Origin of the sequence: Paenarthrobacter sp. NPDC089714 (assembly GCF_044748905.1) — a bacterium.
GTDB lineage: Bacteria > Actinomycetota > Actinomycetes > Actinomycetales > Micrococcaceae > Arthrobacter.
On sequence record NZ_JBIVGX010000003.1, the window covers coordinates 170,360 to 227,712 of the forward strand.

General features: G+C 63.7%; 54 protein-coding genes (2 of these 54 running past the window's edge). 33 read left to right on the forward strand and 21 right to left on the reverse strand.

Features of this window, described 5'->3' with window-relative positions:
• A protein-coding gene (locus ACIPY3_RS07455; RefSeq protein WP_400332025.1) for a sugar-binding transcriptional regulator crosses the window boundary here: on the reverse strand, window positions 1–325 show its 5' end (the start). It extends 638 nt beyond the left edge of the window; 325 of the gene's 963 nt are visible here — the first part of the coding sequence; it begins with the start codon at window positions 323–325; its stop codon lies beyond the left edge, outside the window.
• A gap of 122 nt (window positions 326–447) precedes the next feature.
• Here ACIPY3_RS07455 and ACIPY3_RS07460 point away from each other — a divergent pair, with 122 nt between their 5' ends.
• The 8 genes from ACIPY3_RS07460 to holA all read left to right on the forward strand — a co-directional run bounded on the left by ACIPY3_RS07460 (window position 448) and on the right by holA (window position 12,161).
• Complete coding sequence (locus ACIPY3_RS07460; RefSeq protein WP_400332028.1) at window positions 448–2,232, forward strand: glycerol-3-phosphate dehydrogenase/oxidase; 1,785 nt, start codon at window positions 448–450, stop codon at window positions 2,230–2,232.
• Between the two features lie 93 nt (window positions 2,233–2,325).
• A complete protein-coding gene (locus tag ACIPY3_RS07465) occupies window positions 2,326–3,078 on the forward strand; it encodes an MIP/aquaporin family protein (protein WP_397321664.1) in 753 nt (250 codons plus the stop codon).
• A gap of 54 nt (window positions 3,079–3,132) precedes the next feature.
• Window positions 3,133–4,647: a glycerol kinase GlpK gene (glpK, locus tag ACIPY3_RS07470; RefSeq protein ID WP_400332031.1), complete on the forward strand. Its 1,515-nt coding sequence runs from the start codon at window positions 3,133–3,135 to the stop codon at window positions 4,645–4,647.
• A 361-nt stretch (window positions 4,648–5,008) separates the two neighbouring features.
• On the forward strand, window positions 5,009–7,537 hold the full coding sequence (gene leuS / locus ACIPY3_RS07475) for a leucine--tRNA ligase (protein ID WP_400332034.1): 2,529 nt from the start codon (window positions 5,009–5,011) through the stop codon (window positions 7,535–7,537).
• Window positions 7,538–7,545: 8 nt separating this feature from the next.
• Window positions 7,546–8,580 (forward strand): DegV family protein, encoded by a 1,035-nt coding sequence (locus tag ACIPY3_RS07480; RefSeq protein ID WP_400332037.1) that lies wholly within the window; start codon window positions 7,546–7,548, stop codon window positions 8,578–8,580.
• A 65-nt stretch (window positions 8,581–8,645) separates the two neighbouring features.
• The gene (locus ACIPY3_RS07485; RefSeq protein WP_400332040.1) at window positions 8,646–9,464 is read left to right on the forward strand and encodes a helix-hairpin-helix domain-containing protein; all 819 of its coding nucleotides are present in this window, start codon (window positions 8,646–8,648) and stop codon (window positions 9,462–9,464) included.
• Window positions 9,454–11,226: a ComEC/Rec2 family competence protein gene (locus tag ACIPY3_RS07490; RefSeq protein ID WP_400332043.1), complete on the forward strand. Its 1,773-nt coding sequence runs from the start codon at window positions 9,454–9,456 to the stop codon at window positions 11,224–11,226. The genes ACIPY3_RS07485 and ACIPY3_RS07490 overlap by 11 nt, the downstream gene beginning before the upstream one ends.
• Window positions 11,145–12,161: a DNA polymerase III subunit delta gene (holA, locus tag ACIPY3_RS07495; RefSeq protein ID WP_400332044.1), complete on the forward strand. Its 1,017-nt coding sequence runs from the start codon at window positions 11,145–11,147 to the stop codon at window positions 12,159–12,161. Before ACIPY3_RS07490 ends, holA begins: the two co-directional genes overlap by 82 nt.
• 102 nt (window positions 12,162–12,263) lie before the next feature.
• On the opposite strand, the gene rpsT is transcribed toward holA, so the two are convergent.
• Together rpsT and ACIPY3_RS07505 are read right to left on the reverse strand one after the other, a co-directional pair.
• Window positions 12,264–12,524 (reverse strand): 30S ribosomal protein S20, encoded by a 261-nt coding sequence (gene rpsT / locus ACIPY3_RS07500; RefSeq protein ID WP_347107561.1) that lies wholly within the window; start codon window positions 12,522–12,524, stop codon window positions 12,264–12,266.
• A gap of 166 nt (window positions 12,525–12,690) precedes the next feature.
• A complete protein-coding gene (locus ACIPY3_RS07505; protein WP_400332047.1) occupies window positions 12,691–13,245 on the reverse strand; it encodes a type II toxin-antitoxin system PemK/MazF family toxin in 555 nt (184 codons plus the stop codon).
• A 160-nt stretch (window positions 13,246–13,405) separates the two neighbouring features.
• Here ACIPY3_RS07505 and lepA point away from each other — a divergent pair, with 160 nt between their 5' ends.
• Window positions 13,406–15,259 carry a translation elongation factor 4 gene (lepA, locus tag ACIPY3_RS07510; RefSeq protein ID WP_400332050.1) on the forward strand — a complete coding sequence of 618 codons (1,854 nt, stop codon included), beginning with the start codon at window positions 13,406–13,408 and terminating at the stop codon, window positions 15,257–15,259.
• Window positions 15,260–16,489, forward strand: coding sequence for a radical SAM family heme chaperone HemW (hemW, locus tag ACIPY3_RS07515; protein ID WP_400332053.1), 1,230 nt, complete (start codon window positions 15,260–15,262; stop codon window positions 16,487–16,489).
• Window positions 16,490–16,501: 12 nt separating this feature from the next.
• Here hemW and ACIPY3_RS07520 read toward each other — a convergent pair whose 3' ends face one another.
• Both ACIPY3_RS07520 and ACIPY3_RS07525 read right to left on the reverse strand, forming a co-directional pair.
• Window positions 16,502–16,915 (reverse strand): DUF4870 domain-containing protein, encoded by a 414-nt coding sequence (locus ACIPY3_RS07520; RefSeq protein ID WP_387437228.1) that lies wholly within the window; start codon window positions 16,913–16,915, stop codon window positions 16,502–16,504.
• Window positions 16,916–17,019: 104 nt separating this feature from the next.
• Entirely contained in the window at window positions 17,020–17,886 is an 867-nt protein-coding gene (locus ACIPY3_RS07525) for a DUF3097 domain-containing protein (RefSeq protein ID WP_400332056.1), read from the reverse strand.
• Window positions 17,887–18,102: 216 nt separating this feature from the next.
• On the opposite strand from ACIPY3_RS07525, the gene hrcA reads away from it, so the two are divergent.
• The 3 genes from hrcA to ACIPY3_RS07540 are packed head-to-tail and all read left to right on the forward strand — an operon-like array spanning window position 18,103 to window position 21,077.
• Window positions 18,103–19,110 carry a heat-inducible transcriptional repressor HrcA gene (gene hrcA / locus ACIPY3_RS07530; RefSeq protein WP_400332059.1) on the forward strand — a complete coding sequence of 336 codons (1,008 nt, stop codon included), beginning with the start codon at window positions 18,103–18,105 and terminating at the stop codon, window positions 19,108–19,110.
• Between the two features lie 51 nt (window positions 19,111–19,161).
• A complete protein-coding gene (dnaJ, locus tag ACIPY3_RS07535) occupies window positions 19,162–20,292 on the forward strand; it encodes a molecular chaperone DnaJ (RefSeq protein WP_400269262.1) in 1,131 nt (376 codons plus the stop codon).
• Between the two features lie 2 nt (window positions 20,293–20,294).
• Window positions 20,295–21,077 (forward strand): 16S rRNA (uracil(1498)-N(3))-methyltransferase, encoded by a 783-nt coding sequence (locus ACIPY3_RS07540; protein ID WP_400332062.1) that lies wholly within the window; start codon window positions 20,295–20,297, stop codon window positions 21,075–21,077.
• A gap of 9 nt (window positions 21,078–21,086) precedes the next feature.
• Here ACIPY3_RS07540 and ACIPY3_RS07545 read toward each other — a convergent pair whose 3' ends face one another.
• A complete protein-coding gene (locus ACIPY3_RS07545) occupies window positions 21,087–22,193 on the reverse strand; it encodes a GerMN domain-containing protein (protein WP_400332065.1) in 1,107 nt (368 codons plus the stop codon).
• 184 nt (window positions 22,194–22,377) lie between these two features.
• Between ACIPY3_RS07545 and ACIPY3_RS07550 the strand changes: the two genes are divergently transcribed.
• The 5 genes from ACIPY3_RS07550 (at window position 22,378) to ACIPY3_RS07570 (ending at window position 27,880) form a co-directional block, all read left to right on the forward strand.
• A complete protein-coding gene (locus ACIPY3_RS07550) occupies window positions 22,378–23,460 on the forward strand; it encodes a PhoH family protein (protein WP_400332068.1) in 1,083 nt (360 codons plus the stop codon).
• On the forward strand, window positions 23,457–23,930 hold the full coding sequence (gene ybeY, locus ACIPY3_RS07555; RefSeq protein WP_397321680.1) for an rRNA maturation RNase YbeY: 474 nt from the start codon (window positions 23,457–23,459) through the stop codon (window positions 23,928–23,930). Before ACIPY3_RS07550 ends, ybeY begins: the two co-directional genes overlap by 4 nt.
• Window positions 23,927–25,258, forward strand: a complete 1,332-nt coding sequence (locus ACIPY3_RS07560) for a hemolysin family protein (RefSeq protein WP_400332071.1) — start codon at window positions 23,927–23,929, stop codon at window positions 25,256–25,258. The genes ybeY and ACIPY3_RS07560 overlap by 4 nt, the downstream gene beginning before the upstream one ends.
• Window positions 25,242–26,204, forward strand: a complete 963-nt coding sequence (gene era, locus ACIPY3_RS07565) for a GTPase Era (protein ID WP_400332074.1) — start codon at window positions 25,242–25,244, stop codon at window positions 26,202–26,204. Before ACIPY3_RS07560 ends, era begins: the two co-directional genes overlap by 17 nt.
• A gap of 197 nt (window positions 26,205–26,401) precedes the next feature.
• On the forward strand, window positions 26,402–27,880 hold the full coding sequence (locus ACIPY3_RS07570; RefSeq protein ID WP_400332077.1) for an LCP family protein: 1,479 nt from the start codon (window positions 26,402–26,404) through the stop codon (window positions 27,878–27,880).
• 66 nt (window positions 27,881–27,946) lie between these two features.
• Here the strand turns inward: ACIPY3_RS07570 and ACIPY3_RS07575 are convergent, their stop codons facing one another.
• Complete coding sequence (locus ACIPY3_RS07575) at window positions 27,947–29,899, reverse strand: M13 family metallopeptidase (RefSeq protein WP_400332080.1); 1,953 nt, start codon at window positions 29,897–29,899, stop codon at window positions 27,947–27,949.
• A 250-nt stretch (window positions 29,900–30,149) separates the two neighbouring features.
• Here ACIPY3_RS07575 and leuA point away from each other — a divergent pair, with 250 nt between their 5' ends.
• The 3 genes from leuA (at window position 30,150) to ACIPY3_RS07590 (ending at window position 33,551) form a co-directional block, all read left to right on the forward strand.
• Complete coding sequence (gene leuA / locus ACIPY3_RS07580; protein ID WP_400332083.1) at window positions 30,150–31,889, forward strand: 2-isopropylmalate synthase; 1,740 nt, start codon at window positions 30,150–30,152, stop codon at window positions 31,887–31,889.
• A 67-nt stretch (window positions 31,890–31,956) separates the two neighbouring features.
• Window positions 31,957–32,727, forward strand: a complete 771-nt coding sequence (gene recO, locus ACIPY3_RS07585; RefSeq protein ID WP_400332085.1) for a DNA repair protein RecO — start codon at window positions 31,957–31,959, stop codon at window positions 32,725–32,727.
• 2 nt (window positions 32,728–32,729) lie between these two features.
• Entirely contained in the window at window positions 32,730–33,551 is an 822-nt protein-coding gene (locus ACIPY3_RS07590) for an isoprenyl transferase (RefSeq protein WP_400332088.1), read from the forward strand.
• A 15-nt stretch (window positions 33,552–33,566) separates the two neighbouring features.
• On the opposite strand, the gene ACIPY3_RS07595 is transcribed toward ACIPY3_RS07590, so the two are convergent.
• Genes ACIPY3_RS07595 through ACIPY3_RS07605 form a run of 3 tightly spaced genes read right to left on the reverse strand, consistent with a single transcriptional unit; the run spans window position 33,567 to window position 37,351 of the window.
• On the reverse strand, window positions 33,567–34,640 hold the full coding sequence (locus ACIPY3_RS07595; RefSeq protein WP_400332091.1) for an alpha/beta hydrolase: 1,074 nt from the start codon (window positions 34,638–34,640) through the stop codon (window positions 33,567–33,569).
• Window positions 34,637–35,662: an alpha/beta hydrolase gene (locus ACIPY3_RS07600; RefSeq protein ID WP_400332094.1), complete on the reverse strand. Its 1,026-nt coding sequence runs from the start codon at window positions 35,660–35,662 to the stop codon at window positions 34,637–34,639. Before ACIPY3_RS07600 ends, ACIPY3_RS07595 begins: the two co-directional genes overlap by 4 nt.
• A gap of 9 nt (window positions 35,663–35,671) precedes the next feature.
• The gene (locus tag ACIPY3_RS07605) at window positions 35,672–37,351 is read right to left on the reverse strand and encodes an FAD-binding dehydrogenase (RefSeq protein ID WP_400332097.1); all 1,680 of its coding nucleotides are present in this window, start codon (window positions 37,349–37,351) and stop codon (window positions 35,672–35,674) included.
• Between the two features lie 67 nt (window positions 37,352–37,418).
• Between ACIPY3_RS07605 and ACIPY3_RS07610 the strand changes: the two genes are divergently transcribed.
• Window positions 37,419–38,495 (forward strand): quinone-dependent dihydroorotate dehydrogenase, encoded by a 1,077-nt coding sequence (locus ACIPY3_RS07610; protein WP_400332100.1) that lies wholly within the window; start codon window positions 37,419–37,421, stop codon window positions 38,493–38,495.
• Between the two features lie 74 nt (window positions 38,496–38,569).
• Here ACIPY3_RS07610 and ACIPY3_RS07615 read toward each other — a convergent pair whose 3' ends face one another.
• Entirely contained in the window at window positions 38,570–39,163 is a 594-nt protein-coding gene (locus tag ACIPY3_RS07615) for a DUF3043 domain-containing protein (protein ID WP_397321692.1), read from the reverse strand.
• Window positions 39,164–39,275: 112 nt separating this feature from the next.
• Here ACIPY3_RS07615 and ACIPY3_RS07620 point away from each other — a divergent pair, with 112 nt between their 5' ends.
• The 5 genes from ACIPY3_RS07620 to ACIPY3_RS07640 all read left to right on the forward strand — a co-directional run bounded on the left by ACIPY3_RS07620 (window position 39,276) and on the right by ACIPY3_RS07640 (window position 44,441).
• Window positions 39,276–40,730 carry a dipeptidase gene (locus tag ACIPY3_RS07620; protein WP_400332103.1) on the forward strand — a complete coding sequence of 485 codons (1,455 nt, stop codon included), beginning with the start codon at window positions 39,276–39,278 and terminating at the stop codon, window positions 40,728–40,730.
• 138 nt (window positions 40,731–40,868) lie between these two features.
• Entirely contained in the window at window positions 40,869–41,258 is a 390-nt protein-coding gene (locus ACIPY3_RS07625; protein WP_387437248.1) for a HesB/IscA family protein, read from the forward strand.
• Window positions 41,259–41,441: 183 nt separating this feature from the next.
• Window positions 41,442–42,311, forward strand: coding sequence for a cytochrome c oxidase subunit II (coxB, locus tag ACIPY3_RS07630; RefSeq protein WP_397321694.1), 870 nt, complete (start codon window positions 41,442–41,444; stop codon window positions 42,309–42,311).
• A 10-nt stretch (window positions 42,312–42,321) separates the two neighbouring features.
• Window positions 42,322–44,043 (forward strand): cytochrome c oxidase subunit I, encoded by a 1,722-nt coding sequence (gene ctaD, locus ACIPY3_RS07635; RefSeq protein ID WP_387437250.1) that lies wholly within the window; start codon window positions 42,322–42,324, stop codon window positions 44,041–44,043.
• Window positions 44,040–44,441: a cytochrome c oxidase subunit 4 gene (locus tag ACIPY3_RS07640; protein ID WP_400332106.1), complete on the forward strand. Its 402-nt coding sequence runs from the start codon at window positions 44,040–44,042 to the stop codon at window positions 44,439–44,441. The genes ctaD and ACIPY3_RS07640 overlap by 4 nt, the downstream gene beginning before the upstream one ends.
• Before the next feature lie 110 nt (window positions 44,442–44,551).
• On the opposite strand, the gene ACIPY3_RS07645 is transcribed toward ACIPY3_RS07640, so the two are convergent.
• Entirely contained in the window at window positions 44,552–44,845 is a 294-nt protein-coding gene (locus ACIPY3_RS07645; RefSeq protein ID WP_400332109.1) for an HPr family phosphocarrier protein, read from the reverse strand.
• Window positions 44,846–45,006: 161 nt separating this feature from the next.
• On the opposite strand from ACIPY3_RS07645, the gene ACIPY3_RS07650 reads away from it, so the two are divergent.
• Window positions 45,007–45,795, forward strand: coding sequence for a GntR family transcriptional regulator (locus ACIPY3_RS07650; protein ID WP_397321697.1), 789 nt, complete (start codon window positions 45,007–45,009; stop codon window positions 45,793–45,795).
• A gap of 97 nt (window positions 45,796–45,892) precedes the next feature.
• Here the strand turns inward: ACIPY3_RS07650 and ACIPY3_RS07655 are convergent, their stop codons facing one another.
• The 4 genes from ACIPY3_RS07655 to ACIPY3_RS07670 all read right to left on the reverse strand — a co-directional run bounded on the left by ACIPY3_RS07655 (window position 45,893) and on the right by ACIPY3_RS07670 (window position 50,225).
• The gene (locus ACIPY3_RS07655) at window positions 45,893–47,566 is read right to left on the reverse strand and encodes a cytochrome bc complex cytochrome b subunit (protein WP_400332112.1); all 1,674 of its coding nucleotides are present in this window, start codon (window positions 47,564–47,566) and stop codon (window positions 45,893–45,895) included.
• Window positions 47,544–48,614 carry a Rieske 2Fe-2S domain-containing protein gene (locus ACIPY3_RS07660; RefSeq protein WP_397321699.1) on the reverse strand — a complete coding sequence of 357 codons (1,071 nt, stop codon included), beginning with the start codon at window positions 48,612–48,614 and terminating at the stop codon, window positions 47,544–47,546. Before ACIPY3_RS07660 ends, ACIPY3_RS07655 begins: the two co-directional genes overlap by 23 nt.
• A gap of 97 nt (window positions 48,615–48,711) precedes the next feature.
• Window positions 48,712–49,500 carry a c-type cytochrome gene (locus ACIPY3_RS07665; RefSeq protein WP_397321700.1) on the reverse strand — a complete coding sequence of 263 codons (789 nt, stop codon included), beginning with the start codon at window positions 49,498–49,500 and terminating at the stop codon, window positions 48,712–48,714.
• An 86-nt stretch (window positions 49,501–49,586) separates the two neighbouring features.
• On the reverse strand, window positions 49,587–50,225 hold the full coding sequence (locus ACIPY3_RS07670) for a heme-copper oxidase subunit III (RefSeq protein ID WP_397321701.1): 639 nt from the start codon (window positions 50,223–50,225) through the stop codon (window positions 49,587–49,589).
• Window positions 50,226–50,373: 148 nt separating this feature from the next.
• Here ACIPY3_RS07670 and trpD point away from each other — a divergent pair, with 148 nt between their 5' ends.
• Window positions 50,374–51,444 (forward strand): anthranilate phosphoribosyltransferase, encoded by a 1,071-nt coding sequence (trpD, locus tag ACIPY3_RS07675; RefSeq protein WP_400332115.1) that lies wholly within the window; start codon window positions 50,374–50,376, stop codon window positions 51,442–51,444.
• A 22-nt stretch (window positions 51,445–51,466) separates the two neighbouring features.
• Here the strand turns inward: trpD and ACIPY3_RS07680 are convergent, their stop codons facing one another.
• Together ACIPY3_RS07680 and ACIPY3_RS07685 are read right to left on the reverse strand one after the other, a co-directional pair.
• Window positions 51,467–51,745, reverse strand: a complete 279-nt coding sequence (locus tag ACIPY3_RS07680) for an Lrp/AsnC family transcriptional regulator (RefSeq protein WP_018777675.1) — start codon at window positions 51,743–51,745, stop codon at window positions 51,467–51,469.
• 73 nt (window positions 51,746–51,818) lie between these two features.
• Window positions 51,819–52,208 (reverse strand): DUF3054 domain-containing protein, encoded by a 390-nt coding sequence (locus tag ACIPY3_RS07685; RefSeq protein ID WP_400332118.1) that lies wholly within the window; start codon window positions 52,206–52,208, stop codon window positions 51,819–51,821.
• 122 nt (window positions 52,209–52,330) lie between these two features.
• Here ACIPY3_RS07685 and ACIPY3_RS07690 point away from each other — a divergent pair, with 122 nt between their 5' ends.
• The 4 genes from ACIPY3_RS07690 (at window position 52,331) to ACIPY3_RS07705 (ending at window position 54,232) form a co-directional block, all read left to right on the forward strand.
• Window positions 52,331–52,708 carry a VOC family protein gene (locus tag ACIPY3_RS07690; protein ID WP_400332121.1) on the forward strand — a complete coding sequence of 126 codons (378 nt, stop codon included), beginning with the start codon at window positions 52,331–52,333 and terminating at the stop codon, window positions 52,706–52,708.
• 120 nt (window positions 52,709–52,828) lie between these two features.
• On the forward strand, window positions 52,829–53,284 hold the full coding sequence (locus ACIPY3_RS07695) for a VOC family protein (RefSeq protein WP_400332123.1): 456 nt from the start codon (window positions 52,829–52,831) through the stop codon (window positions 53,282–53,284).
• An 89-nt stretch (window positions 53,285–53,373) separates the two neighbouring features.
• Complete coding sequence (locus ACIPY3_RS07700; protein ID WP_400332126.1) at window positions 53,374–53,802, forward strand: VOC family protein; 429 nt, start codon at window positions 53,374–53,376, stop codon at window positions 53,800–53,802.
• 76 nt (window positions 53,803–53,878) lie between these two features.
• Window positions 53,879–54,232 carry a TraR/DksA family transcriptional regulator gene (locus ACIPY3_RS07705; RefSeq protein WP_400332129.1) on the forward strand — a complete coding sequence of 118 codons (354 nt, stop codon included), beginning with the start codon at window positions 53,879–53,881 and terminating at the stop codon, window positions 54,230–54,232.
• 13 nt (window positions 54,233–54,245) lie between these two features.
• Here ACIPY3_RS07705 and ACIPY3_RS07710 read toward each other — a convergent pair whose 3' ends face one another.
• The 3 genes from ACIPY3_RS07710 to pdxA form a co-directional block, all read right to left on the reverse strand.
• On the reverse strand, window positions 54,246–55,547 hold the full coding sequence (locus ACIPY3_RS07710) for an MFS transporter (RefSeq protein WP_400332614.1): 1,302 nt from the start codon (window positions 55,545–55,547) through the stop codon (window positions 54,246–54,248).
• 78 nt (window positions 55,548–55,625) lie between these two features.
• On the reverse strand, window positions 55,626–56,786 hold the full coding sequence (locus ACIPY3_RS07715; RefSeq protein ID WP_400332132.1) for a serine hydrolase domain-containing protein: 1,161 nt from the start codon (window positions 56,784–56,786) through the stop codon (window positions 55,626–55,628).
• A gap of 40 nt (window positions 56,787–56,826) precedes the next feature.
• Window positions 56,827–57,353, reverse strand: partial view of a 4-hydroxythreonine-4-phosphate dehydrogenase PdxA gene (gene pdxA / locus ACIPY3_RS07720; protein WP_400332135.1) — the 3' end only. Its footprint extends 1,804 nt past the window's final position; 527 of the gene's 2,331 nt are visible here — the last part of the coding sequence; its start codon lies off the right edge, out of view; the stop codon is at window positions 56,827–56,829.

Consider the following 57,353-nt stretch of genomic DNA (forward strand, 5'->3'; position numbering starts at 1 on the left):
TCGAGTCCACCAGGGGGCCAATGGTCCGGGCCGCCTGCATGGCAACGCGATCCAGGGTCTCGGCTTCGTTCAGGGTGTCCAGTACCGGAACCACGTGGACGTCCACTCCGAAGCGGTCGCGGATCTGGCTTTCAAGTTCGGGCGCCGTATCAAAGGGGCTCTTGATCTGGACCTGAACCAGGCCGGTTTCCCGGGCCGAGGACAACAGCCGGGAAACCGTTGAACGCGAGGTCCTCAACTCACGGGCGATCGCGTCCATGGTCAGGTCCTGGAGGTAGTACATCTGTGCGGCCCTCAGCGCATCCGAATGGCGTGATCGTCCCATCTCATTTCCTTGCTGCACGTTTGTGCAAATAGCTTGACTCCATTTTCCACCTTCGCCAGATTAGTGGTGAAAGGTGCAGCGGCGGGGAGCGCCACGCACGAACCAAGCCCAAGGGAGCAGTTTTGGGAGACAAGATTTCCGGTACCTCGTCCGAGGCACGTCGGCGTGAATCGGCAGCGGCCTTGAAGGAACGCCCCTCAGCCCAGGTACTCATCATCGGTGGCGGCATCAACGGAGTGGGGACGTTCCGGGATCTGGCACTGCAGGGCGTGGACGTGGCACTCGTGGAACGCGGAGACTACTGCCAGGGTGCCAGCGGCGCGTCGTCGCACATGATCCACGGTGGTATCCGCTACCTGGAAAACGGCGAGTTCCGCCTGGTGAAGGAATCTGTGGTGGAACGCAACCGCCTGCTGCGGATCGCACCCCACTACGTCAAGCCGCTCCAGACCACCATCCCGATCTTCAGCACCTTCTCCGGCATTCTTTCTGCCCCGGTGCGTTTCCTGACCCACAAGCAGGGAAAGCCGAAGGAACGCGGCGCTTTCCTCATCAAGCTTGGTTTGAGCATCTACGATTTCTTCTCCCGCGATGGCGGCAGTGTTCCGAAGCACCAGTTCCTTGGCCGCGACAAGGCCCTGGCCGAGTTGCCGCAACTGCACCAGGGCATCAAGTACACCGCCACCTACTTCGACGCTTCCGTGCACAACCCGGAGCGGCTCACGCTGGATGTCCTCCAGGACGGCGAGAAGGCAGGACACGCGGCAGGCGGAGCAGCAGGGGGCAGCGCCCGTGCCAGCAACTATGTTTCACTGGTCTCCATGGGGGCCAACGGGGTGCGGCTTCGCGATGAACTGACCGGTGCGGAATTCGATTTCCAGGCAGACGTCATCGTCAACACCACTGGTGCGTGGGTGGATCTCACCAACCAGGCCATGGGTGCTGCCAGCACCTTCATGGGCGGCACCAAGGGATCGCACATCGTCCTGGACCACCCGGAACTCCTCGCCGCCTGCAACGGCAGGGAAATCTTCTTCGAGCACACTGATGGCCGCATCGTCCTCATCTACCCCATGGGCGACCGCGTGCTGGTGGGAACCACCGACGTCGACGCGGACATGTCCCAGGATGCGGTGTGCACCGAAGAAGAGGTGGACTACTTCTTCGACCTGGTGGGCCACGTCTTTCCCACCATCGCCGTGGACCACAACCACATCGTCTACAGCTTCTCCGGCGTCCGTCCCCTCCCGCGGCATGACGCCACCCAGCCCGGGTTCGTCTCCCGGGATTACCGGATCGAACGCTCGGTCCGCACCGGCGAAGGCGCGGCCGCGACGCCGGGCGGCAAGGCCGCCGTCGTACTGAGCCTGGTGGGCGGCAAGTGGACCACATTCCGCGCGTTGGCCGAACACATGACCAACGACGTCCTCCGGGAACTCGGAAAAGAACGCAAGGTCTCGACGGCGAAACTCGCCATCGGCGGCGGCGCGGGCTTCCCCGTGACCGCCCAGGCCGAACAGGAATGGATCAAGTCGCATATGGGACCGGGGTTGGATGCGGGCCGGGTTGAAGGGCTGCTGACCCGCTACGGCACCCGCGCCGGGGAAGTCATCGCTTTCCTGAAAGCCGGCGAGGACGCTCCGCTGCGGTCCACCCGCGAACTCAGTGTCAGGGAACTGGAATTCATGGCACATAACGAGCAGGTAGGGCACTTGGTTGACGTGCTGATCCGCCGCACCTCGCTCGCATTCCGTGGCCTGGTCACGGGCGAACTGCTCAACGAGATTGCCGAGGCACTTGGTGGCACCCTCGGTTGGGACGCCACGAAACGGCAGGCGGAAGTCCGCCTCGCGCAAGAGGTCCTGCACCGTTACCACAAGGTCAACGTGCACAGCCTGGTGGACTGAAACCCACCACCGGAACGGCACTGGCGACGGTGCCGTTCCAACAGCCTCTTCCACCCGCGAGGGGGCTGATAACAGAAGAATGAGGAGTCAAAGATGTCTCTTGGAATTGTTTTCCTTTCCGAAGTATTCGGAACCATGATGCTGACCCTTCTGGGTTGCGGTGTCGTGGCCAACGTTGCGCTCAAAGGCACCAAGGGCAACAACGCTGGATTCTTGATGGTGACCTGGGGCTGGGGAATTGCGGTCTTCGCGGGCGTCTTTGTGGCCGCAAAGTCCGGGGCCCACCTCAACCCCGCCGTCACCCTGGGCCTGCTCGTCAAGGGCAGCAAGGAATACGCCCCCGACGTCGCAGTCACCTTTGGGTCCACGCTGACCTACTTCGGCGGCGAACTCCTGGGCGCCTTCCTTGGTGCCGTGGTGTGCTGGCTCGCGTACAAGCAGCACTTCGACGCCGAGCCCCTTCCGGCCAACAAGCTGGGCACCTTTTCCACCGGCCCCGCCATCCGTTCCACGCCGTGGAATCTGATCACCGAAATCATCGGCACTTTCGTGCTGGTCTTCGTGATCCTGACCTTCGGCGGTACGCCTTCGGGCCTTGGACCGCTGGCCGTGGCACTGCTCGTTGTCGGCATTGGCGTGTCGCTTGGCGGACCCACCGGCTACGCCATCAACCCCGCACGTGACCTCGGCCCGCGCATTGCGCACGCTGTCCTCCCCATCCAGGGCAAGGGTTCCAGCGACTGGGCCTATTCCTGGATTCCGGTAGTGGGACCCCTTGTTGGTGGCGCCCTCGCCGGCCTCGTGGCCATCTGGGTTCCGGACATCATGCCCGCCGTCGCCGGCTGATCCCTTTCCATACAGGCAATACCCAACCACCCAACCACAGACAAGGACGTCACCATGAACCAATACGTCATCGCCATTGACCAGGGCACCACGAGTTCCCGCGCCATCGTGTTCGACCACGCGGGAACCATCGTTTCCACGGGCCAGATGGAGCACGAGCAGATCTTCCCGCAGGCAGGATGGGTGGAGCACAACCCGGCCGAAATCTGGGACAACACCCGCGAGGTCATTGCCTCAGCTCTCTCCAAGGCGAACCTGACACGGCACGATATTGCCGCCGTCGGAATCACCAACCAGCGCGAAACCGCGGTGGTTTGGGACAAGAACACCGGCGAGGCCGTCTACAACGCGATCGTCTGGCAGGACACCCGGACTCAGCCGATCGTCGACGAACTGGCCAAGGACGGGGGAGTGGAGCGGTTCAAACAGAAGGTAGGCCTGCCGCTGGCCACGTACTTCTCCGGGACCAAGATCAAATGGATCCTGGACAACGTCGAAGGAGCCCGGGAGAAGGCCGAAGCGGGAGACCTCCTCTTCGGAAACACCGACGCCTGGGTGCTGTGGAACCTCACCGGCGGGACCGACGGCGGCGTGCACGTTACCGATGTCACCAACGCCTCACGCACATTGTTCATGGACCTGGAGACGCTTCAGTGGGACCAGGAGATCCTGGACATCTTCGGGGTTCCGGCCTCCATGATGCCGGCCATCAAGTCCTCCTCCGAGGTCTACGGCCAGGTCCACACGTCCCAGTTGCTCCGGGAAACCCCGGTTGCCGGCATCCTGGGCGACCAGCAGGCAGCCACGTTCGGCCAGGCGGCTTTCCAGCCCGGTGAAGCCAAGAACACCTATGGCACCGGATGCTTCCTGATCTTCAACACCGGCGAGGAGATCGTCCATTCCAAGAACGGCCTGCTGACCACGCTTGGCTACAAGTTGGGAGACCAGAAACCGCACTACGCGCTGGAAGGATCCATCGCGGTCACGGGCTCGCTCATCCAGTGGCTCCGGGACAACCTCGGCATGATCAGTTCGGCCCCGCAGGTGGAAGAACTTGCTGCCGCGGTGGAGGACAACGGCGGCGTGTACATCGTGCCCGCCTTCTCCGGCCTCTTCGCCCCGTACTGGCGTGCCGACGCGCGCGGCGCGATCGTAGGTCTCACCCGGTACGCCAACAAGGGCCACATCGCCCGGGCAGCCCTGGAAGCCACGGCCTTCCAGACCCGCGAGGTACTGGACGCTGTCAACGCGGACTCCGGCGTGCCGCTCACCGAACTGAAGGTCGACGGCGGCATGGTCGCCAACGATGCCCTCATGCAGTTCCAGGCGGACATCCTGGGCGTCCCGGTGGTCCGGCCGAAGGTCATTGAAACCACCGCCCTCGGTGCGGCCTACGCCGCTGGCCTGGCTGTGGGCTTCTGGAACGACCTCGGCGAGCTCAGTGCCAACTGGGGCGAGGACAAGCGCTGGGAACCGCAATTGGATGCGGCAGAGCAGGAGCGGCAGTTGCGGTTGTGGAAGAAGGCTGTGACCAAGTCCATGGATTGGGTGGACGAGGATGTTAAGTAGTCCTCGCTGACGAGGTTCCGGGGACTCCCGCCCGCCCGTCCCCAGCTGCTCCCGCCGCTCGCAAGCTCGCGGTGGGGCCCTCGCAGCTGGGGGCCCATCGCGGTGCCCACCACACCATGGCGGGAGTCCCCGGAACCTCTGTCTGCCCAGGCTCCGCGCCGCACCAACCGCATGGGCTTGGTGCGGTAAGGTATGTGTATGCGTGCGAACCTTCTGCTTAGTTAGCCGCCCGGCAATCTTCGCCGTGCGGCCGCCCCTCCATTGTCGAGGGGCTTTTGTGTGTCCGGGGGTTTTTGTGCCTTTGGGATCGTGCGACAACAGCAGAAGGTAATTCCGCCATCGAGAACAGAAGAGGGCAGCAGTGAGCGTTCAGCCGGAGACAGAGACCGGAACAGCACAGGCAACGGCAGCCGGAGCACCCGAAGAGGGCGTCTACAGCTTCGCGGCCATGGAAGCCAAGTGGCCGCAGGTCTGGGACGACCTCAAGGTGTTTACCCCCGTAGATGACGGTTCGCGGGAGCGCCGCTATGTGCTGGACATGTTCCCCTACCCCTCGGGCGACCTCCACATGGGCCACGCCGAGGCTTTCGCCATGGGCGATGTCGTGGCGCGCTACCTCCGGCAGAAGGGCTACGACGTCCTGCATCCGATCGGCTGGGACTCCTTTGGCCTGCCCGCCGAGAACGCGGCCATCAAGCGCAATGCCCACCCCAGCGAGTGGACCTACGCCAACATCGATACGCAGGCCGCGTCCTTCAAGCGCTATGCCATTTCCGCCGACTGGTCCCGCCGCCTGCACACCTCCGATCCCGAGTACTACCGCTGGACGCAGTGGCTGTTCAAGCGCTTCTACGAGCGCGGCCTGGCCTACCGCAAGGACTCGCCGGTCAACTGGTGCCCCAAGGACCTCACCGTCCTGGCCAACGAACAGGTGGTCAACGGTGCCTGTGAACGCTGCGGCACTCCCGTCACCAAGAAGTCGCTGAACCAGTGGTACTTCAAGATCACGGAGTACGCCGATCGCCTGCTCGAAGACATGGACCAATTGCAGGGCCACTGGCCCGAACGGGTCCTCGCCATGCAGCGGAACTGGATCGGCCGCTCGGAAGGCGCCCACGTCCGCTTCGTCATTGAAGCCGAAGGAAGCCGCCCCGAACGCGAAGTCACTGTCTTCACCACCCGGCCGGACACACTGTACGGCGCAACCTTCTTTGTTGTCGCAGCAGACGCCCACCTGGCCCTGGACTTGGTCACCCCGGAACAGCATGACGAACTCATGGCCTACCGCGAAAAGGTCAAGGCGCTCTCGGAAATCGAGCGCCAGTCCACAGAGCGGGAAAAGACCGGTGTGTTCACTGGCCGCTACGCCATCAATCCGCTCAACGGCGAAAAGCTGCCCGTGTGGGCCGCGGACTACGTCCTGGCCGACTACGGGACGGGCGCCATCATGGCTGTTCCCGCACACGACCAGCGCGACCTGGATTTCGCCAAGGCGTTCAACCTGCCTGTCCGCGCCGTACTGAACACGGGCGAGGACGATCCTGCGGAATCCGGCGTAGCCACCGCAGGCGAAGGCACCTTGCAGAACTCGGGCGCACTGGACGGCCTGAGCAAGGCCGAGGCCATCCCTGCTGCCATCGACATCCTGGAAAAGCAGGGCACCGGGGAGAAGTTCGTCAACTTCCGCCTCCGCGACTGGCTGCTGAGCCGCCAGCGGTTCTGGGGCACGCCGATTCCGATCATCCACTGTGGAGAATGCGGCGAGGTGCCGGTTCCGGATGACCATCTGCCGGTGAGGCTGCCTGAAGATCTCCGCGGAGAGGCGCTGGCGCCCAAGGGCACATCACCGCTGGCCGCCGCCGTCGAATGGGTCAACGTCGAGTGCCCCAACTGTGGCCGCGCCGCACAGCGCGATACCGACACCATGGACACGTTCGTCGATTCGTCCTGGTACTTCCTGCGTTTCGTCTCGCCGAACTTCACTGAAGGCCCGTTCGATCCGGCGAAGATCAACGACTGGATGCCGGTAGGGCAGTATGTGGGCGGCGTGGAGCACGCCATCCTGCACTTGCTGTACGCCCGCTTCTTCACCAAGGTCATCAAGGACATCGGCCTGATTGAAGCCAACGAGCCCTTCAGTGCCCTGCTCAACCAGGGCCAGGTGCTCAATGGCGGCAAGGCCATGAGCAAGTCCCTGGGCAACGGCGTGGACCTCGGCGAACAGCTGGACAAGTTCGGTGTGGACGCTGTCCGCCTGACCATGGTCTTTGCTTCTCCGCCCGAGGACGACGTTGACTGGGCTGACGTTTCGCCCGCCGGGTCGGGCAAGTTCCTGGCCCGAGCGTGGCGCCTTGGCCAGGACGTCACCAGCGAACCCGGCACCGATCCGGCCACGGGCGACCGTGCCCTGCGGACCGTGACCCACAAGACCATTGCCGATGCCGCAGAACTGCTGGACAACAACAAGTTCAACGTGGTTGTCGCGCGCCTCATGGAGTTGGTCAACGCGACGCGCAAGACCATCGACTCCGGTGCCGGTGGAGCCGATCCCGCAGTCCGTGAGGCCGTTGAGGCTGTTGCCGTGATCCTCAGCCTCTTCGCTCCGTACACTGCGGAGGATCTGTGGAACGCCCTTGGCCACCCTGCCTCTGTGGCCAACGCTGGTTGGCCCGCACACGACGAGTCCTTGCTGGTCCAGGAAACCGTCACTGCCGTTGTCCAGGTGCAAGGAAAAGTCCGTGACCGCCTGGAAGTCTCCCCGGACATCAGCGAAGACGAACTGCGTGAACGCGCGCTGGCATCGGAAAACGTCCAGCGCGCCATGGACGGCCGTGGCATCCGCACCGTCATCGTGCGGGCACCTAAACTGGTGAACATCGTTCCTGCCTAGCGGGGATTGTGCGGCCGCCGGCACTGTGCCGGCGGCCGGCCATCATCTTTGGAGGTTGCGTGCCTGAGCGAGAACCACCCGCGTGGATGTGGCTCAAGGAAAGAGTGGCGCGCCTCCGGCAACCAGCGGCACCGGTTCCTGTCGCTGAAGAGCCCCTTGCCGCCGTCGTCAGGACTGCCGTGGTCACCGATTCGGCGGCCGCGTTGCCCGCCGACTGGGTTTCCGCCTTTACGGCCGACGGTCGTTTGGTTGTTGTTCCCATGCCCGTGATGGTGGGAAACGAAATTTATGGTGAAGGTGAAGACGACATCACCCAGACGTTGTCGTTGGCACTTGCTTCTGGCGCCTCGGTGAAGACCTCACGGCCATCGCCAGGCCAATTCGAGCAGGCGTATCTGGCCGCCCAACGTCGTGGATTTGAGGCCGTAGTCTCCATCCACATCTCGTCCGAACTGTCCGGAACCGCCGATGCAGCCCGCCTTGCTGCAGCCCGCGTGACCATACCCGTGGAAATCGTTGATTCCCGGACAGTAGGTATGGCGCAGGGGATGGGTGTTCAGAGCGCCGTGGTTGCCGCGGCCGACGGCCGGGGAGCTGCTGAGGTCCGGGACTTCGCCGTGGAGCGGATGGACCGCACCAAGGTCTACTTCTACGTCCCCAGCCTTGAGCAGCTTCGCCGCGGCGGCCGCATCGGCGCCGCCGCCTCGCTCCTGGGAACGGTGCTTTCCATCAAACCGATCCTTGCCGTCGACGGCGGCAAGATCGTCCCGCTGGAAAAGGTCCGGTCCGCTGTACGGGCCATCTCCCGGTTGGAAGAGATCGTCGTCGCCGACGTCGCGTCCCGCGCTCCCGGCCAGGCGCGTCTAGCCGTACACCACTTCGGGAATCCAGCCGAGGCAAAGTCACTTGCCGCCCGGCTGGCCGAAAAATGTCCCCAGTCGCCGCTTGCCCAGATCAGTTCCCTCCCCGCCGTTCTTGCCGCACACGCCGGTTTGGGTGTGTTGGCCGTCATTGTGGGAGAAAGCAGTACGCCGGGCAATTGACGGCTTTATCCACATAGTCCCGATGGGGAACAGTGCCCGTTCGGACCCGGCCATAGGCTCAATTCATGCCACGCCGGACCCAGGACGCCTCGTCCGATGCCGCAACCGCGGTGTTCAGGCGGCGGCTGTCCCGTCATGTCCAGCCCGCTGTGCAGGCGGAACCGCTGCTGGCGATTGCGGTGGAGGAGCAGACCTCCGACGGCGGTGACAGTGCCGGACTGCCGACGGCGGTCCCTTCCCGTTTCCGGTGGCGCAGCCCCCGCGCCGTGGTGTTCGTGGTGGCTGCGGCCGCCGTGGTGGCGGCCGTATGCTTTGTATGGCAAACCGGCCAGGACCAACCATCGATCGAACCGCTCACCCCTGCTGCAACCTCCGAGGCAGCAGTTCCCGGTGCGGAGGCCGGGCAAGTCACGAGGCCCGGTGCGACCGTGGTCATCCACATCGCCGGTGCCGTGCAAAAACCTGGAGTGGTCTCCTTGCCGGAGGGCAGCAGGATTTTCCAGGCCATTGACGCGGCCGGAGGTGCTGCCCAGGATGCTCGTCTTGACGGACTGAACCTGGCCGAAGTGGTGGCGGACGGGGCCAAGATCGTGGTGCCGCGTGCCGGGGATGCGCCCGTCCCGCCTCCGGGGCAGGAACAGTCTGAAGCGGAAGTCGGAAGTGCCGCCGGGCCGGGAAGTTCGGCCAAAGTCAATATCAACACCGCCAGTGTCGAGGAGCTCGGCACGTTGCCCCGCGTGGGACCCGTCATGGCGCAGCGCATCGCGGACTGGCGAAAGGATCACGGCCCCTTCACGTCCGTCGAGGAACTGGACGCGATCGACGGCATCGGCCCCAAGCTCATGGAATCGCTCAAGGGCCTGGTGACGGTGCATGGTGGCTGAGTCCGCCGGAGGAACCCCGGCCAGGCGACTGGACGTACGCCTGGTCCCGACAGCCCTCGCAGCCTGGGCGGCTGCTTTGGCGGGAACGGTGGCTCCCCAGCCGTGGTCCGCCTCGATCTGCGCTGTGCTGGTGGTGGGTGCCTTGGGTTTGACGGTGTCCGGACGGAAACGCCGACGCCGGGGGATGTGGGTACGGACCACGTCGTCCACCCTCGCGCTGGCCTGCGTGGCCGGTGCCGCCGTGGCCCTGCACTGTGCCTTGGACATGGCCTGGCGCGAGCAGGGCCCGCTTGCCGCCGCGGCCGCCCGAAGTGATGGAGTGGTCATTACGGTCCGCGTTACCGGTCCTCCGGCGGCGCTGTCCGTTCCAGGGCATTCCGGGGAAAACCGCTGGGCCGTCCCGGCGCAGGTGGAACACTTCACCTCCCAAGGCAATACCGTGACAGATTCGGCCGCGGTGTTGGTCATCGGTGGGGACGCCTGGGAGCGCGTGCAGCCGGGACAATCGCTGAGAACCGCGGGAACCCTGGGGGAGGGCAAGCAGGGCCAGCCCGAGGCCGCTGTCCTGGCCGCGTCAACGGCGCCCGTGCTGGTCGCTGATTCCTACGACCCCCAACAAACCGCGGCCCGGGCCCGGGAGCAATTCCGCACAGCGTCGGCTTGGTTGCCCCCGGACGCGGCAGGCCTGCTGCCGGGCATGGTTACCGGCGACACCTCCACGCTGCCGGAGAGCCTCGAATCGGCCATGAAAACTACGGGCATGACCCATCTGACCGCGGTCAGCGGTGCAAACTGCAGCCTGGTCCTGGGTGGATTCATCCTGCTGGCCCGGACCTTCCGCCTGCCGCGGCCCCTTGCGGCCATCAGTGGGTTTGCCGGTCTGGCGGCCTTCGTGGTCCTGGTCGGACCGGATCCGAGCGTCCTGCGGGCGGCGGTCATGGGCACGGTGGGGCTGGCCGCCGTCTCCGCGGGGCGCCGCGGCAGGTCACTGTCCTTCCTCTGCCTTGCGAGCACCTCGCTTTTGCTCCTTGACCCCGGCTTGTCTGTGTCATTCGGTTTCCTGCTTTCCGTCCTGGCCACCCTCGGTATCGTGTTGCTCGCTGGCCACCTGGCGTCATGGTTTCCGGCATGGGTTCCCTCGTGGTTGGCCACGGGCATCGCCGTTCCACTGTCAGCGCAGTTCATGTGTGGACCCGCCATCGTTGCGCTGCAGCCCCAATTCTCGCCCTACTCCCTCGCAGCCAATGTGCTGGCTGGGCCATTGGTAGCCCCCGTCACCATCCTCGGAACCATCTCCGTGCCGTTGGCTTCGGTGCCATGGCTGGCCGCGGCGCCCGTGGCCGTGGCGGGGACGAGCGCCGGAATGGTGGCAGCTGTGGCCCGGTTCTTCGCCGCCCTGCCAGGTGCTGCCATGCCGTGGGCGGAGGGGCCGGTGGGGATCGCATCCATGCTTGCCTTCTCCACCGTTGCTGTCCTCGTAACGTGGAGCCTGCTCCATCCGGCAGGCTTCCGCGTGGCCGTGCTGACCTTCCACAGCAGCATCATGAAGGGCCTGGAATCCCTCGAGCGACCTGCTTCGTGCCGGGCTGCGCTGCGGGGTGCCGGTCGACGCCATCAACACCTACGCCGCGGACGTGGCAGACTTAAACCTTGCGCAAACCCGTCCGGAAGGAATCACCAGTGGCTGCTGCCCAGAACACCCGGGCCAAGAACATCCCGGCAAACAACGCCGGGTGGCGGGACGCCACGCCTGCCGCCGTAGTGCTGGTCACCGGACCGGAAGAGTACTTGGGAATCCGTGCGATGGACCGCATCAGGTCCCTGGTCCGCTCCTCAACCCCGGATGTGGAGCTGACCAGGCTCAACGCGGGCGCATACGAGGGCGGCTCCTTGGCCATGACGGTAACCCCGTCGCTATTCGGTGAAGGAAAGCTGGTCGAAGTCGAAGGCCTCGAGTCGATGAACGACGCCTTCCTTGCTGACGCCATGAAGTACCTTCTCCAGCCGGAGGACGACGTGGTCCTTGTCCTGCGGCACGCGGGGGGAGTCCGGGGCAAGAAGTTGCTCGACGCCGTCAAGGCCGCAGGCTGGCCCGTGATCGACTGCCAGCCCCTCAAAAAGGACGCCGACAAGACGGCATTCGTCGTAGCGGAGTTCAAAGCCGGCGGCCGGCGGATCGAGGGCGGGGCGGTCCAGGCCCTCGTCAATGCGGTGGGAGCCAATCTTTCGGAGCTTGCCGCAGCATGTAACCAACTCATCGCCGATGCCACCACTGCCGTCACCGCGGACACCGTGGACAGATACTATGGCGGCCGCGTCGAGGCCACGGCCTTCAAAGTAGCGGACGCGGCCATGGCGGGAAATGGTCCGTTGGCCCTCTCCACCCTGCGGCATGCGGTCTCCACCGGAGTTGATCCCGTTCCGTTGGTGGCGGCGCTGGCGGCCAAGCTGCGAACCATTGCCAAAGTGGCGGGCGCCAAGGGGTCCTCAGCGACCATCGCGAAGAGCCTGGGCATGCAGCCCTGGCTCGTGGAGCAGGCGCAGCGGGATGTCCGCCGTTGGACTCCCGAGGGGCTCATCCGCTCCATCCAGGTCATTGCCGAGGCTGACGCCCAGGTCAAGGGCGAGTCGAGGGATCCCGTGTATGCCGTGGAGCATGCAGTCACAGTCATCTCGACGTCGGCCCAGCGCAAGTGAGGACGCCCTGGTTGGGCTGGGCGCTGGGCTGGGCTTAAAAGCCAGGAGGCCGGCACCCGTGGGTGCCGGCCTCCTGTTCAGCTCAGTCGAACTGGAAAAACCTTAGAGTGCGTTGACCTTCTTGGAGATCGCCGACTTGCGGTTAGCAGCGTTGTTCTTGTGAATAACGCCCTTGCTGACAGCCTTGTCCAGCTTACGGCTGGCAGCAGCAAGTGCAGTTCCAGCAGCATCCTTGTCAGCAGACGCAACGGCGGTGTTGACGGCGCGGATGGCCGTCTTCAGCTCGGACTTGACTGCGTTGTTGCGCAGGCGAGCCTTCTCGTTGGTGAGGATGCGCTTCTTCTGGGACTTGATATTAGCCACGTATGAACTCTCTTTTTTAATGCGGAAATGGTCTAGAGGGTTGTCAGGTTGGCCATCGACTGAGCGGCGTGGGGATGCCTATGGCAGCCAACCATGTGTGGCCGTCGACCTGCACGGACACACAGCTATAAAGAATAGCAGAAAGACGAGCGAACTGCGGAATGCCTCAGTTCCTGGTGGACTTCCCGTGCAGGGCCCGAGCGACGTCACCAAAGGCAGCTTTACCGAGTACAGCCCCTTCGCGCCGGACCGCGCCCGGATCCAGTCGGATGACGCGGTCCACTTTAACTTCACTGGGGCGGCCCTGGCGGTCCCACGGACCTGCGCCGATGTCCACGTAGTCGTCCGCCTGCATCCCGTTGTCGTGGTCCTTGGAGGTCAGCATCAGTCCAAGAAGCCACTTTCCATCACGTCCCACCAGCAGCACCGGCCGGTCCTTGCCCTGCGTGTGATCCTCCTCGTACGGCACCCAACTCCACACGATCTCGCCCGGATCGGGCTTCCCGTCCGGTTTGGGGGCGTAATGCGGCGTGACCCGGCCGTGGTAGTCGCCGGGATAAGCGCCGTGCAAGGGTTCGACGCCGGTGGGCCGGCTCTGCTGCCTGGCCGCCGGGGTCCCGGAGCGTTGCCGCTCCCGGGGAGCGGCTTTGGTGCCGGCACCTCCCAACGCCTTGAGGGAACGGAGGATGAAGGTGCCGAGGGGTCGCAAGTCCAAAGCCATGGGATAAAGCTACCCCTTGGCCACGGGGTGCGTCGGACCGGAATGTACGTTGAACGGCCGGTTCATGGGACACTGGAGGATCAGATATGCGGTATGTCCTGCGCTGGCCCCTGCCCAGTGAACGGTGAAGCCGCGTGAATGCCGACAGTTAGGACCCTGCGTGTCTCCCATGGCCCGCACCGCACCGGTGCCCGCCGCAACAGATCCGGCCATCATCCGGAACTTCTGCATCATCGCCCACATCGACCACGGCAAGTCCACCCTGGCCGACCGCATGTTGCAGTTCACCGGCGTCGTTCAGCAGCGCGACATGAAGGCCCAGTATCTGGACCGCATGGACATTGAGCGTGAGCGCGGCATCACCATCAAGTCCCAGGCCGTCCGGATGCCGTGGGAAGTCGAAGGCACCGCCTACGCCCTGAACATGATCGACACCCCCGGCCACGTGGACTTTACGTACGAGGTCTCCCGCTCCCTGGCAGCTTGTGAAGGCGCAGTGCTGCTGGTCGACGCGGCCCAGGGCATCGAGGCGCAGACCCTGGCCAACCTTTACTTGGCGATGGAAAACAACCTCACCATCATTCCCGTGCTGAACAAGATTGACCTCCCGGCAGCCCAGCCGGAGAAGTATGCGGCTGAACTGGCCAATCTCATTGGTGGCGACCCGGATGACGTCCTCAAGGTGTCCGGCAAGACCGGCGTAGGCGTCGAGGCGCTCCTGGACAAGATTGTCCACGATCTCCCGGCTCCCGTGGGCGATCCCAATGCCCCTGCGCGAGCCATGATCTTTGACTCGGTGTATGACACCTATCGTGGCGTAGTTACCTATGTCCGGGTGGTGGACGGCAAGCTCAACCCACGCGAACGCATCCAGATGATGTCCACCCGCGCTTCGCATGAGCTGCTGGAAATCGGTGTCAGCTCACCGGAACCCACGCCATCCAAGGGCCTCGGTGTGGGTGAGGTGGGATACCTCATCACCGGAGTGAAGGATGTCCGCCAGTCCAAGGTTGGTGATACGGTCACCAACCTGGCCAAGCCGGCGTCCGAGTCGCTCAGCGGCTACGCCGACGCCAAGCCCATGGTCTTCTCCGGTCTCTATCCGCTGGATGGTACGGATTACCCGGTCCTCCGCGACGCCCTGGAAAAGCTGATGCTCAATGACGCCGCGCTCGTGTACGAGCCGGAGACTTCGGCAGCGCTGGGCTTTGGATTCCGGGTCGGTTTCCTCGGCCTGTTGCACCTTGAAATCACGCGTGAGCGCCTGGAGCGGGAGTACAACCTCGACCTCATCTCAACTGCGCCCAACGTGGAGTACGAGGTAACGCTCGAGGACAAGAAGGTGGTCCACGTCACGAACCCGAGCGAGTACCCTGTGGGTAAGATCGCCGAGGTCCGTGAGCCGATGGTGTCGGCTACTGTCCTCGCCCCCAATGAGTTCGTTGGTGCCATCATGGAACTCTGCCAAAGCCGCCGAGGCCAGATGAAGGGCATGGACTACCTCTCCGAGGATCGTGTTGAGCTCAGGTACTGGATTCCGCTTGCTGAAATCGTGTTCGACTTCTTCGACCTCCTCAAGTCCAAGACCCGTGGCTATGCGTCGCTGGACTGGAAGGCGGACGGCGAACAGGTGGCTGATCTCGTCAAGGTGGATATCCTCCTTCAAGGCGAACAGGTGGATGCCTTCAGTGCCATCACCCACCGCGACAAGGCCTACTCGTACGGGGTCATGATGACCTCGAAGCTTCGCGAGCTCATTCCGAGGCAACAATTCGAGGTGCCCATCCAGGCCGCCATCGGCTCGCGGATCATCGCCCGTGAAAGCATCAGGGCCATCCGCAAGGACGTCCTTGCCAAGTGCTATGGCGGTGACATCACCCGTAAGCGCAAGCTGCTTGAGAAGCAAAAAGAGGGCAAGAAGCGCATGAAGATGGTGGGTCGTGTGGAGGTTCCCCAAGAGGCCTTCATCGCAGCCCTCACCACGGACGAGTCCAAGGACAAGGCCAAGAAGTAAATGCCCAGCGTCCTTCCTTTGGGCGATCCGGCACCTGCGGACGGGCTCCTGCCCCCGCAGGTGCTCAGTGGCGTCCAAGACCGTAAATTCGGCCTGTATGTCCACATCCCGTTTTGCGCGGTCCGCTGCGGTTACTGCGATTTCAACACCTACACCGCCACTGAACTGGGCGGCGGCGCGTCGCAGGACGCCTATGCCGGCACGGCCGTGGCCGAAGTGGATTTCGCCGTTCGCGCGCTGGAGGATTCCGGCGTTCCATCCCGCCCGCTGAGCACCGTGTTCTTCGGCGGTGGCACCCCTACGCTGCTCCCGGCGGAAGACCTGGCACGGATCCTGCGTGCCGCCGTCGGACACTGGGGACTTGGGCCGGACGCAGAGGTGACCACCGAGGCGAACCCTGATTCCGTCACGCCCGAGTCCCTCCAAGTGCTCGCGGATGCCGGGTTTACCCGGGTGTCGTTCGGCATGCAGTCCGCTGTGCCGCATGTCCTCAAGGTCCTTGACCGCACCCACACCCCCAGCAGGGTCCCGCTGGTTGTTCAATGGGCACGCGACGCGGGCCTGGCGGTAAGCCTCGACCTGATCTACGGCACCCCGGGTGAGTCCATGGACGACTGGCGGCTGTCCTTGGAAACCGCCCTGTCCTACGATCCTGACCACATCAGTGCGTACGCGCTGATCGTCGAGGATGGCACCAAACTGGCTGCCCAGATCCGGCGTGGGGAAGTGCCGGGAATCGACGACGACGACCACGCAGCAAAGTACGAGCTCGCCGACCAGCTGATTTCAGCGGCAGGCCTCACCTGGTACGAGGTCAGCAACTGGGCCAGGACTCCCGAGCAGGCGTGCCGCCACAACCTCGCCTATTGGCGGGGCGACGACTGGTGGGGGATCGGCCCGGGAGCCCATTCCCATGTTGGCGGTGTCCGGTGGTGGAACGTCAAGCACCCCACTGCCTACGCTTCACGGCTGGCGGCGGCAACGTCGCCTGCTGCGGGCAGGGAAACCCTCGACGCCGGTACGCGGGAAGTGGAGCGCATCATGCTTGAGGCGCGCCTTGGCTCGGGATTGGACGTGGATGCCTTGGACAAAGTGGGCAGGCATGCCATGGCCGGGCTGATTGCCGATGGCCTGGTGGATCCCGCTGCGGCCTTCAAGGGCCGCTTGGTGCTGACCCTCAAGGGCCGTTTGTTGGCGGACGCAGTGGTGCGCAGGATCCTGCCGGACTGACCGCCCGCGGCGCTATTTGATCCAGCGCAGGTTGAAACGGTAGCGGTGGGGTTGGCCGTGGTTGACGCGGATGCCCGCGGAAACCGAGAAGCACGTCAAGGCCACCCAGATGGCTGTCGCGATGACCGCGAAGATGTTGCCCACAACCGGCAGCAGGACCAGGATGTTCGCCAACACGGCCGCGATGGTGGGCGGAAGCGTGAAGTTCAGGGCTTCCTTGGACTCCTGCGCCGTGAACGGTCCACGCTCGCGGAAGATCAAGTAGATGAGCAAGGACGGAAGGCAGCCGAGGATTCCACCGAAGTGCGCCAACGTGGCCCACTGCCGGTCTTCGCTTGCCGTAAGGGGCAGTGCATTCGCAGGTGCGCCATGGTACTGGGGCTGGCCTGCGGCCCTGCCCTGTTCTTCTGGAGCGTTCTCTGCCACGGTGTCTTCCCTTTGCTGTAAAAATGCGGTGTTGCTGTCCCAGAATACTGGGTCCGGACTCCCTGCAGGGACCATCCGCCCCTGAAACGGGCAGGTGTCCCTGCTCAGGGGGCGGTCAGGAAGTCGATGACTTCCTCCACGCGCCCCAGAAGGGACGCCTCCAGGTCCGCATACGTCCGCACAGCCCCGAGCAAGCGCTGCCAGCCGAGCCCGATGTCCTCCGCCGTTTCGTGCGGCCAGCCGAAAGCCCTCAGGATTCCCGTCTTCCAGTCCGTGCCGCGAGGCACGTCAGGCCACTGTTCGATGCCCAGTACCTTGGGGCGGATCGCCTGCCATACATCGACGTACGGGTGTCCCACGATCAACACGTTTCCCGTGGCTCCCGGTACCTGCATGGCCTCGGCCGCAATGCGTGACTCCTTCGAACCGGCCACCAAGTGGTCCACCAGGATTCCGAGCTTGCGTTGCGGACCGGGTCCGAAGGCGGCGATGGCGGACCGGAGGTCGTCCACGCCATGGAGCGGCTCCACGACGATGCCTTCCACCCGGAGGTCGTCACCCCAGACCTTTTCCACGAGTTCGGCGTCGTGCTTGCCTTCCACCCAGATCCGGCTGGCTTTTGCCACTTGTGCGCGTTGGCCCTGGACTTTGACAGAGCCCGACGCCGTCCGGCCGGGCTGGACAGCGCCGGCCTGCACAGCGCCGGCCGGTTGCCTGGCGGCCGGGGGGAGCAGGCGAATGGCCTGGCCCTCCAGGAGGAAGCCGAACCCCAGTTGGAAGGACCGCGTCTTGCCCCGGCGGTCCTCAAGCGACACGATGTGCATTCCGCCGGACTTCTCTACCCGGACGACCTCGCCCACCCACCCGGATTGGACGTCTTCCAGGACCATCCCGCGCTGGACAGGCACGTCCGGAAGCTGCTGTTTGACGGGTGCGGAAAGGTCCTGCGGACCCCATGTGTCGAAAGCCAAGGACTTCATACCTCTTCGCGCTGGGTTTGATGGGCCGGTACCGGGTGGAGCCGGCTCCCCGGACGTCATCCGCGGGCGTTTTCAATGCTAGCAACGGGGTGGCCCATACTAGACTTGTTAGCACTTAGGCATGTTGAGTGCTAAAAGCAAGGGTCAGCCCGGGTCCATCCCATGCCGGGCAGCCCGCATTCGGAGCGTCGACAGGAGGTGTTGCACATGAGTGAGCCGCGCAAGCTGGAAGTGTTGCGTGCCATCGTCGAGGATTACGTGCACTCACGGGAACCTGTCGGCTCCAAGGCACTGGTGGAGAGGCACCATCTGGGCGTTTCCAGTGCCACCATCAGGAATGACATGGCCGTCCTGGAAGAGGAAGGCCTCATTGCCGCTCCGCACACCAGCGCGGGCCGCATTCCCACGGACAAGGGCTACAGGTTGTTCGTGGACCGGATTTCCCAAGTGAAGCCGCTCTCGGCCGCCGAGCGCCGGGCCATCCATTCCTTGCTTGAAGGCCCCGACGATCTTGACGACATCCTGGAGCGGACAGTCAGGCTCCTGTCGCAGTTGACCAACCAGGTAGCGGTGGTGCAATACCCGCACTCCAAGCGGGCCTTGGTCCGGCATGTGGAGTTCGTGCTGCTGGCACCCAAGCAGGTGCTGGTGGTCCTGATCGCGGACACCGGCAGCGTGGGACAAAAAGTCATCGATGCCGGAACCGAGGTCAGCAACGAGTCGTTGCTGGCCCTGCGTGCGAGGTTCCTGGGCAGCATTGCCGGCACTCCTTTGGAGCTGTTGCCGCAGGTGCTGCCCTCCGTCGTGGCCTTGTGCAGGCCGGAAGTCCGTGGGGTGGCGCAGGTCCTGGCCTCCGGACTCCAATCCCTCAGCGATACCAGTCGCGAAGAGCGGATCCTGATGGCGGGAACAGCAAACCTGGCCCGCTCCAACGTGGACTTCCCCTTGAGCATCGGCCCGGTACTTGAGGCCCTCGAGGAACAAGTAGTGATGCTTCGGTTGTTGTCTGACATGGGTGATGATCCACGCGGGGTCACCGTCAGCATCGGCCGGGAGAACCCCTACGACGGGCTGTCCGAGGCCTCGGTGGTCGCCACGGGTTACGGCTCCGGCGCCAAGGTAGGCATCCTGGGGCCCACCCGGATGGACTATCCCACCACCATGGCCGCCGTGCGGGCCGTGGCCCGCTACCTTTCCCGTATTCTCGGCGGCTGACGCCGGCCACCAACGTAAGAACCGCAGCACAACAAGGAAGAGATACTGACTTTGAGCAGCCACTATGACGTTTTGGGAGTCTCCCCGGAAGCCACCGGAGAAGAGATCAAAAAGGCGTACCGCAAGTTGGCGCGAAAACTGCACCCGGACGTGAACCCGGGCGAGGATGTCGCTGAGCAGTTCAAGGCCGTGACGCACGCTTACGAAGTGTTGTCCGACCCGCAGAAACGCCGCGTGTACGACGCCACCGGCAACGAGAACGGAACCGACAACGGTTTCGGTGGCGGCTACTCCGGGCAGGGCTTTGCCTTCCAGGACATCTTCGATACCTTCTTTGGCGGTGGTGGCGGGGGACACGCAGGTCCTGCCTCCCGCGTCCGGCGCGGCCAGGATGCCCTCATCAGCGTCCGCATCGACCTCAAGGACGCGGTCTTCGGCGTCAACAAGAAGCTTGAAGTCGACACCGCGGTTGTCTGCCCCACCTGTGATGGCAGCTGCTGCCGTCCCGGAACGCACCCTGAACGCTGCGACATCTGTGGTGGCAGCGGCCAGGTCCAGCGGGCAGTGCGCTCCATCCTCGGCCAAGTCATGACCACGGCCCCGTGTGGCTCCTGCGAAGGCTTCGGCACCATCATCAAGGACCCCTGCAACGAGTGCAGCGGCCAGGGCCGCATCCGCAGCCGCCGCTCGCTGACCATCAAGGTGCCGGCGGGCGTGGCAACGGGAACGCGCATCCAGCTGTCCGGCCAGGGTGAGGCAGGCCCTGCCGGAGGCCCTGCCGGCGACCTCTACGTTGAGATCCGCGTCAACAGCGATTCCACGTACATCCGCGAAGGCGACGACCTCCACGCAACACTGAGCGTGCCGATGACTGCTGCCGCGCTGGGAACGGAACTGACCCTGGAGACCTTCGATGGCGCCCAGGAAATCGACGTCAAGGCGGGCACGCAGTCGGGTGAAATCATTACCCTCCGCGGTTTGGGGGTCACCCATCTTCGTGGCTACGGCCGCGGAGACCTCAAGGTGCACTTGCACGTCGAGACGCCGGTCAAGCTGGATGCCGCGCAGGAAGACCTGCTGAGGCAGCTTGCGAAGTTGCGCGGTGAGCAGTTCACGGAAGGCAAGCTCGTAGCCAGTGGCGGCATGTTCGCCAAGCTCCGGGACAAGCTCGGTAACCTGTAGCGGTGAGCAACCCCGTCTTCTTCACCCCGGCCGGGAGCCTGGACGGACTGGGGCCGGGTTCCGTGTTCATCCTCGAAGGTCCTGAAGCCCGCCACGCCGTGACCGTGAAGCGGTTGGCCGTCGGCGAACCCGTGGATCTCGCGGACGGGTCCGGCGCCCGGCTCACTGGCAAGGTGTCCGACGCCGGCCAAGGCTCGCTTTCGGTGACGGCAACGGACGTGGTCTTCGAGGAACAACCGTCGGTGCGGCTGGTGCTGGTCCAGGCCCTGGCCAAGGGCGACCGGGACGAGCTCGCCATCGAGACCGCCACGGAACTCGGCATCGACGCTGTCATTCCCTGGCAGGCGGAACGTTCCATCGTGCGGTGGAAGGGCGACCGTGCGGCCAAGGCCCATGCAAAGTGGCAGTCGGTGGTCACCGCCGCTGCCAAGCAGGCACGTCGCGCCTGGATCCCCGAGGTCAGGTCCATCGTGGACTCCGCATCGCTGGCCAAGGCAGTCGCTGAGGCAGACGTGGCCGTCATCCTCCATGAGGATGCAAAGAATGGACTGCGGTCCGTCCTGGAAGGCGCGGCCCAACTGGCCGGTGCCGACCCTCACGCACCCCGGGAAGTCCTGTTGATCGTTGGACCGGAGGGTGGCATCTCGCCGCGCGAAGTAACGCGCCTGAGCGATGCTGGTGCCGTGACGGCCCTGTTGGGCCACCATGTCCTGAGGTCATCGACGGCCGGGCCTGCCGCCGTCGTACTGGCGAGCGATGTCCTGGGGCGCTGGCAGGAGGCTTGACCCAGGGCGTCAGTTGACGTTGAAGAGCCTGGTATCCAGTGTCGATTCGTCGGCTTGCCCGGAACTGTCCACCTGGGTCACGCGAAGCTCGTAGCGCCCGGGCTTCAGCGTGGCGCTGAAGGTGAAGACGCCGAATTGTCCCGGTTCACCGGTGGATTTTACTTGGCCGGTGAGCAGGCTGGTCCTGGCGCCGCCGTTATCCTGCAGGATTTGCCAGTTCACCGGCTTGGAGCTGTCCGTGCTGCGGCCGTTGAACTTGACGGCACCGGCCGGCAAAGTCGTGTCCTCCTGGGGGTCGATGATCCACAGGGGAGCCACCATCGAGGCGTCCCTCGCCATGGGTTGGCCGAGTTTCACTTGGCCGAAGGCCATGAAGTCGGTGTGTCCATCCACCAGGATGACCACCTGGATCTGTTGCCCGGAGTTGATCAGCCCGGAGGACGAGGCTGCGGCAGTGGCTGTGTACACCAACTGCTGGACCGCCCGTTGGGCCATGCCGGCGTCGAGGTTCGAGTTGAAGGCGTCCCGCGAAATGTCCACGGTGATGACGTTCTTGCCCGAGATCGATGTGGCCAGGCTGCCGGGTTCCTGCCATGGGGTGAAGAAATCGTGGTCCAGCGGCTTCTCGGCCATCATGATGCGCAGGGCCGTGGTGACGGGGTTCCCGTCGCCGGAGATGTCCCGGAACTCGCGGTAGAGGTAGACGTTGTCCTTGCTCCGCCCGATCCAATAGACGGGGATCTTGGTGGAGGCCTGGGTGGTTTCCAACGGCGCGTTGCTCGCGGGGGCGTCCTGGACATTGATGGCCGGGCTTGAGGTGGGCGCGGTGGTGCCGCCGTTGGCGATGCAACCGGTCAGGAACAGGACGGCAGCCATAGCGGGCGCGGCAACGGCGGACTTCGTCCGCTTGCGGGCGCCTTGCTGTGGGGTGGCTGACTGCGTGATGTGGGGTTTCCTTGCCTTGCTTCCGCCGGAGTGGGCGTCCGGTCCTGCGCGGGCGGACTTTTCACCCTGCCTTGCCAGCTTGGCACACGTCCGACGGCGGCTGGCCGGGTTTTGCCGGACCGGCACCAACTGAAACAGGATTGATACCGGCTTGATGCCGAGTTGAGACAAACAGCCAACGTTGCGGTGGTGGCATCCGGCTCTTCGTGCGATGGTGCCGTGCCAGTTCGGACGGCCGCTTGCTGGCGTAGGATTGAAGGCATTCCGGCATATGGCCGGACCACGGTGGGCGCGGCGCCTGACCGGGGAAAAGACGATAACCAACCGGAGGAGAACAGGCCGTACGGCCAGCACTATGAGTGAATCCCTGAATGGGCGGCTGCGGACCGGCAACGGGAACCCGGCGGCCACAGAGTTCCCGCACACCTTGCCGGGCACGCGCACGGAAATCGTCACGTTCGACAATTCAGACCAGATGGTTCACTCGCTGGGCAGCCACGACGAAGCCCTGCGTTACATCGAGGACCAGTTCCCGGACGTCAACTTCCATGTACGGGGCAACGAGTTGTCCATGTCCGGTCCGTCGGCGGTCATCCCGCGGATCATGCGGCTTCTGGAAGAAGTGCGCGGGCTCGTCGCCAAGGGCACTACCGTCACGCCGGACATCCTGCAGCAGCTCGTTTCCCTGCTGGGGGCGCAGTCCGTCCAGAACCCTGTTGACGTCCTGACACACAACATCCTGTCCAGCCGGGGCAAGACCATCCGCCCCAAGACGCTGAACCAGAAGAACTACGTCGACGCCATCGACGACAACACCGTGATCTTCGGCATCGGCCCGGCCGGTACAGGCAAGACGTACCTTGCCATGGCAAAGGCCGTCCAGGCCTTGCAAAACAAGGAAGTCAGCCGGATTATCCTGACCCGTCCGGCAGTGGAAGCAGGGGAGCGGCTGGGCTTCCTTCCCGGTACCCTCAGCGACAAGATCGACCCCTACCTCCGTCCGCTGTACGACGCCTTGCACGACATGATGGACCCCGAGTCGATTCCCCGTCTCATGGCCGCCGGCACCATCGAAGTTGCCCCGCTGGCCTACATGCGTGGTCGGACGCTCAACGATGCCTTCATCATCCTGGACGAGGCGCAAAACACCACTCCGGAGCAGATGAAGATGTTCCTGACGCGCCTTGGTTTCGGTTCCAAGATGGTTGTGACCGGAGACGTGACCCAGATCGACCTTCCCTTCGGCGCAACGTCCGGCCTGCGGATCGTGAGGGAGATCCTGACGGGCATCGACGACGTCAACTTCTCGATCCTGGAGGCGGCCGACGTCGTCAGGCACCGCCTCGTGGCAGACATTGTTTCTGCGTACAGCAAATGGGACGACGCCCACCGCCCGGCGACAGCGGGCACCCAGCACAAACGCGGAGAACACAAATGAGCATTGAGGTCAACAACGAATCCGGCGTGGAGGTGGACGAAGCCCAGCTGGTCACGTTGTCGCGCTTCATCTTCGAGCGCTTGTACATCCACCCCCAGGCCGAGCTGTCCATCTTGTTGGTGGATGAGGCGGCCATGGAGAAACTCCACATCGAACTCATGGATGAGCCAGGGGCCACGGATGTGCTGTCCGTCCCGATGGACGAGTTGACGCCGGGCACCCCGGACCGGCCCACACCCCAGGGCATGCTTGGCGATATTGCCATTTGCCCGCAGGTGGCCGAAGTCCAGGCACGCAATGCGGGACACCCCACGCAGGACGAGATGTTGCTGTTGACCACCCACGGCATCCTGCACCTGCTGGGCTTCGACCACGCCGAGCCGGACGAGAAGGAAGAGATGTTCGGCCTGCAGCGCGAACTGCTGTCTGAGTTCCTGGGCAAGGATGCCCCCATGGAGACCATGCAGTGACCTCGCTCCTCCTGGTCGGCATGGCGCTGGTCTTCCTGAGCTTTGTCGCCCTTCTGACGGCGGCCGAGGCCGCCTTCAATTTCCTGCCCCGGCACGAAGCCGAACAATCCGTGCACCGGAGCAAGGGCAAAGCCCTGGGGAGCATCCTCCAGAACCCCGTTGCGCACATCCGCGCGCTGCGCTTTTGGCGCGTATGGTTCGAAATGGCAGCTGCGGTGGCGGTCGCCGTCGTACTTCACAGCCTGCTGGACAACGTATGGCTCGCCGGGCTCGCAGCCACCGGCATCATGGCGGTCATAGGTTTTGTCCTGGTTGGGGTTTCGCCGCGGCAGCTGGGGAGGGCGCACTCAGGTCCGGTGGTGCGGTTCACGGCACCGCTGATCCGGTTCCTCTGCTGGATACTCGGACCAATTCCCGGGTGGCTCGTGGCCCTGGGCAGCGCGGTGGCACCCGGCGCCCCGGGCGGCGACGACGCTTTCGTCAGCGAGGAAGAGTTCCGGGAGTTCGTGGACCGCGCGGCCGAGTCGGACATGATCGAGGACAACGAGGCCGAACTCATCCACTCGGTGTTCGACTTTGGGGATACCTTGGTGCGGTCGGTCATGGTTCCCCGAACGGACATCGTCAGCATCGGTACCGGTTCCGGGCTGGAAGCGGCGATGGCCCTGTTTCTCCGCTCAGGCTATTCGCGGATTCCGGTCATCGGCGAGAACACCGACCAGATCCGGGGCATCCTCTACCTTAAGGACGTTGCTGCGGCGCTCCACCGCAACGAGCACGGCCTGCAGCCGCACGACGTCGATTCGCTGGCCCGCGAGGTCCGGTACGTTCCGGAGTCCAAGCCGGTGAGCGACCTCTTGAAGGAACTCCAGCAGGAGTCGACGCACGTGGCCATCGTGATCGACGAGTACGGTGGCACGGCCGGCCTGGTGACCCTTGAGGACCTCATCGAGGAAATCGTCGGGGAAATCGTGGACGAATACGACGCCGCGGCGGAAGAAGCTGTTGACCTCGGCGACGGAACCTACCGTGTCAGCGCCCGCATGAGCATCGACGATCTTGGCGAACTCTTCGACATGGATCTCGACGACGACGAGGTGGACACGGTGGGTGGCCTCCTGGCGAAGGCGCTGGGCCAGGTACCGATCGTGGGAAGTTCAGTGGAGGTGAACGGGGTGTCGCTCAGGGCCGATAGGCTTGAGGGTCGGCGAAACCGGGTCAGCCACATCATTGCGGCAGCAATGCCAAAAGAAGAAACTGACCTTGAAGACCTTCTCGACGAGGCCGGCACAACGCAACAGGGAGTTCCACGTGAGCAAGCAAAATAAGAAATTCGACGCCGAGGACGCATTCGGCGGCTTCCACGCCGGTTTCTCGGTCCTGGTTGGCCGCCCCAACGCCGGTAAATCCACCTTGACCAATGCCTTGGTGGGGCAGAAGGTGGCCATCACGTCGGCCAAACCGCAGACCACGCGGCACACGATCCGCGGCATCGTGCACCGGGAAGATGCCCAGCTCATCCTCGTGGATACTCCCGGACTCCACCGTCCCCGCACCCTGCTGGGCAAGCGGCTCAACGAACTCGTGGCGGACACCCTGGCAGAGGTAGATGCCATTGGTTTCTGCCTTCCTGCGAACGAGAAGATCGGCCCCGGCGACAAGTACATCGCCGCCCAATTGGCGGGAGTGGGCCGCAAGCCCATTGTGGCGATCGTGACGAAGACCGACCTGGTGGACCGGCAGGCCCTGACTGAGCAACTGCTTGCCGTCGCCGAACTGGGAAGGGAAGTCCTCGGAGACCAGGGTTGGGCGGACATCGTCCCCGTTTCGGCCGCCGATGGATTCCAGGTCAACACGGTTGCCGATGTCCTCATTGGGCACATGCCGGCATCTCCGCCGCTCTACCCGGATGGCGAACTGACCGACGAACCTGAAGCAGTCATGATTGCCGAACTGATCCGCGAGGCGGCACTCGAAGGTGTCCGCGACGAACTTCCGCACTCGTTGGCCGTGGTGGTCGAGGAGATTGTTCCCCGTGAGGGCCGTACCGAGGACAACCCCCTGCTGGATGTCCGCGTCAATCTTTACGTGGAGCGTCCCTCGCAGAAGGCCATCATCATTGGCAAGGGCGGAAGCCGGCTGCGCGAGGTGGGCACCAACGCACGCAAAGGTATTGAAACGCTGCTCGGCACCCGCATCTACCTGGATTTGCACGTCAAAGTCGCCAAGGACTGGCAGCGGGACCCCAAGCAATTGGTGAAGCTGGGCTTCTGATTGGCCCTACGCATCGGCGTGGTCAGGGGGATGGATGAGCAAGTTCACAGAAACGGCCACTATGATTGCGGAGATTCACCTGTTTGAGGAAAGGTAACCGAATAGTGCGACGTCGTGAAGCCCACGCCCAGGGCACCGGCACCGCTGCTCCCGGTGAGGCGCGCCATGGTGGGGGTCCCGAAGGAACTCCGCGCCACATGAACGCGCCCAAGGGGCTGCCCGTGTGGCTGAAAATCGTTACCGGAGTGGTTTCCGTGGCTTTGGTGGCCGGCGTAGCTTTCGCGGCATTCTGGTTCATCCGGCTCCAGAGCAACATCACCAAGGCACCGCTGAGCGCCGGCGACGAGCGGGTTTCCGGCGATGCCACTGTCAACGACAAGTCGGACAGGCTCCAGATCCTCATCCTGGGATCCGACACCCGCGACGGCAAGAACGCGCAATACGGCACGTCTGAGGATTCCACGGGCTACGGCCACTCGGACGTCATGATGTTGCTGGACATCTCTGCCGACAACAAGCGGGTCAGCGTCATGAGCTTCCCTCGTGACCTGCTGGTCGACGTCCCGCAATGCACCGACCACACCAACAACCAGACCTTCCCCGCGCGCAGTGGCGTCATGATCAATGCCGCCATGGCGGAAGCCGGGATCGGTTGCGCCGTGGATACGATCAACAAGCTCACGGGCCTCACCGTGGACCACTTCATGATGGCAGACTTCAACGCGGTCAAGGAGTTGTCCAAGGCCGTTGGCGGCGTGGACGTGTGCGTCAGCGACCCCGTTTTCGACCCCGACTCCGGCCTTCGCCTGGCCAAGGGCAACTCGCAGGTGGAAGGTGAGCAGGCTTTGGCCTTCCTCCGTACGCGCCATGCGTTCGGCGACGGCGGCGACCTTGGCCGCATCAAGGGGCAGCAGGCCTTCCTTTCCTCCCTGACCCGGAAGTTGAAGTCCGAAGGCACCTTGGCCAACCCGCAGCGCCTGCTGCAGATTGCCGACGTGGTGACACAGAACCTCACGGTGGACGAAGGCTTGGCCTCGGTCCCAACGTTGCTGACCATCGGCGGCCGGTTGAAGGACATTGATGTCTCCAAGGTGGCGTTTGTCTCTGTGCCCACCCAGCCGGCGGCCATCGATCCCAACAGGCTTGAATTGGTGGAACCCCAGGCCTCGCAGCTCTTTGCTGCGCTGCGCGCGGACCTTGACCTGACCAACCCGGGAGCTACGTCGAGTCCTTCGGCATCGCCGTCCGCCACGGACGCGGCGTCGGCTGCACCCACTACGGTTGCGCCTCCGGCGCCGGCGTACAACAAGGCCATCCAGCCTGTTTCCGTGGCCAATGGCAGTGGCGTGGGTACGCGGGCACAGGAAATCATGTCCGTTCTGACCGGAAATGGCTTCACCCAGGCGGTGTCCTACCTGGCCAACCCGGTGGAACAGACGGTCGTTTACTACGGTGCCGACTTCGCTGACGTGGCTACGGATGTGGCGGCGCTCTTCGGTATCCCTGCAACCCAGGTCAAACAAGCCGCGGGCGTTTCCGGAGTCCAGGTTTACGTGGGTACGGACTTTGCAAGCGGTACCGCGTATGGTGCGGCTTCAGTTCCTACGGATGTGGTGAACCAGACGGCCAAGGATGCGGTGTGCCAACAAGTGAACCCCCTCTACATCACCCAGTAACTTTCCGGACTTAATGAACAGTGGCCGGTTCCCTGGTGGGAACCGGCCACTGTTCATTGCTGACGTTTACCAGATGCTGACGCGCTCCCCGGGTGCCATCCACATGGTGTCCTGCTCCTGGACATCGAAGGCTTCATGGAAGGCGTTGAGGTTCCGGGCGATCGCGTTGGTCCGGAATTCGTTGGGGGAGTGGGGATCAGTGGCGAGGCGTCGGATGGCTTCCTCGGAACGGATCACTTGGCGCCATCCCGCAGCCCAGGACATGAAGAAGCGCTGCTGTCCTGTGAAACCATCGATCACCTCCGGCTCGGCACCGTCGAGGCTGAGGAGGTAGGCCTTGTAGGCGATGGTGAGTCCGCCGAGGTCGCCAATGTTTTCGCCCAGGGTGAGTTTGCCGTTGACTTTGTGGTCCGGTGCGGCGTAGGGAGACAGGGCGTCGTACTGGGCAACCAGCTTGGCGGTGCGGGTCTCGAAGGCCGCGCGGTCCTCTTCGGTCCACCAGTTGCGCAGGGCGCCACTGCCGTCGAACTGGGATCCCTGATCGTCAAAACCGTGGCCGATTTCATGGCCGATCACTGCGCCAATGCCGCCGTAGTTCACAGCGTCGTCAGCGTCCGCGTTGAAGAACGGTGGCTGCAGGATGGCTGCGGGGAAGACGATTTCGTTCAGCATCGGGTGGTAGTAGGCGTTGACCGTCTGCGGCGTCATGAGCCACTTGTTGAGGTCCACCGGCTTGCCGATTTCATCCAGGTGGCGGTCGATGTCTGCGTCGTGGGCGCGCTCCACATTGCCCAGGAGGTCATTGGGGTGGATCTCAACGGCGGAGTAGTCGATCCACTTCTCGGGGAAGCCGATCTTGGGGCGGAATGCTTCCAGTTTCTTCAAGGCCTCCGCCTTGGTCGCCTCGCCCATCCACTCAAGGGAGGAAATGCTGGCGCGGTAGGCCTCGATCAGGTTTGAAACCAGGGTTTGCATCCGTGCTTTGTGGCCTTGCGGGAAATGCCGTTCAACGTAGATCTGGCCTACTGCTTCACCCAGGGCTGACTCCACCACCGCCACGCCACGCTTCCAGCGTTCCTTGTTTTGCGGAGTGCCGCTGAGCGTGGTGCCGTAGAAGTCGAAGTTCGCATCAACGAACTCAGCGGACAGGTAGGGCGCAGCCGAGCCGAGGACACGAAGGGTGAGCCATTCCTTCCACGTCGCAAGGTCGGCCGACTCCAGCAGCCCGGCGGCGCCGGCAAAGAAGTCGGGCGTGCTGACCACGATTTCCGTGCGTTTCCCTTCGTCAATGCGGGCTGCCTCGAACCATGCATTGAGCAGGGGGAAGAGGTCGGCCGCCTCTTTCGCGGTCTTGAGGTTGTAGGTTTTCTGCGGATCCCGCAGTGTGACGTTGTCCCAGTGGTGGGAGGCGAGCGATGTCTCCAGGGCAACGATCCGGCCTGCGGCCGCCTCGGCGTCCGGTACGCCGGCCAGGCTGAAGAGCTTCGAAATGTACTCACCGTAGGCGGTGACGATGGGAGCGAATTTCTCTTCACGGTAGTACGACTCGTCCGGCAGGCCCAGGCCGCCCTGGCTGATGTACAGGAGGATGCGCTCGGGATTGCCGGCATCCGGGGCGGGGTAGATACCGAAGAGCCCGGAGACATCGGAACGGAACAAACGTCCGATCAGGGCAACGAGGTCACCGCTGGAGGACACCGCGCGGACATCCTCGAGGCGGCCGCGAACGGGGTCGAGCCCCTTGGCCTCAGCGGCCGCCTCGTCCATGAAGCTTGCGTAGAGACCGCCGACTTTCCGTTCGACGCCGGTCGCGTCCTCGCCCTTGCCAGCAGCTTCTTCGATGATCGCCTTTACTGCCAGTTCCGCTTCGTCGCGCAGGGCGGTAAAGGTGCCTTCCAACGGGCGGTCGTCCGGAATGGTTGTGTTGTTAAGCCAGGCTCCGTTGACGTGCTGGTAAAGATCGTCCTGCGGCCGGACGTTGTGATCGATGTTGGAAAGAGTGATCCCCGACTGTGGCACTGTGGCTCCTTGGATGGACGCTGCAGCCGGCGTTGCCACCGTCGCGGCGTCTGCATAGTGGACGTTGCATTGGGTGTTGCAATGTCATCATACGCACCGTGTTACTGTGAACTTGTGCGTGCGGAGATGCTTCTTCTTAGCTGCCGCGGCGAGGCCTGATAGCTGATTGAAAGCTGGGCCATCCTCGCCGCGGAGTTTCGGTGTGCCCGGCTAAGCTTTCACTTAGTTCTTAGAGAAAAGGCCACACGTCATGCGCAATGCACAAAAGCCCTCCGGTATGCCGATTCACCGCTACCTGCCGTTCCAGGACCAGATCACCGTTGAAGTCCCGGACCGCACGTGGCCGGACAAGGTCATTACCAAAGCTCCCCGCTGGTGCGCCGTCGACCTCCGGGACGGCAACCAGGCCCTGATCGATCCCATGAGCCCGGCCCGCAAGCTGAAGATGTTCCAGTTGCTGGTGAAGATGGGTTTCAAGGAGATTGAGGTCGGTTTCCCGTCGGCATCGCAAACAGACTTCGACTTTGTCCGGCAGCTGATCGAAGGCGGCCACATTCCGGACGACGTCACCATCCAGGTGTTGACCCAAGCCCGCGAGCACCTGATCGAGCGGACGTACGAGTCCCTGGTTGGTGCCAAGCAGGCGATCGTGCACCTCTACAACTCCACGTCCGTGCTGCAGCGCCGGGTGGTCTTCAACCAGGATGAGGACGGAATCCTGGACATCGCATTGCAGGGCGCGCGTCTGTGCAAGAAGTACGAAGAGACCCTCGCGGATACGCACATCACCTACGAGTACTCGCCCGAGTCCTTCACGGGAACCGAGCTCGAGTACGCAGCCCGCGTGTGCAACGCCATCGCAGACGTCTTCGAAGCTTCGGCGGACAAGCAAGTCATCATCAACCTGCCGGCCACGGTGGAGATGGCAACGCCGAATGTCTACGCCGATTCGATTGAGTGGATGCACCGGAACCTGCACCCGCGTGAGGGCATCATTATTTCGCTGCACCCGCACAACGACCGCGGCACCGGTGTTGCTGCTGCCGAACTGGGCTACCTGGCCGGTGCTGACCGGATTGAGGGTTGCTTGTTCGGCAACGGCGAGCGGACGGGCAATGTGGACCTGGTGACGCTGGGCCTGAACATGTTCGTCCAGGGGATCGACCCCATGATCGATTTCTCCGACATCGACGAGGTGCGCCGAACGGTCGAGTACTGCAACCAACTGCCGGTCCCGGAGCGCGCGCCCTACGGTGGCGACCTCGTCTTCACGGCTTTCTCTGGTTCGCACCAGGATGCCATCAAGAAGGGCTTCGAAGCCCTGGAGAAGGACGCCGCCACAGCAGGGGTTCCGGTCAAGGATTTCACGTGGCAGGTTCCGTACCTGCCGATCGATCCCAAGGACCTCGGCCGCAGCTACGAGGCCGTTATCCGCGTCAACTCCCAGTCCGGCAAGGGCGGCGTGGCCTACCTGCTGAAGAACGAGCACAACCTTGACCTGCCGCGCCGGGCGCAAATCGAGTTCTCGGGAGTGATCCAGCGCCGCACCGACGCCGTTGGCGGCGAAGTCAGTGGCGCCCAGCTGTGGCAGATTTTCCAGGATGAATACCTGCCCTCGGACGAAGAGCAGTCGCAGTGGGGCCGTTACTCGCTGGGCAGCGTCAGCACGGAGACGGACGAGTCGGGCGCCATGACCATGAACGCCTCCCTGCGCATTGACGGCGTCGAAGTACGGCGGACCGGGCACGGCAACGGGCCGATCGCCGCGTTCCTGGACATCCTGCACCATGACGGCGTGGACGTCCGCGTCCTGGACTACAGCGAACATGCACTGTCCGAAGGAGGCAGCGCCAGTGCCGCTGCCTACGTTGAGTGCGCAGTCGGCGAGCGGGTCCTGTGGGGGGTAGGGATCGACCCCAGCACCACCACGTCCTCGCTGAAGGCCCTGATCTCCGCAGTGAACCGGGCTGTCCGCGACGCCCAGGCCTAGGCGGTCCGTGGGGTGACGTGAAATACCGTCACCCCACGGCTTGGCGGTGCTCCAGGAAGCCGCCGCAATGCGAAGATTAGATGTGGCCAATCCATCCTCTTTCGCAGCCCGGTCCTACCGGGACGATGCTGTGGTGCTCCGTACCCACAAGCTCGGCGAGGCCGACCGGATCATCACGCTGCTCACCAAGCACCATGGGCAGGTCCGGGCAGTGGCCAAGGGCGTGCGCAGGACCAGCAGCCGATTCGGGGCCCGGCTTGAACCGTTCATGGTGGCCGACCTCCAGCTGGTGTCCGGCCGTACCCTGGACATCGTGACGCAAGCGGTGGCGAAGGGAGCCTACGGCAGCAGCATCGCTGCGGATTATGGCCGCTTCACCGTGGCCGCTGCCATGACCGAGACGGCAGAGAAGTTGACCGACGTCGACGCTGAATCAGGCACAGCCCAGTACAACCTGTTGGTGGGTGCCTTGGCAGCGCTGAGCCGTTCGGAACATCCGCCGGAACTCATCCTGGACTCCTACCTCCTGCGGGCCTTGGCCACGGGCGGCTGGGCGCCCAGTTTCACCGATTGTGCCCGTTGTGCAACCCCTGGTCCGCATACAGCTTTCGCCGCGCCCTTGGGTGGGATGGTCTGTGGCGACTGCCGTCCGCCAGGATCGCCGGCGCCTGCCCCTGAAACGGTGGTGCTTCTTGGTGCCCTGTTGACGGGGAACTGGGGTGTGGCCGACGGCTCCGACCCCAGGCACCGCAGGGAAGCGGCAGGCCTGGTGGCGGGCTATCTGCAATGGCATTTGGAACGCGCCGTGAAATCACTCAAACATGTGGAGCGAAGCTAGCAGTGGTACTAGGTAAGAAGAGCAAATCACCCGCCCGGACCGCGCCGGTCACCGCACCCTACGCCCACCCGTCGGGAGCAGTTCCACCGGAAATTCCCCAAGAGCTCATTCCGCAGCACGTGGCCATTGTCATGGATGGCAACGGTCGTTGGGCGAACCAGCGCGGGCTTCCCCGCATCGAGGGGCACAAGGCGGGAGAACCAGCCCTCCTCGACGTCATGGCAGGAGCAATCGAGCTCGGCATCAAATACGTCAGTGTCTATGCCTTTTCCACGGAAAACTGGCGGCGGTCGCCGGAAGAAGTCCGCTTCCTCATGGGATTTAACAAGGACGTGCTACGGCGCCAGCGGAACCAGCTCGACGAATGGGGAGTCCGGATCCGTTGGGCGGGGCGCAGGCCCAAGCTGTGGGGGTCGGTGATCCGCGAACTGGAAGAGGCGGAGGATTACACGCGGGGCAACGACACCTGCACATTGACCATGTGTGTTAATTACGGCGGCCGGGCAGAAATTGCCGACGCAGTATCCGCCATCGCCCAGGACGTGGCGGCGGGCGTCCTGAAGCCGGGCTCGGTGACTGAAGAGACTATCCAGAAGTACCTGGATGAGCCGGATCTTCCCGACGTTGATCTTTTCCTGCGCAGCTCCGGCGAACAGAGATTGTCAAACTTCCTGCTGTGGCAGTCGGCCTACGCGGAGTTCGTCTTCATGGACACACTGTGGCCCGATGTGGACAGGCGGACCCTCTGGGACGCTGTGGAAATCTATGCCAAGCGCGATCGCCGCTACGGTGGCGCCGTGGATGCAGCCCCCTCGGCCACGTAGCGCGGTCGTGCTGTTTCAATAGGGATAGGACGCCAACCACACAGCGACGTCACGGTACGCCTGCTGGCGGATGGTCCTGCGTGACAGGAAAACATCGTGGAGCGCGCCGGGGTAGCGGAACACCGCCGTGCGCCGGCCCAGGCCGAGGGCCCTTCTGGATGTTTCCTCCACATCGATCACGGCGTCGGCGCGCATGAGTTCGGCGGTCCATTCGGCTTGGATCCTCGTGCGCCCGGACAACAGAACCAGGACGGGGGCGTCGATGTTGAGTTTCCTCTCCACCGTACTGTGCCCGGCCAGAACGGCCTTGGTCCAGCCGGCCCTGATCGGGAACGATGCCCGGGGCCGCCACACTGGATCCAACAGCCACTCTCCGTGGGCATCGCTGCTGACACTTTCCCAGTAGGCGGGCATATCAGGGAACCGGAAGGGCCGCTTCGGGTCTGTGCGGGCGAACGGCTCAATCAGGTGCATGGCTATGCTGCGTACCAGGCTGCTGCCTTGGAGTTCCAACCAGGGGGAATTCAGCACGAGCGTCCCGATGCGGCCCGGATTGCGGTCCGCCCACAAGGCCGCGATCAGGCCGCCCAGGGAGTGGGCGATCATATGCACCGTTGGTGGAACAGGGTTGCCGGTCCTCGAGGCCACGTCCACTTCGATTTCGTCCAGCGCGGCAGCGATGTCGTTGTCGTAGATGGCGAGGTCCGAGGTGTACCCGGGCGTTTGACCCGGAAGCAGGCTCCGGCCGAACTTGCGGAGATCCAGAGCGTAAAAGTGGAATCCCGAGGCGGTGAGGTACTCGGCCAGTTCGGTTTGCAGAAAGTAATCGGCCCATCCGTGCAGGTAGAGGACCGCGCGTGGAGCCGCTGAAGGGTCGGGCGGGATGTGGCGGCGCTTGCGTCGCGCAAAGCCCTGGAAAAAGTCCAGGATGCCGTGCGGCAGGGGCGCGGCCGGCTCGGGGAGATACCGGACCAGGGTTGCTTTGACCTCGCCTTCCTCGTCCGTCCCCAGGGGCAGGTCGAGGCGTTGGTAGCCACCTCCGAGGATGTCCGGTTGCCAGGTGCCTACTGATTCTTCCGTGGTGGTCATGTATCGCCTTCCCCCTGGCTGACAGATGTGTTCTCCTCCATGAAACCGTGGATCCACCGTGCCAGCCGTGAGTACGCATCGGCGCGTACCTTCGGCGCGGAGAGGAAGACGTCATGGAGTCCGCCGTCCACCCGCTCCAACGTGACGCTCTGTCCAAGTGCCATGGCCCGCACGGCGATAATATCCACATCCAGGACGGCATCGGAGCGGCGCATGGATTCCTGCCACACCATGCCGTTGGCGCTGGCGGCAGACGTGAGGACCAGCACGGGAATCTCCAGCCCCAGCCCGCGCGCCACCCGTGTGTGTCCGTCGAGGACGGCCCGGAGCCATCCCGCCCGGACCGGAAAGGCCAGCGGTGGCCTGTATTGCTCATCAAGTGGCCATTCCCCTTCGGCCGTACTGCTGATGCTCCGGAAGTAGAAGCCCCGCTCCGGAAGCTTCAGCACCATTTCGGGGCGCAGCCGGGCCAGGGGATGGACCATGGCCTGCGCGGCCCGGCGCACCACCGAATTGCCGTGCATTTCCAGCCAAGGGCTGTTCAGGATCAAGTACTGGATTGCGCCGGGATGCCGGCTGGCCCACAGCGCGGCGATGAGGCCACCGGTCGAGTGGCCCATAAGCGCCACATTGTGCCCGTTCCGCGCCGGAGAGTCGTTGCGGATGACGTCCAGGGCCTGCTGGATCTCGGCATCGTAGTCGTTGAGGTCGGCAACGTAGCCGCCGGTGGTATCGGTACCCAGGCTCCGGCCGTGGTTGTGCATGTCCAAGGCATAGAACCCGTATCCCAGGCGGGCCCAGAACTGCGCCAGTTCAATATTGAAGAAGTAGTCACTCCACCCGTGCAGGAAAAGCACGGCCCCGCGACCCTCGACGGCAGCGTCGTGCCCGTTGCCGTCGTCGGGCATCCTATCCGGCCTGTGGCGCACCAAGGTGGCCCGCCGGCTCGCGCCGCCGGGTCCAGGGGCCTGGATGCTGCAGGACTGGAAGTCCGGGCCGAGGATGTCCGTTGACCACTCCATGGCTCCAGCTTAGACACTGGCTGCTGCTTCTCGACCGGCCGCCCTGCCGGTGAAGAGGCACCCACCCAGGAACGTTCCTTCAAGCGCCCTGTAACCATGGATGCCACCACCGCCGAATCCGGCAGCTTCTCCCACGGCGTACAACCCCGCGATGGGAGAACCGTCGCTGCCCAGGACCCGCGAACGCAGGTCTGTTTGCAAACCGCCAAGGCTTTTGCGGGTAACCACCGACAGCCGGATGGCAAGCAGCGGCCCATGGGCGGTGTCCGTGAGGCGGTGCGGGGGAGCCACCCTCATGAGGCGGTCCGTCGCGAAACGCCTGGCCGCACGAATCTGGGCCAGCTGGGGATCCTTTCCGAGCCCGCTGGAAACCTGGAGATCGCGGGAATGAATGAGCGCAGCCAAAGAGTCCGGGTCGATCAGTTCCGTACCGGCCAGCGCGTTCATGCGGGCGGCCAGTTCCCGGGGCGAGGTTCCCTGGACGAAATCCGCGCCCCGTTCCAGCAACCGTTCGATGGGCGTGTCGCCCCGCGGCTTGAGGCGGCCCAGCAACAACGGGATGTCCTTGCCGGTCAGGTCCGGGTTCTGCTCGGATCCGGAGAGGGCCAGTTCCTTCAGGGCGATGGTGCGGTTCAGGACGAACCAGGAGTACCCGTGTCCGGTTCGCACGATGTGGCGGAGCGCGCCCTGGGAGTCAAAGCCCGGAAACAAGGGGGCCGGCAGCTGCCTGCCCTCGGCGTCCAACCACAGCGACGAAGGCCCGGGCAGGATCCTGATTCCGTGCTTGGGCCACACGGGATCGTCGTTGTGGATGCCTTCCGGGTAGTGCCACATGCGGTCCCCGTTGACCAGCGACGCACCCGCGGTCTCCGCCACCGCCAGGAAGGCGCCATCAACGGAGGCGGGCACACCGCTGAGCATTTCCGGAGGCGCCAGGCCACCTGGCCATTGGCGGCGCACCGTCTCGTGGTTGCCGCCGATACCGCCGGTGGCTACCACCACGGCTCCTGCCGCCGCTTCGAAAGGCCCGACGACGGCACGCGAAGAAGCCTGGCCGCGCGCCGCCGTCGTCGGTTCCAAAACGTCGCCGCCAACACCGGTGACGGTGCCCGAGGCGACGGTCAGGGTTGTTGCGCGGTGCCGCAGGTGCAGCGAGATGCGTCGGGCGGCGACTCCCTCCCGCACCTTGGCGGCGAAGGGTTCGACGACGGCGGGACCGGTTCCCCAGGCGACGTGGAAGCGGGGAACAGTGTTTCCGTGGCCCTGGGGGCCGTAGCCGCCGCGTTCTGCCCACTGCACGAGCGGGAAGATGCCCACGCCCAGGTTCCTGAGCCACGAACGCTTTTCACCGGAGGCGAAGTCAACGTAGGCCTCGGCCCACCTTCGCGCATGGGCATCGTCGTCGCGATCGAATCCGGCAGAGGACAACCAGTCCTGGAGGGCCAGTTCTGCACTGTCCCTGACGCCCAGGCGCCGCTGTTCAGGGGTGTCCACCATGAACAAGCCACCGAACGACCAGTGTGCCTGGCCACCGAGCGATGCGGATCCTTCCTGGTCCAGGATGGCCACGGACTTGCCCGCTGCATAGGCCGTGGCGGCAGCAACCAGGCCCGAAAGGCCGGCCCCGACCACCAGCACATCTGCGTTGATGCGGTTTCCATGATGTCCGTCACGATCCTGAAGCGGCATGGGTACATGCTAGCCCCAGGCAGGTCACGGGTTTGGTGAGTCGTGCGGAAACCGGAAAACTAGGATCATGCGTGTTTACCCCACCTTCTTCAAGCTTGCCTTTTCCTGGATGGATGCCGAGAAGGCACACAAGATCGGTTTCCAGGCCATCCGGGCAGCCCACCGCACTGGTGCCGGCCGGATCCTGGCCAGGATCACCGCCCCCGATGCATCGCTGCGCACCGAGGCGCTGGGCTTGACCTTCCCCTCTCCGTTCGGCCTGGCCGCGGGATTCGACAAGGAGGGCCATGGTATCGAGGCGCTCTCCGAACTTGGTTTCGGACACGTCGAGGTGGGCACCATTACGGGGCAGGCCCAGCCCGGAAACGACAAGCCGCGGCTGTTCCGCTTGGTTGAGGACCGCGCGGTCATCAACCGCATGGGCTTCAACAACGACGGCGCCGCAGCAGTGGCTCCCCGGCTGAAGTCCGCGAGGGCCGCCCTGCAGCGTGCCCATGCGGGCGTGCGGCCGGTGATTGGCGTCAACATTGGCAAGACCAAAGTGGTGGAACTCGATGCTGCCACAGAGGACTACCTGGTCAGCGCACGCGGGCTGGCCCCGGCAGCCGACTACCTGGTGGTCAACGTCAGCTCTCCCAATACGCCGGGGCTGCGGCTGCTCCAGAACGTCGAAACACTGCGCCCCCTGCTGCGGGCCGTCGGTGACGCGGCTGACGAATCCGCGGGGCGCCACGTTCCGCTGCTGGTCAAGATCGCTCCTGACCTCAGCAACGACGACATCGACGACGTCGCCCGGCTGGCGTTGGACCTTAAGCTGGACGGCATCATCGCCACGAACACCACCATCGGCCGCGAAGGCCTCGTCAGCGATGCCGCCAAGGTGGAATCGCTCGGCGCCGGGGGGCTGTCCGGTGCACCGCTGAAGCAGCGTTCCCTGGAGGTGCTGCGCCGCCTCAAGGAAGCGGTGGGGGACCAGTTGGTGCTGATCGCCGTTGGCGGGGTGGAAACAGCACACGACGTCCAGGAACGGCTGGATGCCGGCGCCACGCTGGTACAGGGGTACACGGCATTCCTTTACGAGGGTCCCTTCTGGGCATCACGCATCAACAAGGGACTTGCCAGGATCCGGAAGCGCGCTGTTTAGGGGATAGGCCCAGGCAGGCACGAAGGCCCCGGACCGGGGTGGTCCGGGGCCTTCACTTTAAGGTTGGTGTGCTCTTAGGACGGGTACTGGCCGCGCTTGACCAGAGGCTTGGGGAGGCGGAGTTTGCGGAACTGGAGGGCGCGCATGCAGCCATACCAGACGGTGCCGCGTTCAACCTCGCCGAACTTGGCAGTAAGCCGCTTGCGGAGCTGGCGGGAGAGGATGAAGACATCCACGAAGACTGCCAGGAACATGATCCAGAAACCGATAAGCACGTACGTGATCTGGGCGCTGTTGGACGGAATGATGAACGACACCACCACGAACAGGAGCGCGCCGAACATCAGGTACTCGCCGAGGGTGAACCGGGCATCGACGTAGTCGCGGGCAAAGCGCTTCTGCGGACCCTTGTCCCTGAGGGGAAGATACTTTTCCTCGCCGGTGTCCAGGGCCTGCCGCATCTTCTGCCGCTGGTCCTGGATGGCCACCCGCTCTGCCTCCTTGGAGGCTTTGCGGTCCGTCGGCACCAGGGGGCGCTTACGTGCCGCTTCCTGGGCCTTTCGTTTGGGCGTGGGTGCGCCCTTCCCAATAACGGGGTCCTGGGCGGCGGCGTGGGCCTGGTCAACTACTGATTGAGCGCTTGGCTCTTCCTTTTTGCGTCCGAACACCACTACAGAATACAGCGCGGGCTGGTGGCGCACGTTACGTACGGGGCTGGAGCGAAGGTGGGGGGGCCGTGCCTCACCAAGCGGGGAGCTACCCGGCGGTAAGGTGTGGGGCATGACTTCAGCACATGCGGGGAACCCGCAGAACACGCCAGGGAACTCCGACACCACCCCGGTCGCGGGCCAATCCGTGGACGGTGTGGACACCGCCGCACTCAACGCAGCCGTCAACGAGCATTTCGACGGGACGGTCTCAGCCCTCAAGGACCTGGTGGCCATCCCGGGTATCGCGTGGGCCAGCTTCGACCCTGCGGAACTTGACCGCAGCGCCGAAGCCGTCGCGGCACTGGTGCGCGAATCGGGCATGGAGGACGTCCGGATCCTGCGGGCCGCAAAAGCCGACGGAACGCCCGGTGGGCCGGCTGTCGTCGCCCACCGGCCCGCGCGCGACGGAAAGCCCACCATCCTGCTGTACGCCCACCACGACGTCCAGCCTCCGGGTGAACGTTCGCTCTGGACATCAGAGCCGTTCGTGGCGGAGGAGCGCGGGGGCCGCCTCTATGGGCGGGGTGCTGCCGATGACAAAGCAGGCATCATGGCCCACCTTGCGGCCTACAGGGCCGCCCTGAAAGTCCTGGGCCAGGACTTTGGCCTTGGCGTCACCTTCTTCTTCGAAGGTGAAGAGGAAGCAGGCTCGCCAACGTTCCGGACCTTCCTCGAGGAACACAAAGAGCTCCTGCGCTCCGATGTGATCGTGGTGGCTGATTCCAGTAACTGGAAAGTGGGCATTCCTGCCCTCACCACCAGCCTTCGTGGACTCGTCGACGGCACGTTTGAAGTGCGGGTCCTGGAGCACGCCGTCCATTCGGGAATGTTTGGCGGGCCGGTGCTGGATGCGCCCACCCTGCTCTCCCGCCTGATCGCAACCCTCCACGATGAGCACGGCAATGTGGCCGTCGAGGGTTTGGTGGCGCGTGACGAGGTTGCAGTCGACCTTGCCGAAGCCGATTACCGGGCCGATGCGTCAGTGCTCGACGGCGTGCAGCTGGCCGGCAGCGGCACTATCGCCTCGCGTCTGTGGACCAAGCCGGCACTGTCCATCATCGGCATCGACGCGCCGGCGGTGGCCGTTGCCTCCAACACGCTGATTCCAGCAGCCCGGGCAAAATTCAGCATGCGCCTGGCGCCCGGGCAGGATCCGGAAGCAGCCATGGACGCCCTGGAGCGGCACGTCCACGCCCACGCGCCGTTCGGTGCAAAGGTCACCTTCACCCCGGGGGAGCGGGGCAATGCATTCTCGACGGACACCAGTTCCGAAACAGCGCAGGTGGCGTTGTGGGCGCTTGGCCAGGCCTGGGGAGTGGAGCCCGTCGAAATGGGCATAGGGGGTTCCATCCCGTTCATCGCCGACTTGATGGAGGTCTACCCCGAGGTCCAGATCCTGGTCACCGGCGTGGAGGATCCGGACAGCCGGGCACACAGCGCCAACGAATCACTGCACCTTGAGGACTTCCGGCACGCCGTATTGGCCGAGGCGCTGATGCTGGCCAGGTTGAACGGGAACAAGTAACTGCGGGCCGTGGTTACGTCAGGAGTTATAGCTCAGCGCCTGCGCGACGTAGCATGGAGCTATAACCCGTACGTAATTGGGTAAGGGCAGGCAGCGTCCCCGGCGCCGCCGCCAAGCGCGTTATAAGAAGGTAGGCCAATGAGCACTGCAACCAACGAAAACAGCACTGGAGCACAGCTCGCCGAGAGCGAAGAGCTTCCCACGCACGAGGTCAACCTGACCGACGTCGCAGCAGGCAAGGTCCGCAGCCTCCTGGAACAGGAAGGGCGTACTGACCTGCGCCTGCGCGTTGCAGTCCAGCCGGGCGGTTGCTCGGGCCTGATCTACCAGCTCTACTTCGATGAGCGCCTGCTCGACGGCGACGCCGTCCGGGACTACGACGGCGTCGAGGTTGTCGTGGACAAAATGAGCGTCCCTTACCTCAGCGGTGCGAGCATCGACTTCGAGGACACCATCTCGAAGCAGGGCTTCACCATTGACAACCCGAACGCCGGCGGCTCGTGCGCTTGCGGCGACTCGTTCCACTGACGTGAGCCATCGCCGCATGTCGGCGCCGTCCCGGACGTGTTTTATCGCGTTCGGAGCCACGGCGCCGACATGTGCGCGAAAACCGCTTCATAGCGGTAAGCTCTACATCGGGTAGTAAAACTTTTAGTGTGCCCGGTGGGCCTTTGGCCTGCCGGGCGACAGCAACAAGAGGAAGGGCCGTCTGTGAGTTCGCAGAACCGAACCGGCAGCCGACGCATAAAGATCACCTCGATCACTGGCTTGGCACTAGCCGGCGCGTTGGTTTTGACCGGATGTTCACCAGAGGTAGAGAAGGGTTGGCTGCCTACAGAGCGCGGCACCACCAACCACACTGACCGGATCATGGACCTCTGGGTCAACTCATGGATCGCCGCCTTGGCAGTCGGTATCATCACGTGGGGCCTGCTGGTCTGGTGCATCATTGCCTACCGCCGCCGCAAGGGCACCACCGGTTTCCCGAAGCAGCTCAGCTACAACCTGCCGCTCGAGGTCTTCTACTTGACCATCCCGCTGTTCATGGTGCTGGTGTTCTTCTACTTCACCGACCAGGACCAGCGCGCGATCGATGACCGTTCGCAGCCCGCAGACGTCGTCGTTGACGTCCGTGGCAAGCAGTGGGCTTGGGACTTCAACTACAAGCAGGGCCAGGTTATTTCCGAGGACCTCCACGAGGCCGGCGTCCAGGCCCACCTGACGGGCAACGAGGTCAACAAGGATCTCCTCCCCACCCTGTACTTGCCGGTCAACAAGTCGGTTGACCTGGAGCTCAACTCCCGCGATGTCATCCACTCCTTCTGGGTTCCCGCCTTCCTGCAGAAGCGCGACATGATCCCCGGCAAGACCAACTACATCCGTTTCACCCCCACCAAGGAAGGCACCTTCGACGGTAAGTGTGCTGAACTTTGCGGTGAATACCACTCCGAAATGCTCTTCCGCGTCAAGGTTGTCTCCGAGTCCGAATTCCAGGCTCACATGGACCAGCTTCGCCAAGAGGGCAACACGGGCCTGCTCGGTGCGGAATACGACCGCAACCCGAACCTGAACGAAAAGTAAGGGGAGCGACGTGGCTACTTACACTCAATCCGCCGGGACCCTAGAGGCTCCCGTAGTTCCTAAATCCAAGGGACGCATCGTCGTCAACTGGATCACCTCCACGGACCACAAGACCATCGGGTACATGTACCTCATAGCGTCGTTCGTGTTCTTCTGCCTCGGCGGCGTCATGGCGCTGCTCATCCGTGCTGAACTGTTCGAACCCGGCATGCAGATCCTGCAGACCAAGGAACAGTACAACCAGATGTTCACCATGCATGGCACGGTCATGCTCCTCATGTTCGCGACGCCGCTGTTCGCCGGCTTCGCCAACGTGATCATGCCGCTCCAGATCGGTGCACCGGACGTCGCGTTCCCGCGTCTGAACGCGTTGGCCTTCTGGTTCTTCCTGTTCGGTTCCACCATCGCCGTCTCCGGCTTCATCACCCCCCAGGGTGCTGCGTCCTTCGGTTGGTTCGCCTACGCTCCGTTGTCCAACACGACATTCAGTCCGGGTGTTGGTGGTGACTTGTGGGTCTTCGGCCTCGCGCTGTCAGGTTTCGGAACCATCCTCGGTGCCGTCAACTTCATCACCACCATCATCTGCATGCGTGCTCCCGGCATGACCATGTGGCGTATGCCGATCTTCACCTGGAACACGCTGGTTACGGCCATCCTGGTGCTGATGGCCTTCCCGCCGCTCGCTGCTGCGCTCTTTGCACTCGGTGCCGACCGCCGCTTCGGCGCGCACATCTTCGATCCCGAAAACGGTGGCGCGGTCCTGTGGCAGCACCTGTTCTGGTTCTTTGGCCACCCCGAGGTGTACATCATCGCGCTGCCGTTCTTCGGCATCGTCTCTGAGATCTTCCCGGTCTTCAGCCGCAAGCCGATCTTCGGTTACAAGGGCCTCGTCTACGCAACCATCGCCATTGCGGCCCTGTCCGTCACGGTATGGGCGCACCACATGTACGTAACCGGTTCCGTGCTGCTGCCGTTCTTCGCCTTCATGACCATGCTTATCGCGGTCCCTACCGGCGTGAAGTTCTTCAACTGGATCGGAACGCTGTGGCAGGGGTCCATCACCTTCGAGACCCCCATGCTGTGGAGCATCGGCTTCCTGGTGACCTTCCTCTTCGGTGGCCTCACCGGCATCATCCTGGCTTCGCCGCCGCTGGACTTCCACGTCTCCGACTCCTACTTCGTGGTGGCACACTTCCACTACGTGGTGTTCGGTACCGTCGTCTTCGCAATGTTCGCCGGCTTCTACTTCTGGTGGCCCAAGTGGACAGGCAAGATGCTCAACGAGCGCCTCGGCAAGATCCACTTCTGGCTGCTGTTCCTTGGCTTCCACGGAACGTTCCTGATCCAGCACTGGCTCGGTGTTGAAGGTATGCCCCGCCGTTACGCCGACTACATGCCGCAGGACAACTTCACCTGGATGAACCAGTTCTCCACGATTTCCTCCTTCGTCCTGGGTGCGTCCCTGCTGCCGTTCTTCTGGAACGTGTACATCACCTGGCGCAGCAACAAGAAGGTTGAAGTTGACGATCCCTGGGGCTTCGGTGCCTCGCTTGAGTGGGCAACGTCCTGCCCGCCGCCGCGTCACAACTTCACCTCCCTGCCCCGGATCCGTTCGGAGCGTCCGGCCCTGGACCTTCACCACCCCGAGCTTGCACAGGTCCACACCGCAGAAGCCCCCTCGCCCGCAGCTGCCGTTCTCGGCAACGCAGACCAGAAGGACGTCCGCAAGTGAAAATCGAATCCTGGCTTTTCGGTGCCGGAGTCTTCTTCTTCGTCCCCGTGACCATCGTCTACGGCATCCTGACCGGATGGACTGAATGGGTTGGCGTGCTCGGCATCCTGCTCGTGGGTGGCCTGGCGGGCATGATTGGTGCCTACCTTGGCTTCACCGGCCGGCGTGTCGGCATGCGTCCCGAAGACCGCCCCGACGCGGAAATCCACGAGGGTGCCGGCGAGCAGGGTCACTTCAGCCCCTGGAGCTGGTGGCCCCTGGTTCTGGGCCTTGCCTGCGCAGGCGGCTTCCTGGGCCTGGCAATTGGCTTCTGGGTCACGTTCGTTGCTGCTGGTCTTGCCGTCGTCGCACTCGTCGGCTGGGTCTTCGAGTACAGCCGCGGCGACCACGCCCACTAAGCAACACAGTCATTACGACGTCGGCCCCCACCTTATGGTGGGGGCCGACGTCGTTTTTCATGTTTGTGCAGGTGCCGCCCCGCTGATTCTCACCGGCACTTGGCGGCCGCTCAGTGGGCCTCCGAAGCCTCAAGAATGGCGGAGAGTGCTGAGAGTGCATCTGCGGCTTGCAACGCCGTCTGCGGGCCTTCAGGGGTGTCTTGGGTGACTTCCAGGACAACCTCGCAGCCGTGGGCGAAGTCTTCGGTCATGACTTCCAGAAGGGACCTGGCATCCACCGGCTGGCCATCGATCTTTCGGATGGTGACGGGAAGGCCCGTCTCCGTGACGGCGCGGACAAAAACGGCCGCCGCCCGGGCGTGAAGCCCGATTTCGGCGGCGACAAAGGATTTCAGCTGCGGCAAGCCAGCTCCTAGCGTTGGGCGATAGACCCGTTGGGGTAGGGGATCAATTCAAGCCTAGCTGCCGTAATTCCCTTTGCCGATATTGCGACCGTTACTGGTCTAGACCTCCACACGACTGACTTACCCTTGTTGTATGAGCCAAACATCGGTTGGGAGACGTTGTGCCTGAAGCAGCGAACATCGCCGGCGAGATTGACCGCACCAGCAGTACGCCTATTTACATTCAGCTCAGGGAGATCCTCCGGGCCTTCATTGGGCAGTCCTGCCCACCGGGTTCTTCCTTGCCCTCGGAGCGGGATCTGTCGCTGCGCTTCGGCCTCGCCAGGATGACCGTGCGCCAAGCCATCGACGCCTTGGTGGGCGAGGAAGTGCTGGAACGGGTTGTGGGTTTGGGGACCTTCGTCAAGAAGCCCAAACTGGACCTCCAGGTGAAGCTGACGTCCTACAGCGAGGAAATGCAGCGCCGTGGCATGGTACCGGCTGCGAAGGTGCTCAGCTTTGAGCAAATCGCGGCCAGCGCCTTCCTGGCGAGGGAACTGCAACTGGAGGAGGGCACACCCCTGGTGCGCTTCCGCCGGTTGCTCCTCGCCGACAATGAGCCCATGAGCGTGGACGAGAACTTCATCCCCGCACACCGTGTCCCCGGGCTGTTGGACGATGCACCACCCACGTCTCTCTACAACGTCCTCAGTGAGCGCTTCGGCTTGGTGATGGAGTGGGGCGAGGACATGATCGAAGCGACGGCGGCCTCACCATCCACGGCACGGCTCTTGAACGTGGACGTCGGCTCGCCGCTGTTGAAAATCCAGCGCCACGCCTTCGTGGCCCGTGCCATGGTGGACTACTCGGTCTCCTACTATCGTGCTGACAGGTACAAGCTGTGGATACCCCTGCAGAGGCCCGGTGTGCGGCCTACCAGGAACTATTCGTCGGGCTACAGGACGCAGTAGCAGCATCACTTGCTCCGGCACGCAGGGCAGCGGCCGGATATGCAGAAAGGGCGGGTCCGATCCTTGGGGATCGGACCCGCCCTTTCAGCGGTTTCAGCTAGTGGCTGAGGCTCTTCTGGTCGGAACCAGCTTCAATGGCCTCGTGGTGGCCATGAGCATGTGCGGCCTCGAGTTCGGCAGGTGTCGCCGGGGCAACCCTGTCCTCGAAGAACCACTTGGAGAGAGCAGCGCGACGCTTTTCCTTGCGGGTGACCACGCCGTGCTCGTTCGGTTCTGCAGGCAGCGGAGCCGGTGACTCGAATCCAACGAGCTTGTAGCGCTTGTACTCGTCAAGCGGTGCATGGACCTCAATGAACTCACCATGGGGGAGTCGCACGATGCGACCGGTTTCGCGGCCGTGGAGTGCGATTTCGCGGTCCTTGCGCTGCAAGGCGAGGGCGATGCGCTTGGTGACGATGAACGCGATGACCGGACCCACGAAGAACAGCGCACGCAGCCAATATGTGACGTCGTTCAGCGAAACGTGGAAGTGCGTCGCGATGAGGTCGGATCCGGCAGCTGCCCACATGACGCAGTACCAGGTGAAGCCGGCGACGCCGATGGCCGTACGCGTCGGAGCGTTGCGGGGACGGTCGAGAACGTGGTGCTCACGGTTGTCCTTGGTGATCCAACGCTCGATCCACGGGTACATGAACAGCACCGTGAAGATAATGCCCGCCGGGACCAGTGCCGGCAGAAGCACGTTCAGCGTCAGCGTGTGCCCGAAGATGATGTACTCGAAGTGGAAACCATTCACAACACCAGGCATCAAGCGCAGGGCGCCGTCAACGAACCCGATGTACCAGTCAGGCTGGGTACCAGCCGAAACCGGGGAGGGGTCGTAGGGGCCGTAGTTCCAGATCGGGTTGATGGTGAAAGCGGCTGCCATGAGAGCCAGGACACCGAAGACGATGAAGAAGAAGCCGCCGGCCTTGGCTGCGTAGACAGGACCGAGGGGGTAGCCAACAACGTTGCCGTCGTTACGGCCCGGGCCCGGGTACTGGGTGTGCTTGTGGACCACAACCATGAACAAGTGCACGACGATCATCAGGAGGATCAGGGCAGGCACGAGCAGGATGTGCAGGACGTACAGGCGGCCGATGATGGCCGTACCCGGGAACTCGCCGCCGAAGAGGAAGAACGAGATGTACGTGCCGATGACCGGGATGGACTTGATCACGCCGTCGATGATGCGCAGGCCGTTGCCGGACAGCAGGTCATCGGGGAGGGAATAGCCGGTGAAGCCTGCGGCCATCGCCAGGATGAGCAGGACGCCACCAACAACCCAGTTCATTTCACGCGGCTTACGGAATGCACCCGTGAAGAAGACGCGCAGCATGTGGACACCGAGGGAGGCCACGAACAGCAGGGCCGCCCAGTGGTGTACCTGGCGCATGAAGAGGCCGCCGCGAACGTCGAAGGAGATGTTCAGCGACGAGTTGTAGGCCACGGACATTTCGACGTTGTACAACGGCGTGTACGAACCCTGGTAGTGCGTTTCCGCCATGGAGGGATCGAAGAAGAACGTCAGGAACGTTCCGGACATCAGCAGGATGACGAAGGAATACAGCGCCACCTCACCGAACATGAATGACCAGTGGTCGGGAAAGACCTTGCGACCGAATTCGCGCAGGATACCGGAGCCACCTACACGCTCGTCCACGAAGTCAGTAAAACGGCCAACCTTGGTCTTCGCTACGAAGGGGGCTTCAGCTGTTGATGAGGCGCTCATGCTCGTCACGCTCCCAGTAACTCGGTCCTACAGGTTCTTTGAAGTCGCTGGTGGCGACGAGGTAGCCTTCTGCGTCGACTGCGATGGGCAGCTGGGGAAGCGGACGGCTGGCCGGTCCAAAGATGACCTTGCATTCCTGCGTCAGGTCGAACGTGGACTGGTGGCAGGGGCACAGGAGGTGGTGGGTCTGCTGCTCGTAGAGAGCAACGGGGCAACCAACGTGCGTGCAGATCTTGGAGTAGGCAACAATGCCGTTGTAGCTCCAGTTTTCGCGGCCCTCGGACGGGTGCAACGAGTTCGGGTCGAGGCGCATGAGCAAAACGACGGCCTTGGCCTTCTCGTTGAGCTTGCCCTCGTGAAGTTCGTTGAGGCCTTCGGGAATGACGTGGAAGGCAGAACCGATGGTGACGTCCGATGCCTTGATGGGGGTGCCATCGGGGTCGCGGGTGAGGCGCTTGAGCTTGCCATCCTGCGGAGCCCACATGGTGTGCGCCAGCTTGTCATCCGGACGGGGACCGAGGTCGCCGAAGATCGCCAGCGCGGGCAGGGGTGCCAGTGCCACAGCTCCAAGGAGCGTGTTCCGGATCAGCGGGCGGCGCTTGATGCCGGTCTCTTCGACGATGTCATCCACGATGCGGACGGCCGCCTGGCGGTCTTCCTCCGTGCGGATGGCGTGGCGCTCTTCCGATACTTCGTGGTCCGGCATGAGTGCCTTGGCCCAGTGGACGATACCGGTGCCGATACCGAGCATGGCAAAGGCGGTGCCCAGGCCGAGCAGCAGGTTCTGCGTGCGGATCGTCGCAATCGTGGAGTCTTCGCCCAGATCGATGGCGAAGTACGCCACCAGGAACACCAGGGTGCCGATGACGGAAATGCCAAACAGAATGGCTACCTGACGCTCGGCGCGCTTTGCGGCTACCGGGTCCGTGTCAGCCAGGCGCAAACGATGCGGAGGAAGACCAGGATCCTGGAACTTCTCCACCTCATTCTGACCAGCCGTAGCTACGGTGCCCGAGTGGTTCGGACTGCCGTCACTATGGTTGCCCATAATTCGCCTCATCCTTCTCTCGTTGTCCCGGCCTGCGCCGGGTTTGTTTTCAGTTCAAAACTGCTGTCAGTGCAGCAGAAGTTTGTTTCCGCCTGGATCAGGACGTACGTGACGTCAGCCAGATGGTGAAGGCAATGATCACGCCAAGACCGGCTACCCACACGAACAGGCCTTCAGACACCGGACCGAGCGAGCCGAGGTCGGCTCCACCGGGCGATCCGTTTGCTTCGATCGTCTTGAGGAAGGTGATGATGTCGCGCTTGTCTTCCGGGGTGACGTTCGAGTCGTTGAACACTGGCATGTTCTGCGGTCCCGTGGCCATTGCCTCATAGATGTGCTTGCCGGTGACATCGGCAAGGGCGGGTGCGAACTTACCGCGGGTCAGTGCACCACCTGCGGCTGCGGCGTTGTGGCACATGGCGCAGTTCACACGGAAGAGCTCGCCACCCTTGGCAGCGTCACCCTTCTCATCCAGGAGGTGCTCCTCAGGGATGGCCGGGCCAGCGCCGAGGGATGCGACGTAGGCCGAGAGCTGCTTGGTCTGCTCGTCGTTGAACTGAACGGGCTTCTTCTGGGCCTGCGGGCCGTTCATCTGCATGGGCATACGGCCGGTGCCAACCTGGAAGTCAACTGCTGCTGCACCCACACCGACCAGCGAAGGGCCGTCCTGGGTACCGCTTGCACCCATGCCGTGGCAGGTGGCGCAGTTGGCGGCAAAGAGCTTGCCGCCTTCCTCTACGTCACTGGCGCTGTAGCTCGTGGTGTCGGCCTTGGCCTGGTTGACGGAAGTGGCAATGGCGTAAAGCCCACCAGTGAGGAGGAGGCCCATCAGCAGCAGTGCAATGGCTGCCAGTGGGTGACGTCGCTTCTGCGAGAGTGCCTTCACGTGGTGGTTCCTTTATTCGATCCTGCGTCGGCTCCGTGAGCCGCTTCTTGAAATTCTGCCTCTTGTAGAAAAAGAGTCAAGGCCGGCTACTTGAGGACGTAGATGACCAGGAAGAGGCCGATCCACACGACGTCGACGAAGTGCCAGTAGTACGAGGTGACGATCGCCGAGGTAGCTTCAAAGTGTCCGAACTTCTTGGCTGCGAAGGCGCGGCCAATGATGAAGAGGAACGCGATCAAACCGCCGATGACGTGGAGGCCGTGGAAGCCGGTGGTCATGTAGAAGGCGGAACCGTAGGCGTTGGAGGACAACGAAACGTGCTCGGAGACGAGCATGGCGTATTCCGTGGTCTGACCGGCTACGAAGAAGGCACCCATGATGAAGGTGAGGATGAACCATTCATTCATGCCCCAGCGGGTGAACTGGAAAGGGCCGCCCGTGCGGCGCGGTTCGAGCCGTTCGGCAGCAAACACGCCCATCTGGCAAGTGAAGGAACTGGCCACGAGGACGATGGTGTTTACGAGCGCAAACGGGAAGTTGAGCTTGGCCGTCTCTTCGGCCCACAGCGCTCCGGACGTGGAACGCAGGGTGAAGTACATGGCAAAGAGGCCGGCGAAGAACATCAACTCACTGGACAGCCAAACAACGGTTCCAACAGAAACCAGGTTGGGGCGGTTCAGCGTCGGGTGCGCCGGGGTACTGGGGGCATGGGTCGCAGATGTCACAAGGACATTATGTCTGTAAAAGTCCAGAGTTCCCAATGCAAACCACCGTTTGGGGAGACTTTTTCTACAAAGACGCGAAATCGCGCGGAAAAGTTCCCGGGCAGGTTCACATTGGTCATCGGCGCTGCTCGGTCGATAGCATCGGGGAGTGACTTCTCCGGCATCGGCACCTGCAGCCAGCAACACCTGGCCAGGGCTCATCTCTGCACTGATCAATGGCGACGACCTTGCGGTGGAGAACACGCAGTGGGCCATGAACACGATCATGGCCGGAGATGCGACTCCGGCGCAGATCGCCGGCTTCCTCGTGGCCCTGCGCGCCAAGGGTGAGACCGTGGAAGAACTTGCGGGCCTGGTGGAAGCCATGGTCCAGAACGCAAACCCCATAGAAATCTCCGGTGAGAAGCTGGACATTGTTGGTACCGGCGGCGACCGCCTCAACACGGTGAACATTTCCACCATGGCGGCCCTCGTTGCTGCCGGCGCCGGGGCGAAGGTTGTCAAGCACGGCAACCGTGCCGCATCTTCCGCCTCGGGTTCCGCCGACGTCCTCGAAGCGCTCGGGGTCCGTTTGGACTTGTCCATAGAGCAAGTGGCCCGCAATGCGGAGGAGGCTGGAATCACCTTCTGCTTCGCGCAGGTCTTCCACCCGTCCTTCCGGCATACCGCAGTTCCTCGCAGGGAGCTTGCCGTTCCTACGGCCTTCAACTTCCTGGGGCCCATGACCAATCCTGCCCACGTGCAGGCTTCCGCTGTGGGTGTGGCCAATGCCCGCATGGCACCCCTGGTGGCAGGCGTTCTTGCGCGGCGTGGCAGCCGCGGACTCGTTTTCCGTGGTGACGACGGACTGGATGAACTGACACCAACGGGTCCCTCGACTGTCTGGGAGATCCGTGACGGTGTGGTTGCCGAGCAGGTCTTCTCGCCAACGGACCTTGGAATCCGCCCGTCCACCGTGGCGGACCTCCGCGGCGGTGATGCCGAGGCCAATGCCCAGGTGGTGCGGGACATCCTCGACGGTAAGACCGGCCCCGTACGTGATGCCGTGCTGCTGAACGCGGCCGCGGGGCTTGTCGCTGCTGACCTTGCCGCGGAGGGGACGCTTGTTGACCGGATGCGGGCCGCTTTCGGCCGGGCTGCCGAGTCCGTCGATACCGGTGCTGCCGCCGGCGTCCTGGCGAAATGGACGGACCTCAGCCGGAGCCAGGTTCCGGGGTAATTTCCGGACTGGATTCGGAAATTTACTCGAATCCGAGCGCAAAGGCAGCATCGAGGTCGTGCTGCGAGTAAGCGCGGAAAGCGATGTGCGTGGTGGTGTGGACCACCGACGGAACCTTGGACAGGCGGTCTGCGATGACGTCTGCCAGGTCCTCGTGCTTGGAGACACGGGCCACGGCGATCAGGTCCCATTCGCCAGTCACTGAATAGACCTCGCTGATCCCTTGGATGGCCGAAATTTGTTCGGCAGTTTCCGGGATACGGGAAGCGTCGGTCTTGATCAGGACAAATGCGGTGATCACGGGGGGCCTTTCCGAAAAATGCGTCATTGCGGACGCTCTCCAGCGTAGTGCATATGGTCTGTTCCGGACCGTGTCAGGAGCGGCTGTGGCGTTTCCTCGAAAGCCTGCTCGCGATCGCCACAATCCCGCGGAAACCCAGGAGCAGGATGCCCAGGGCAAGGAACGCCACGATCACGAAGGGCAGCACGACGATTTGGCCGGTGAGCTCCCTCAGCAGCATTCCCACAATGAGCGCGCCCAGCCATACGGCTACTCCGGAGGGCCAGATCGCGAAGGGCCTGGACCACACCCGCAGGGCCAGCCAAGCTGCGGCGGCACCGACGAGGAACGGCCAGGCGGTGAGGAAAGCGCCGCCGATGATGTCGCCCCGGGCGTGGGCGTCACGTCCAATGGCGGCGAAAACAAGGATCAGGATGAGGTCACCGGTGGCAGCGAGAATCCACCGGCTCTTGGGGGTAGGCATGCAACCGACACTATCCGTGCCCGGCGAATATCGCGAAGCCGGGGAATTTCCCTTGATCGGCGGGCTCCTTATGGGGACGATGGCTGCGGAAGAAGCCCTACACGCCATCTTGGAGGTTGATCGTGCGGTTCATCCAAGTCGCCCAACGCGCCGAGGACCTGGAACGGGCAGCGGAGTTCTATTCCTGGCTCCTCGGGAAGGAACCCCAGGCCGTCTTTGATCCGCCCGGCCTCTTGTTCTTCGATGTCGGTGGCGTCCGTCTCCTGCTGGAGAAGGGCGCGCCGTCGGCGTTGGTCTACCTGGAGGTAGCAGACCTCCACTTGTCCGTTGAAGGGCTTCGCGCCAAGGGAGTGCGGATACTCGCAGAACCGCACGTCATCTTCGTCCACGAGGACGATCGGCTAGGCCCGGCGGGATCGGAGGAATGGATGGCGTTCGTGGAGGACAGCGAGGGCAATACCGTGGGCCTGGTGAGCCGGATCCGGACGTCCGGCGACTAGGCGGCGTTTCCCGGAACAGCGCCGGCGACCGCGCCGCCGTCGGGCATTGTCCCGAACGCGCCGGAGCGCTAGCCTCAACCGGGGACGGCTTGTCCCGAGTCACATGGGAGGACCAAGGCAATGCAGAAGATTTCCACGTGTTTGTGGTTCGACGGGCAGGCGGCGGAAGCAGCCGAGTTCTACACCTCGACCTTTGACACCGCAGTCATGGGGCAGTCCATGCCGGGGCCGGACGGCCAGCCCCTAACCGTTGAGTTCGAGCTTGAGGGGCGGCAGTTCATGGCCCTGAACGGCGGCCCGGCCTTCACCTTCAACGAGGCTGTTTCGCTGGTGATCAACTGCGATTCGCAGGAAGAGGTGGACCGCTACTGGGAGGCCCTGCTGGTAGGCGGGGAGGAAAGTATGTGTGGTTGGTTGAAGGACAAGTACGGGCTCTCCTGGCAGGTTATTCCCAAGGGCTTTACGGACGTCCTCACCGGACCGGATCCCGAGGGTGCGCGCCGTGCCATGGAAGCCATGATGAAGATGCGGAAGCTGGACATCGCAGCTCTTCGGAAGGCCTACGACGGCGACTGAAAAGACTGCGCGACAGGCACCTGATCCCGCTGCTAGCATGGCCGCACGGCGACCAGCGCGCCCAACACAACCATGAGGAGAACACTGCTATGACATCGCGCCTCAACCCCTATATCTCTTTCCGCGACAACGCCCGTGACGCCATCACTTTCTACGAAACCGTCTTCGGCGGAGAACTGACCATCAGCACGTTCGGCGACTACCAGGCCAGCCAGGATCCCGCCGAAGCCGACAAAGTGATGCACGGCATGCTTGTCTCGCCGAATGGCCTGACGCTGATGGCTTCGGATACGCCCAACGGCATGGACTACAACCCGGGAAACAACATCTCCGTGTCCCTCAGCGGTGAGTCGTCGGATGAAGCAGAACTCCGCGGCTACTGGGACAAGCTGGTTGATGGCGGCACCGTCACCATGCCCCTCGAGAGCGCCCCCTGGGGTGACGTCTTTGGCATGTGCGTTGACAAGTTCGGCATTGCCTGGCTGGTGAATATTGCCGGAGACCAGCCGGCCCAGTAGTTTCTACCGCAGGCAGTCGAGGTGCCCTTCCCGGAGTTCCGGGGAGGGCACACCTATCTGGGTACCGAGGAGGACCATGGTTGATGTCCAGCGTTTCCGCGTCCTTTTGGAGCGTGAGCGGGACGCGAAGCTGGCCTTGCTGGGCGCCCTTCGCGGTGACATTGCCTCGGTCAGTGCGGCGAGGCTGGACTCGAATGTCGACGACGAGCACGACCCCGAGGGCAGCACGATCGCCTTTGAGCTCTCGCAGGCCTCAGCGCTGATGGAGCAAAGCCGCGCCGGACTGGGCCAGATCGAGGAAGCCCTGGCGCGCATCGAAGCCGGTACCTTCGGGATATGCATCGTTTGTGGGGTGCAGATACCGGAGGGACGGCTTGATGCCCGGCCGTGGACGCCGTACTGCGTCAATCACGCCTCAGCCGGTCGCTGACAGTTCCGTCCTGCTAGGCCGCCGGTCCGGGCTGCCATTCGTCCTTTGCTGGCCCCTGTTGGTCAGTGCCGGCCGGAGTGGACGTCGAACGATCGGCTGAGGCGGACTGCCGCCGGCTGGCGATGAGGAACGGGACGGCAATGGTCTCGATGACTCCAGCCATGGCCAGTGAGGCCGGGTAGCCATAGAGGTCGGCGCCGCGTCCCAGCAGGGGCTGCACCACGACGCCGCCACTGGATCCCATCAGGGAATCAAAGCTCAGGACCGTGGCACGCTGTTTGGACGGGATGAGGTCGTTGACATAGGCCTGGCGCACGGGGGTGGCAGCGGACCCCACTACAGCCCACAGGGCGAGCAGCACCAGCGCAATCCAGAACACGCGGGTGAATCCGAGGACCAGCAGGATCACGGCGCCCACCACGCTGCCGAGGATCAGGACCGAGGTCCGCTTATGGAAGAGCCTGCGGGCGAGCGGTGCGAGCCACCCTCCCAGCACTTGCGAGCCCGCCACGATCGCGGCGGCGAGCCCCGCAATCGAATACGCGTGCGGATCGCCGAACAGGTCCAGCAGATACGGCTGCAGTGCGTAGAAGACATAGATTCCGACGCCGGCGCTGAAGGGCGCGGCGAGCATCACGTAGCGGACTGGCGGGTTTTTCAGGCCGTTGTCGATCGAAGCGGCCAGGACTGCCCGGGTGGCCTCCAAGGGGTGCGTTGACCGCTCAGGCGAGAAGCCGACGTCGTGCATCAACCAGAAAGCCACGGCGAACATCGCCACCAAAACCAGGACGCGCAACAGGAACGGCACGCCAAGGTTGGTGGCCTGGGCAATGACGCCACCTGCCACGGACCCAAGCAGCATGGCTACGCCCTGGACCATCTGGCCCCGGCCGAGCACGGTCTCGAGCCCGCCTTCATAGCCCGAGAAGCGGAGGGCATCCACCAGCCAGGCCTCCACCGCGCCGGAGAAGAACGTGAAGCCGAGTCCCAAGAGCACTGAAACGACGGCCCACATCCAGAACGGCGCTGAAATTTGCCACATCACGTAGTACAAGTATGTGGACGCCGCCAAGGTGATGGTGCCCAGGAGGAAGGAGACCCTGCGTCCCCAGCCATCGGCAACCACTCCCGTGGGGACTTCGAACAGGACCATGCCGGCGGTGAAGAAAGCATTTGCGGCGAAGGCTTCGAGGTTGCTGAGACCGGCGTCGAGGAGGAACAGGGTGTTGATGCCCCAGATGAAGGACGCGGCGATGGTGTTTCCCAGCGTCAGTACCAGATACACACGCTGGATCCTGCGGGCGGCATCGTTCATGGTGTCGCCGCTGCCTTCGGTACGAGGGTGGGCCACGTGCCCATTCTCGTCCCGATGTACGTTCTCCGCCAGAGCTTGTCACTGGCACAAGTGATCCAGCGTTTCCTGCGCCGCGGAGACCATTTGCGAGGCGTAAAGTCCTATGCGCCGGTCCACCACGGGGTCATCAACGGGCAGCGGCGGCAGGGCCAGCCCCATGGTGACCTGGCTGCCGCCGTCGTCGCTGCTGATCGACGCAGAAAGGTAGCCGAACACGCGGCCGGTGCTGCCGTACCTGTGCTCGCCGGAGCAACCAATGCTGAAGCGTTGGAGCCCCAGGCCGTAGTTGCCGGTGCCCGTTTCCTTCATTTCCCGGACCAGCCCGGGGGAAGCGATGCGGCCCGACAACAGGCTGCGGTAGAAGTTGTCGATGTCCGCGGTGGTGGACACTACGCCACCGGCGGGGGAGCCCACCAAGTAGTCGGCCTGTGTGACATCAACCTGCCGGTTGCCGTCCATGACATAGCCGTGAAGGTTGTCCCGGGCTCCCCGGTCAGGCCCGGAAAGGGTGGTTTTTTCCAGGCCCATCGGGCGGAACAGATCGTTCTGGAGGATCTCGTCCAGGGGACGCGAGCGGGCGTCCTCGATCAACAACCCGAGGGCAAGGTAGTTGGACTCCGAATAGTTGAAGAATCCGGTGTTGAAGGATTCCCATGGCAGTTTGGCAGCCAACCGCAGGCCATCCTGCGAGCTGATGTGTGCTTGGAGGGTCCCGCCCGCCCTGGACCCGCGGAACAACTCGTCCGAGAAGTCGGGCAAACCTGACGTATGGTTCAGCAATTGCCGCAGTGTCACAACGCCTGGTGGTTTCAGTTCCGGTGCCACGCGGGCGAGGGCATCATTGATCGGCCCATCGAGGCTCAGCCGGTGGTCATCCACCAATTTGAGGACTTCGGCGGCCACCATGGACTTGGTCAGGCCGCCGGCCGGGAACCTGTCCAATGGCCGTGCGGGATCGTTGGTGGACAGGTTCCGGACACCGTATGCCTTGGACCATTCACCCCCGGGCCACCGGACCTGGACAACAACGGACGTGACGCCGTCCTCCAGGAAATGCAGGACCGTCCGCTCAAGCGAGTCTGTGGTACCGGGCGCCGGGGCAGGCAGGGGCGACGGCTCCGGTGGGCCGGCCGTGCATCCGCCCAGGAACCACAAACTGAGGCAAAGGGCCAGCAGGAACCGCCTGCGCCTGGTGGCCATAAGCCCGTTCTACGCCTGGCGCACAGCAAAATCCAGCGCCTTACATGCGGGGTGCTGGACTCGGAGACATTTCCGCGGCCTGCCTCAGTGCTTCGATCATGCTGCCGACCTCAACGACGCCCTTTCCGGCAATATCGAAGGCCGTGCCGTGGTCCACTGAGGTGCGGATAACGGGCAGTCCAACCGTGATGTTGACGCCGGCCTCGATGCCCAGCACCTTGACCGGGCCGTGGCCCTGGTCGTGGTACATGGCCACGATGAGGTCGTAGTCGCCGCGTCCGGCCAGGAAGAAGGCAGTATCGGCTGGAAGCGGCCCGCGGGCGTCGATGCCGTCAGCCTGGACCTTCTCGATGGCAGGCGTAATCTTCTCCGCTTCTTCGCCGTAACCGAACAGTCCGTTCTCGCCGGCGTGGGGGTTGATGGCGCACACGCCGATCTTCGGATCAGCAATACCTGCCCGCTGCATGGCGCCGTGGCCGCGGCGGATGGTCCGTTCCACCAGGCCGGGTTCAATCTTGTTGATGGCGTCAATGAGCCCGATGTGGGTGGTGACGTGGATGACTTTGA

Excerpts from the sequence above, each read along its gene's own strand:
- ACIPY3_RS07465 (WP_397321664.1), top strand. The coding sequence starts at position 2,326 with ATGTCTCTTGGAATTGTTTTCCTTTCCGAAGTATTCGGAACCATGATG.
- glpK (WP_400332031.1), top strand. The coding sequence starts at position 3,133 with ATGAACCAATACGTCATCGCCATTGACCAGGGCACCACGAGTTCCCGC.
- ACIPY3_RS07485 (WP_400332040.1), top strand. The coding sequence starts at position 8,646 with ATGCCACGCCGGACCCAGGACGCCTCGTCCGATGCCGCAACCGCGGTG.
- ACIPY3_RS07490 (WP_400332043.1), top strand. The coding sequence starts at position 9,454 with ATGGTGGCTGAGTCCGCCGGAGGAACCCCGGCCAGGCGACTGGACGTA.
- ACIPY3_RS07505 (WP_400332047.1), bottom strand. The coding sequence starts at position 13,245 with ATGGCTTTGGACTTGCGACCCCTCGGCACCTTCATCCTCCGTTCCCTC.
- hemW (WP_400332053.1), top strand. The coding sequence starts at position 15,260 with ATGCCCAGCGTCCTTCCTTTGGGCGATCCGGCACCTGCGGACGGGCTC.
- hrcA (WP_400332059.1), top strand. The coding sequence starts at position 18,103 with ATGAGTGAGCCGCGCAAGCTGGAAGTGTTGCGTGCCATCGTCGAGGAT.
- ACIPY3_RS07550 (WP_400332068.1), top strand. The coding sequence starts at position 22,378 with ATGAGTGAATCCCTGAATGGGCGGCTGCGGACCGGCAACGGGAACCCG.
- ybeY (WP_397321680.1), top strand. The coding sequence starts at position 23,457 with ATGAGCATTGAGGTCAACAACGAATCCGGCGTGGAGGTGGACGAAGCC.
- ACIPY3_RS07570 (WP_400332077.1), top strand. The coding sequence starts at position 26,402 with ATGAACGCGCCCAAGGGGCTGCCCGTGTGGCTGAAAATCGTTACCGGA.
- leuA (WP_400332083.1), top strand. The coding sequence starts at position 30,150 with ATGCGCAATGCACAAAAGCCCTCCGGTATGCCGATTCACCGCTACCTG.
- recO (WP_400332085.1), top strand. The coding sequence starts at position 31,957 with ATGCGAAGATTAGATGTGGCCAATCCATCCTCTTTCGCAGCCCGGTCC.
- ACIPY3_RS07595 (WP_400332091.1), bottom strand. The coding sequence starts at position 34,640 with ATGACCACCACGGAAGAATCAGTAGGCACCTGGCAACCGGACATCCTC.
- ACIPY3_RS07600 (WP_400332094.1), bottom strand. The coding sequence starts at position 35,662 with ATGGAGTGGTCAACGGACATCCTCGGCCCGGACTTCCAGTCCTGCAGC.
- ACIPY3_RS07605 (WP_400332097.1), bottom strand. The coding sequence starts at position 37,351 with ATGCCGCTTCAGGATCGTGACGGACATCATGGAAACCGCATCAACGCA.
- ACIPY3_RS07610 (WP_400332100.1), top strand. The coding sequence starts at position 37,419 with ATGCGTGTTTACCCCACCTTCTTCAAGCTTGCCTTTTCCTGGATGGAT.
- ACIPY3_RS07620 (WP_400332103.1), top strand. The coding sequence starts at position 39,276 with ATGACTTCAGCACATGCGGGGAACCCGCAGAACACGCCAGGGAACTCC.
- ACIPY3_RS07625 (WP_387437248.1), top strand. The coding sequence starts at position 40,869 with ATGAGCACTGCAACCAACGAAAACAGCACTGGAGCACAGCTCGCCGAG.
- ACIPY3_RS07655 (WP_400332112.1), bottom strand. The coding sequence starts at position 47,566 with ATGAGCGCCTCATCAACAGCTGAAGCCCCCTTCGTAGCGAAGACCAAG.
- ACIPY3_RS07660 (WP_397321699.1), bottom strand. The coding sequence starts at position 48,614 with ATGGGCAACCATAGTGACGGCAGTCCGAACCACTCGGGCACCGTAGCT.
- ACIPY3_RS07685 (WP_400332118.1), bottom strand. The coding sequence starts at position 52,208 with ATGCCTACCCCCAAGAGCCGGTGGATTCTCGCTGCCACCGGTGACCTC.
- ACIPY3_RS07695 (WP_400332123.1), top strand. The coding sequence starts at position 52,829 with ATGCAGAAGATTTCCACGTGTTTGTGGTTCGACGGGCAGGCGGCGGAA.
- ACIPY3_RS07700 (WP_400332126.1), top strand. The coding sequence starts at position 53,374 with ATGACATCGCGCCTCAACCCCTATATCTCTTTCCGCGACAACGCCCGT.
- ACIPY3_RS07705 (WP_400332129.1), top strand. The coding sequence starts at position 53,879 with ATGGTTGATGTCCAGCGTTTCCGCGTCCTTTTGGAGCGTGAGCGGGAC.
- ACIPY3_RS07710 (WP_400332614.1), bottom strand. The coding sequence starts at position 55,547 with ATGAACGATGCCGCCCGCAGGATCCAGCGTGTGTATCTGGTACTGACG.
- ACIPY3_RS07715 (WP_400332132.1), bottom strand. The coding sequence starts at position 56,786 with ATGGCCACCAGGCGCAGGCGGTTCCTGCTGGCCCTTTGCCTCAGTTTG.